Raw genomic sequence first — 56,816 nt, forward strand, 5'->3', positions numbered from 1 at the left:
GAGCGCCGCCGGCACCGTGAACGCCGCCGCGACCCCCTTGAGGAAGCGCGCCGCGATCAGCAGCTCGCCGTCGTCGACGAGCCCGCCCATCAGCGAAGCAAGCGTGAAGACCGTCATCGCCGCGATCAGCACGCGGCGCCGGCCGAGCAGGTCGGCGGCGCGGCCGCCGAGCAGCAGGACGCCGCCCAGCCCGAGCACGTAGGCCGACACGACCCACTGCAGCTGGGAGGTGGTGAGGCCGAGGTCGGCCTGGATCGACGGGAGCGCGACGCCGACCATCGAGACGTCGAGCCCGTCGAGGAAGAGCACCCCGCACAGCAGGAACAGCGCGCCCCAGAGACGCGCGTCCCACCGCGGAGCGGCTGGGGAGGAAGAAGTCATCCCGACATAGACTAATGCATATGCATCTAATGTCCATGCAAAGGATGCACGCGCTACTATCTGCTGCAGTGGCCCCCGATCTCACCTCCGAATGGCGTGACCTCCTGGAGCGCCACGCCCGCACCGCCTGCGCGCTGGACGAGGCACTCGGCCAGTTCGGGCTCGGCATGAGCGAGTTCGAGGTCCTGGACCGACTCGCCTGCCAGTGCGGCGAGCGGCCGCGCATGCAGGACCTCGCCCCCCTCCTGCACCTGAGCCAGAGCGCGCTGTCGCGCACGGTCGGCCGGCTCGAGAAGGACGGCCTCGTCGCCCGCTCCATGTGCCCGGAGGACCGCCGCGGCATCTCGGTCTGCCTGACCGACGAAGGCCGCTCGAGGTGGGAAGAGGCGCAGCCCGTGCATCGGCGCGTGCTCGCCGAGCACCTGGCCTGAGGGCAAGCGCCTCAACGGCAAGCACTGAGGGGAGGGGGACCTGGTGCACCAGCGTCCCTCACTGGCGCCCGTGTTCGGCTCGTCAATCGGCTCGGTCGCTCGAAGCGGGGTCTAAGGGAGACCGACAGTTACAGGTCGTGGTACTGGACACCCCTGTCCGCTCTCGGCTGCCGTGTTCGGCCTGAGGAACGTCCATGTGCACGCGGAAGGGGGTGGCGAACGTTTCGCCCCTGTACGAGGGCGAAACGTAGAACACCCCTACGAACGCGCCAACTCGAAGCGATCACAACCGATCTCGCATGGTCTCCGTGGACCGTAACTTGACGGTCTCCCTCGCGGGCGCCGCGAGTCACGGCGGCCGGGGCGCGTCCACAAACGCGAACGGCGCCCAAACGGGCGCCGTTCACAAAGGCCGCGGGTTGACAGAGAGCTAAGCCAGAGGCGACGCCCACAGCGCGAGCTGGAGGGCGGAGGCGAGGCGGTGGTGCGTCGCGTCGCGGATGTCGTCCTCGGTGAGGCGCACGACGATCACGCGGTTGGAGGCGGCGTCGAGGGTGAAGCCGCGGCCGGCCATCGCGCAGGCGACCTGCCAGGCGTCGCGGCCGGTGTCGCGCAGGTCGATCGCGAGGCGGACGCTGTCCGAGCCGGACTTGACCTCGGGGCCGAGGACACGGACGCCGTCGAGCTCGGCGATCCGGTCCCGGGCGATCATTGCCGCTGATCGCACACGTTCGAGTGTCGCCTCTGCAGCGAAGTCACGGGCGATCGTGGTGACGTCGGCGGGCGGGAAGAGGAGGGAGGGGGCGGCCATAGGCAAACCCTCCCCGATGGTCAGGGCAAGAACCATGAGGCCGGGGGGTGAACTCTTCCCACAGCGAAGGTGAGATCCCTCATCCCGTCGAGTGAGACACCGCGCTCCGTAAACTCCGCATACCTGACCTCCGCGCGCTCCACGTGCCCGAATTGCGGCCGCCCGTTGCCCACGGACGGGGGTCCGTGCGCGGCCTGCACCGTGGCCTCGCCGGAGGCCGCCGCACCGGTCGCGGTGGCGCCCGGCATGGTCGCCGGGCGCTATCTCCTCCAGCGCCAGCTCGGCCGTGGCGCGGCGAAGGACGTCTGGCTGGCCCACGACCTCACGCTCGACCGCGGCGTCGCGCTCGCCCGCGTCTCCGGTCCCGGCGCCTGGGAACGCCTGCGGCGCGAGGCCCGGCTCACCGCCCGCCTGGGCGGCCATCGCCACATCGTCACCGTCCATGACGTCTTCGAGGACGACGGCACGCCCTGCCTGGTCGCCCGCTACATGACCGGCGGGTCCCTGGCGGACCGGTTGGAACGCGCGCCCGCGGGCCGGCTGGAGCCGCAGGAGGTGATCGCCGCCGGGCGTGAGATCGCCAACGCGCTCGCCCACGCCCACGCGCACGGGGTCGTGCACCGCGACGTCAAGCCCGACAACGTCTGGATCGACGCCGAGGGCGAGGCGGCGCTGGGGGACTTCGGCGTCGCGGTCGCCGAGGGCGAGTCCGCGCCGCCCGCCGGCACGCCGCGCTACGCCGCCCCTGAGCAGACGCTCGGCGAGGCCGCGACCGCCCGCTCGGACCTCTTCGCGCTCGGCGTGACCCTCTACGAGCTGCTGTGCGGCGTCCGGCCGTTCGACTCCAAGGACCTGTTCCGGATGCGCGCGCCCGCACCCCCGTCGAGCCGTGTCACCGGCGTCCCGGAGGCGCTGGACCGGCTGATCCTCGCGCTCGTCGCCCCCGACCCGCAGGATCGGCCGGCCGACGCGGCCATGGTCTCGCGGGAGCTCGACCGGCTGATCGCGCGCCCCACCGAGGAGGTGCTCGCGCCGGCGGGGGTCGTCGGCCGCGGCCCCGAGCTCGAGCGGCTGCGCAAGGCGCTCACGCAGGCGTGGAGCGGGACGGTGCGGACGATCGTCGTCGCGGGCGAGAACGGCATCGGCAAGACGACCCTGCTCGACGCGCTGGCCAACGAGGCCTCCAACCGCGGCGGCGTCGCGGTGCGCGGGCGCGGCGAGGCCGAGGGCCGCCCGTATGGCGTCTGGCGCCCGGTCGTCCGGTCGCTCACCGGCCTGGTGTCCGCGGAACCGGACCCGGCGCTCGCCCCGCTGCTCGGTTCCGGGACCGGCGCGGGCGGGGAGGAACAGCGCCTGAAGCTCTTCGACGCCGTCGCCGACCTCCTCGCGGCCGCCGCCGCGGACTCTCCGCTGCTGCTGGTCCTCGACGACCTGCACTGGGCGGACGCGTCCTCGCTGCGGCTCCTCTCGCACGTCGTCGGCGCCGAGCCCGCCGCGCGCGTCCTGCTCGCCGGCGCCTACACGGCGGGCGAGGTCGCCTTCCCGGAGATCCTCGGCGAGCTCGAGGGCGACTCGCGGATCGAGCGGATCGAGCTCGCCGGGCTCGCGCCAGAGGCGGTCCGGGCGCTGCTGCCCGCCGAGGCCGCGCTCCCGACCGCCGAGGCCGTGCACCGCCGCACCCGCGGCAACCCGTTCTACGTCGCCGAGCTCGTGCGGCTGCTCGCCACCGAGGACGTCGCCGACGACACCGCGACGTCGAACACGCTCGTCCCCACGCGGGTGCGCGAGGTGGTGCGGCGGCGGGTCGAGCGACTCGGGGACGACGTCTGCCGCGTGCTCGAGGTGGGCGCGGTCGCCGGCCGCTTCACGATCGCCGACCTCGTCCGCGCGGCGGGCGTCACCCGCCCCGTCGCGGCCGCCGCGGTCGACCGCGGGATCACCGCCGGCCTCGTCTCCCCCCACGGTCCGGGGCAGTTCGGGTTCGCCCACGGCATCGTCCGCGACGCGGTTCGCGAGGCCCTGTCCGAGGCGCGCCGGGGGGAGATCCACGAGGCGGTCGCCGCCGCGTTGATCGTCCGCCGCGACGCGGGCGCCGACGTCCCCGCCGCGCAGATCTCCCACCACGCGCTGGCCGCCGCCCGGGCGGGCGGGGACCCGCAGCCCGCGTGGGAGACGGCGCTCGAAGCGGCCCGTGAGGCCGCGTCCTCGCTCGGCCACGCAGAGGCCGCCGCGCACTACGCGGAGGCGCTGGAGGCGCTCGCGCTCGGCGCCGAGGCGCCCGCCGCCGAGCGCCGCGCGACCCTCCTCGACCTCGCCGACGCGACGTTCTCCGGCGGCGACATCGAGAACGCCCGCCGCCGCTACTCGCAGGCCGCCGCGGCCGCGCGCCGCGACGGCGACGCCGACGCGCTCGCCCGCGCCGCGCTCGGTTTCGCCCAGGTGCGGCCGTACGGCGCCGTCGACCAGGAGAGCGTGACGCTGCTCGGCCAGTCGCTCGAGCGGCTCGGGGACGGCGCGCCGCGGGCGCGGGTGACTGGCCTGCTCGCGGTCTTCGAGCCCGACCAGGCCCGGCGCGAGGCGCTGATCGACGAGGCGCACGCGATGGCCCTGCGCCTGCACGACGAGAGCACGCTCGCCTGGCTGCACCCGGCGGCGGTGATCGTCAACTGGCGCCCGGAGCGGGCGGCCGAGCGCACGACGGCCGCGGAGGAGATCGTCCGTTCGGCGGTCCACCACGCCGACCACGGCGCGCTCGTCTGGGCGTACCTGCACCGGATCCGCGACGCGATGCAGGCGGGCGACGTCGCCCGCGCCGACGCCGACCTCGACCGCGCCCGGCCGGTCGCCCACGCGACCCGCCGCAGCGTCTACCGCTGGTTCCTGATGGTCGCCGAGGCGGCGCGGGCCGCGATGGCGGGCCGGCTGGACGAGGCGGAGTCGATGACCGACGAGGCGCTGGCGATCAACCGGCGCCACGGCGAGGACTGCTACCAGGAATACACGGTCGGGCGGCTCGTGCTCGCCCGCCTGCGCTGGCGCCCGCACGACGCCGACGCGGGCCAGCTGCGCGGGTTCGCCGCCCGCTACCCGCACCTCCCGGTGTGGGAGGCGATGCTGGCGTCGCTCGAGTGGGAGCTCGGAAACGTCGAAGCGGCGCGCCGCGGCCTGACGCTGTGCGCGCGCGACGACTTCGCGGCGGTCGTCAACTCGCCGGACTTCCTGCCCGCCGCCGTCTGCCTGGCCGACGCCGCCGCCGGGACGGGCGAGCCGGCCGCCGTGGAGCGGCTCTACGAGCTCCTGCTCCCCTACGCCGGGACGATGCCGGTGCTCGAGCAGATGTGGGCCGTGTGGGGGCCGACCGCGCGCTCGCTGGCGCTGCTCGCGGCGGCCGACGACCGCCCGGCCGACGCTGCCGGTCACTTTTCGGACGCCGTGCGGCTGGCCGAGTCATGGGGCGCGCGGCCGTGGGAGCTGCGGACGATCGGCGACTGGCTCGCCACCGGCGTCCCGGTGCCGGATCGCGCCGAGCTCGTCAACCGCGGGCTGCTGCTGGCGCGGGAGCTCGGGCTCCCCGGCGTGGCGGCGCGAATCGCCGACGAGGCTCAGATCATCACGCCGTAGCTCTCGATCACGGCCTGCTCGGCGTAATCGACGCTCAGGCGGGCGTAGCCCTCGTCGCCCCAGTCCGTCCCCCAGCTCGAGCGCAGGAGGAAGTGGTCGGGGGTGTAGCCGACCAGGGCGGCGGCGTGGCTGCCGTTGATCGTGCCGGCGGCGAACTCGGTCAGGTCGCCGGTGCAGACGTGGAAGTTCGCGTCCTGGGCGATCAGCACGAGCACCGGCCCGCTCTGATGCAGCCACTTGCGCCACTCGTGGACGCGGTCGGGCTCCTGCTGGAGGTTGTAGTAGGCCATGATCCGGCGCCGGCGCGCGGACTTGTTGAACTCCGCGGGCGGGATCGTCGCCAGGCCGCCCTCCCACGGGAGCTCCTCCTCGAGCGGGACGCCCCACTTGCGGACGACGTCCAGCCCCGCCTTCAGGCTCGTGCCGTCGTACTCCAGGAAGGTCGAGGGGTACTCCTCGCGCTGGTCGGTCTCCTTCGCCGACATCCACACGTAGCGCGCGCTGAGTCTCTGGTCGGGTCCGAGCCGGCCGGCCTCGACGAGGTGCCAGCGCAGGCACGAGTCGGCGACCGCCCACCCGACGCAGGAGGCCGTCTCGCCCTGGTCGGAGATCGGATGCCACGGTCGGCGCAGGTCGACCGTGTCGGGCAATCGGGCGTCGCCGAGGTGCGCCTCGGCGACGCCGTAATCGGACCCGGTCTCCTTCGAGCGCCGGGCGTCCGGGATCGCTGCTAGCTCGCCTGCCACGAACCGGCGTCGTCGTGGAGGCTGCGCGCGCTCGCGGCGACCGGCTCCGCGGCGGTGGTGTCCGGCTTGAGTTCGAGCACGAGCTCATAGTTCGCGACGGCCGCGGCCAGCGCCAGGGCGTAGTCCTGGTCGTTCTGATCCTTCGCCTGCTGGAACTTCTTGGCCAGCAGATCGTCCCGCGCCGCTTCGTCGAGATCGGCGTATCCAGGCCAGGGTTCGCGAGGGGAGATGTCGCTCATAACTCCGCGACTCTACGTGGTTCGCTGGCTCTCCACCGGACGGGTCTTTAGAGTGACGGTTCGTGCACGACTGGCCGGACCGTCACGCGTCCACCCCGAGCGAGCTGCAAGAGCGGCTGGCTGCCGAGCGCTCGGACACGCCGTTCGTCGAATTGCGCGACGGCGACGGCATCCAGCGCCTGGTCGCCCTGACCGAGGGTCTGACCGTCGGGCGGTCGCCCGCGTCCGGGCTCGCGCTGGTGTGGGATGCACAGGTCTCGCGCTCTCACGCGTCGATCGAGGCGATCGACGGCGTCTGGACGGTGCTCGACGACGGGCGCTCCACCAACGGGACGTTCGTCAACGAGGAGCGGGTGCAGGGGAGACGCACGCTCCGCCACCTGGACGTCATCCGGGTCGGGGCCACGCGCCTGCGCTTCCACGATCCGTCGGAGACGACGGACTCCAAGCTGACCGAGGTCGCCGCGCAGGCGGTCGTCCCGCAGCTCACGCCCGCGCAGCTGCGGGTCCTCGTGGCGTTGTGCCGCCCGGCGGACGGGCCGGCGTCCAACGAGGAGATAGCGGAGGAGCTGACCGTGTCGATCGACACGGTGAAGACCCATATGCGCGCGCTCTTCGACGCGTTCAGCCTGCAGGCGTCGGCGCCGTACCGCAAGCGGTTCGAGCTCGTCCGGCTGGCGGTCGACGCCGGCTTGGTCGCGCCGCCCGAGCGTCGTTAGCGGCGATCCTTGCGAGCGGGCTTCGCCCGCTGCTTCGGTCGCTTAAGGGGATCGCTTCGCGGATCTCCTAGCGATCTCTTTGCCAAACGCGCCCTAGCCTGGGCGCGATGAAGCCGCGCGTGCTGTTCGTCGAGGACGAGGACTCGATCTCCGGGCCGTTCTCGAGCACCCTGCGGCGCGAGGGGTTCGAGGTCACCGTCGCCGAGTCGCTCGCCGAGGCGCGGGCGGTGGGCGAGTTCGACCTGGTGCTGCTCGATCTGATGCTCCCCGACGGCGACGGGCGGGACTTCGCGCGCGAGCTGCGCGGCTCCGGCTCCGAGGTCCCGATCATCATCCTCACCGCCCGCGGGACCGAGCTCGAGCGGGTGGTGGGGCTCGAGCTGGGCGCCGACGACTACGTGGTCAAGCCGTTCTCCGGCGCCGAGGTGATCGCGCGCATGCGGGCGGTCCTGCGGCGTGCGAAGCCTTCCACGCCGACCGTGACGGACCTCGAAGTGGGGCCGCTGCGGGTGGAGCTCGGCTCGCGGCGGGTGTTCCTCTCCGGCGCCGAGCTCTCGTTGTCGCGCAAGGAGTTCGACCTGCTCGTCGAGCTGATGTCGCACGCCGGTGAGGTCGTCACCCGCGAGGACCTGATCTCGCGGGTGTGGGACGAGAACTGGTTCGGCTCCACAAAGACCCTTGACGTGCACGTGGGGTGGGTGCGGGGCAAGCTGGGCGATGCCCGCTGGGTCCACACCGTGCGCGGGGTCGGCTTCCGCTTCACCGGGCCGGCGGAATGGGCGTCCTGAGCCTTCGCGCGCGGCTGGTCCTGGCGCTCGCCTACGTGCTCGTGCTGGCGATCGGGTCGATGCTCGTGCCTCTGGTGCGCTCCGTCCGCGACCGCGTGAACGCGGAGGTCGAGACGCAGGCCCTGTCTCAGGCCGAGGTGGTCGCGGCGACGTACTCGGGCGGCGCGGCGGCGGATGAGCTGGTGGACTCGGCGGCGCGCGAGGTGCGCGGGCGGGTGGTGATCGTGGACCGGCTCGGTCACGTGGTCGCGGACTCCGCGCCGGGGTCGGTGGGCGCGGACTTCTCGTCGCGGCCGGAGATCGCGCGGGCGTTGCGGGGCGAGACGGTCCGCGAGCAGCGCTCGAGCTCGACGCTGGGCTCGCGCATCCTGGCCACCGCGGTGCCGGTCGTGCGCAACGGGCGCCGGGACGGGGCCGTGCGGATCACCCAGAGCGTCGACGCGGTCGGGCGGGCGCTGCGGTCGGCGACGTTGGGGCTGGTCCTGGTCGGCCTCGTCGTGCTGGTGCTCGGGCTGGCCGCGGGGGCGCTGCTGGCGGCGTCGGTCGTGCGGCCGTTGCGGCGGCTGGCGTCCGCGGCGCGTCGCGCGGGCGAGGGCGACCTGTCCGTACGCGTACCGGTGGAAGGTTCTTCGGAGCAGCGTGAGGTTGGCGCCGCATTCAACGAGATGACGGGGCGGGTGCAGCGGATGGTCGACGCGCAGCGCGACTTCGTCGCCGACGCCTCCCACCAGTTGCGCACGCCCCTGACCGGCTTGCGTCTGCGGCTCGAGGAAGCGGCCGCGACGGCCGACGGGCCCGCGTTGGAGCAGATCGAGGGCGGGCTCGCCGAGGTCGACCGGCTGTCGGGCGTCGTGACCGAGCTGTTGATCCTGTCGGAGGCCGGGACCGCTCGGCCTCCGGACGCCGCCACCGATCTGCTGGCGGGCGCCCGCCGCGCCGTCGCGCGCTTCGGCGGCGCCGACCTGGTCGTGAGCGGCACGTCGAGCGTCGTCCGCTGCAGCGTCGAGGACCTCGACCGGATCCTGGACGTCCTGATCGAGAACGCGATCGACTACGGGCCTCCGGGGCAGCGGATCACGCTGCATGGCTCGGCGGGCCGGCTCGAAGTGGTCGATCAAGGCCCGGGCCTTGCCCCGGGGGAGGAGGAGACGATCTTCGCCCGCTTCCACCGCGGCACCGTCGGCCGCGCGTCACGCCGCAAGGGCACCGGCCTGGGCCTGCCGATCGCCCGCGAGCTCGCCGCCCGCTGGCGCGGCACCGTGACCCTCGCCAACGGCCCGTCCGGCGGTGCCGTGGCGACGATCCTGCTGCCGATGGCAGACGGCACCACCCCGAACGAGACCTTGACGGCGGGTGCGGCATGACCGGCTGGCGCCGCAACCTCGCGATCGCCGCCGCGGCCGTGGCGGGCCTCTTCGTCGCGGCCGGCCTCACCACCGCCGCGAGCACGCTGTCCGGCCAGAGCGTCGGGCTCTCGTCCGAGCCGCTCACCGCGGGCCGCAACCTCGCGCCGGCGGCCACCGAGTCGCCGGCCGCGACACCGAAACGGACGGCCACCCCGACCCGCACCGCGACGCCGCGCCCCAAGAAGACGCGGACGCCGCGGCCGACCGCGGTCCCGACCCGCACCGCGGCGCCCACCCGCACAGCCGTCCCGACCGTCGACGACAACTCCGGGCACGGCGGCGGCGACGACTCGTCCGGCCGCGGGCGTGGCCGTGGGCGCGGCCGGGGCGGCGACGACGACTAACGCTCCGGGACGACGACGTGTGTCGCCGTCCCGGAGCGGACCGGTCAGCGCACCGTGACGCGCCTCGTCGCGACCAGCGCGTTGCCGGTCGTGATCCGGACGGTGACGCTCAGCCGGTGCCGGCGGGCGAGCAGGCGCCGGCCGCGCGCGTCGAGCCGGACGGTCACCGTCCGCGTCGCGCCGGGGGCGAGCGAGAACGCACGCGCGCGCCCGACCGTGCGCCGCCCGGCCGAGAGCGTCGCCGCGGGGCGGCACGTGCCGCTCACGCAGCGCAGGGTGAACGTGATCGCCCGGCCGCGTGCCCGAGGCGCCCGCACGAGCTGGACGCGGGTCGCGACCGCCGGGGTCTGAGTCGGCGTCGTGGTGGGCGTCGCCGGGGCGGGTGTTGCCGGAGCGGGCGTGGGCGTCGGTTGCGGTTGCGGCGTCGGGTCGCCGGTGCCGCCGGACCCGCGCCGCGCGATGTCGTCCGCGAGCACGGCCTTGGTCAGCACGAGCCGGTCGAGCGTGGATGACACGAGCGGGTTGGCCTGCGAGAGCCCGCCGCCGTCCGCCGGGTCCTGCCCGTTCGCGCGACCGCGCTCGATGTACGGCGCGATCGCGTCCTGGAGCGCGACGCGGCGACGGTTGAGCAGGACCGAGAGGGTCCCCAGCGGATCGGACGCCGGATCGGCTTCCGCCACGTAATGGAAGAAGCTCGCCACCTGCCCGGGAACGTCATCGGCGGGCGCCGTGGTACGGGCGTCGCTGAACGGGTGCGCCAGCGGGTTGGCGTCCTCGCCGGCCACCAGGCTCCGGAGCCGGTCGTCGGTCGCCAGCGCCTGCGGGAGGCCGAGCGTCACGTAGCCGTCGAGCAGGCGCTCGGCGCCCTCGAGGCGCCGCGCGGCGTCCGCCACGCCGGCACCCTGCGTGAGGTTGCCGTTGTCGCTCAGGAGATCGTCGTAGACGCCGGTCCGCAGCGTCTCGAGCTCGTGCTCGACGAGCGGGGTGACGTAGTCGAGCGCGCGCTGCGACGCGGCCGTCGCGCTGCGCTCGCGCGCCACCAAATTGACCGCGGCGGCCACGGCGGGGCAGTTGTCGGCGTTCGGGTGCGACCAGGCGGACTGCACGGTCCGCTCGGCGTCGAGGGCGTCGCCGATGCCGGCGCAGTTGATCGCGCCCTCGATCGTGGCCGAGATCCTGTCGAGGCCGTACTGGCGCCCGTCGCGGCCGTGGTAGATGGGGTAGAAGTCGACGACGAGCTGGCCGCGGCGCTGGGGGGCGACGCCGCCGGTGAAGAACGCGTCCCAGGTGAACGCGACGGAGCCGATCCCGAGCCTCAGCGCGTTCACGACCGGCGCGGGCAGGTTCTCGACCAGCGCGGGCGCCGGCTGGAGGTCCGGGAGCACGAACCGTCCTCCGTTCTCGCTCTGGATGTTGCTGAGGGAACCGAGGCCGAGGAGGTTCACACCGCGCAGCGGTTGCGAGGCGCCGCCCCACGGGTCGATCCACGGACCGTTGGCGACGATCCCGCCCGGCTTCAGCGGCTTGAGGTAGTCCTCCCGCTCGGCGCGGATCGCCTGCGTGAGCGTCGGAGCGCCCGCGCGGACGCCGTCGGCCCACGACGCGTAGTAGTTCAGCGCGGCGTTGTACACCGTGTTCCCGGTTCCGCTGCCGGTGTCCGGCTTGGTGAGGTTGGCCAGCGCGCCCGTCACCAGGTCGCCGGCGCCGAGCATCGCGTCGAGCTCGGTCAGGCGCGCCGCGGTCACGTAGTCGCGGTTCTCGAGCAGCAGCTGGGCGTAGGCGCGCGAGGACGCCGCCCAGAAGTCGGGGTCGGGGAGGTTCGTGCCGAGCGCGGGCAGCTTCGGCGCGGTGGAATCGGTCACGCGGGCGGGGAACAGCGCGAAGAAGTTGATCGCGGGATCGAACTGCGACAGCCCCGAGGCGGCGAGCGCGTCGAACGCGCCCGGCATCTGCAGGATCGTCTCGCTGAAGGAGATCTGCACCGAGTCGGTCATCAGCTCGTCGGCGGCGCCGGAGAACTGCTGCGTCGTCGGGCGCGCGGGGTTGAAGGCCTGATAGCGCAGCGACTGGTTCACGAGCGTCTTGAGGCGATTCTGGGCCTGGTCGGCGAACAGGCGCCGGAGCTCGTCGCCCAGCCGGTCGACCGAGGTCTGCAGCGAAGCGAGCGCGTCGCTGATCCCGGTCAGCTGCGCACGCGCCTGGGCGAGCTGCGTGCTGAGCTGGCCGGCGAGCAGCCCGACCTGGCGGTTCAGGCCCTCGAGGCGTGCATCGACCGCCGCGAACTGCGCGGAGGTCGCCGTCGCGAACGCCGACAGCTGCTGCGAGACGCCCTGCAGGCCCTGGAGGATCAGCGCGTTCGCGTCCGGGCCCGTGACGGTCTGGCCGACGATGTCCCCGACCACGGTGATCACGCCCGTGACGGCCGCGGCGGGGTTGACCACCGACTCGGCGAGCGACAGGCCGAGGCCGACGACGTCGCCGGCGATGTGGATGTACTCGCCGTAGTCCGTCGCCGCGTAGTAGGAGTTGACCGCGCCGGCGACCTGCGCGGCGGCCTGCGCCTCAGCGGCGATCGCCGCGCCGTAGTCCGTGTCCGCCTGGGCCAGCAGGCCGCTGGTCGCGGCCAGCGCGGCGCGCTGGGCGGCGATGTCTGTGCGGGCGGCCGCGCCATCGGCCTGGGCGTGGTCGCGCGTGGTCTGGCAATCGACGCCGGGGCAGGCGGCGACGACCGCGCGGTGCTGATCCATCGCGTCGGTCGTCTGCCGGCCGAGGTCGCGCAGGCCGGTCCGGATCAGCGCCTCGAGCTCGGCGACGTTGGCGGTCAGCCCGCCATCCGGGGTGAGATGCGCCGTGAGCGCGCGGACGGCGTCGGTGCGCAGCGCCGGGTTCGCGGCGAGCAGCGCGGCGGTGGAGTCGAACACGCTCTCGTGCGACGCCGCGGCCCAGAGCCCGTCGCGGGCGCGGCCGAAGCGGTCGTTGCCCGCGGCCAGCTGGGCGGTGGCGCGCAGGGTCGCGGCCGGGGAGAAGCTGCCGTAGAGCAGCGTGGAGAACGAGTCGGCCGCGGCGTTGAAGCGGCTGCTGGGTGTCGCGAGCGTCGAGGTGGAGGCCTCGGTCAAGGCGCGATCGGCGACGCGGGCCAGCGCGTGGCCGACGCGCGCCGACGGCCGGGAGCGCTGGAACGCCGCCAGGATGGCGAGCACGCGTTGGTTGCCGGGGAGCGCCTGCAGCGTCGCGGGGGAGGTCGCGCGATCGCCGCCGTTCAGGGCAGCGCGCAGCGCGCCGATCTCGCGCTGCGCGTCCGCGGGCTCGAGCGCGGGGTCGTCGCGGTAGAGCTGCTGCAGGATCTGCTCGAGCACGGTGTCGACGGTCCCGGAGGGGGCCCGGTCGAGGCGGCGGACGTCACCGGCGACGAACAGGAGCTGCGCCGTCTCGGCCGGGGTCGCGCGCGCCTCCGTCGCGGCGCTCGCCCCGGTGGGGAGCAGACACAGCAGGGCGAGCAGGGAGAGGACGGCCAGCCACGCGCTGCGAGGGGGAGAGAGAGTGGGCATGCGCCGCTTGTCCGCTCGAAGTGACAGCCGTTACAAGCATGTTCACTTTCCGACAATGAACAGGGCTTGTCGACTGGCGACGCAGAGCTTTGCCAAAGCTTTCCCTTCGCCTGCCGATCGCTTGGGCGGCCGGATCCGATGGTGTGTCGCATGAACCTGCGCACACCCGTCATCACCTCGCTCGCCGTCGTCTCCGCTCTCGGTGGCGTCGCCGCCGCCGCGATCGCGCTTCCCAGCGGATCGACGCCTGAGCCGACCGCCGCGACCGTCGCCCCTTCCGCGACCCCCGAGGTCCGCACGAAGACGATCCGCCGGACCGTCCACGTCGTCCGCCGCGACCGCTCGCAGGACGACGGCTCGTCGCGGTCGACCTCGACCGCCGCGCCCGCCCGCACCGCCGCGCCGGCGCGCACACCGGTCGCCGTGGCCGCGGCGTCGCTCGACGACTCCGGCCACCACCGTTCCGGCGACGACGACTCCGGCCACCGGAACCGCGGCCGTGGCGACGACTCCGGCCACCGCGGCGGCGACGACTCGGGCCACGGCCGTGGGCGCGGTGGCGGCGACGACTCCGGCCACGGCCGAGGGCGCGGCGGCGACGATGACTGACCCCGACGCCCCGACGGCGAAGCTCCCGCCGGTCCCGAGGCGGCGCATCCGCAAGCCCGGCCCGTTCGGCGTGATCGCGGGCTCGCTCGGCCTGTTCTTCGCGATCAGCGCCCTGCTCGCGCTCCAGATGCGCCGCGGCGCCGACCCGGCACTCGGCGCGCCGAAGCCGGCCATCGCCGCGGCACCGCCCGCCGCCCCGCGCCAGATCCTCGTCCGCCGCGTGATCGTCACCCGCGTCGTCGAGCACCGCCCCGCCCGCGCCGCCCGCCCCGCCCGTCCGGCTCGCGGGGCGACGGCCGCCCCAGCCGCCCCAGCCGCGCCCGCGGCTCCCGCCCCGGCTCCTTTGACCACTCGCTCCTCGTGACGGCCAGAGACCTCTCCTTCGACTGCATGGGCACGACCGTGCGCCTCCTCACCGATCAGGCGGAGGAGTGCCGCACGTTCCTCGAGCACTTCGACGCCACGCTGAGCCGCTTCCGTCCAGCCGGCGAGTTGTGTCGTCTCAACGCCGACCCGCGCGAGGAGGTCCCGGTGTCCTTGCTCTTGCACGCCGCGATCGCCGCGGGCCTGCGGGCGGCGGAGTTGACCGGCGGGCTGGTCGATCCCACGCTCGTCGACCAACTCGAGGCCAACGGCTACGACCGCACCCGCCGAGCGCCGGAGCTCGCGCTCGAACGCGCCCTCCAAGCGGCGCCCGCCCGCAGACCCGCCAAGCCCCACCCGGACGAGCCGTGGCGGCGGATCGTCCTCACCGAGGGCACCGTCCGCCGCCCGCCCGGCCTGCGCCTGGACACCGGCGGCTCCGGCAAGGGTCTGGCTGCGGACCTGCTGGCCCAGAAGCTCGACGGCCGCTACGCGATCGACTGCGGGGGCGACATCCGCGTCGGCGGCGCCTTCGACATCGAGGTCCGCCACCCGCTGACCGGCCGCAACTTCCACACGCTGCACGTCGAAGACCAAGCTGTCGCCACCTCCGGCATCGACACCCGCCTCTGGGAGCACGACGGCGCGCCGCGCCATCACCTCCTCGACCCGAGCACCGGCCGCCCCGCCTGGACCGGCCTGATCAGCGTCACCGCGCTCGCGCCCACCGCGCTCGAGGCCGAGACGCGAGCCAAGGCCGCCCTCCTGTCCGGCCCTCGCGACGCGCAGCGCTGGCTCAAAGAGCACGGCGGCCTGCTGGTCACCGACGACGGCGACACCCACTTCGTATGAATCCACAGGACCACACCTGGTGGCTGTTCAGTCGCTCCGCGGGCGTCGTCGCCCTCGTCCTGGTGGCGACGAGCACCCTGCTCGGCCTCGCGCTGGCCAACGGCCTGATCAAGTCCCCCCAGGCGCGCAAGTCAGCCGCCACGTTCCACGAGCAGACCGCCAACGCGGGCCTCGCCGCGATCGGCCTGCACGGCGTCACGCTCCTCGGCGACAGCTACCTCAGGCCGTCCCTCACCGACCTCCTGGTCCCCTTCACGATCGACTACCGCCCCGTCTACACGAGCATCGGCATCCTCGCCGGCTACGCGGCGGCGTTCCTCGGCCTCTCCTTCTACGCCCGCAAGCGGATCGGCGGCAAGCGATGGCGGAAGATCCACAGGGCCACGCCCGTCGTGTATGCCATGGGTCTCATCCACACACTCGGGGCCGGTACCGATGCCGGCTCGTCCTGGCTGCGCGCGTTCATGCTGGCAACAGCGATCCCGGCGGCGGCACTCCTGGGAAGGAGGTTGATCGCGAGCAGGAAGGCGGGTAATATCTCAGTCTCTCCGACTAAGATTTAGGAACTCATGCAAGCCGACCGCTTCACGATCAAGTCCCAGGAGGCGTTGCAGGCCGCCATCGCGGTCGCGGCCTCGATGAACCACACCGAGACGCAGCCCGAGCACCTGCTCGTGGCGCTCATCGACCAGCACGAGAGCGTCGTCGGGCCGGTCCTGCGCAAGCTCGGCGCCCAGCCGGGCGCGATCCGTCAGCAGACGATCGACCGCCTCACGACCTTCCCGACCATCACCGCGGGTGCGAAGGAGCCCTCCACCAGCCGCGAGCTGATGGACGTGCTGCGTCTCGCCGAGCGCGAGGCCGGCAAGCTCAACGACGAGTACATCTCGACCGAGCACATCCTGCTCGCGTTCACGAACGCGAACGCCGGCGAGGTCGCGCGCATCCTCGCCTCCAACGGGGTCAACCACAAGAACACGCTCGAGGCGATCGAGCAGGTCCGCGGCCCGCACCGCGTCACCGACCAGAGCCCCGAGGACAAATACCAGTCGCTGCAGAAGTTCGGCAACGACCTCACGCAGGCCGCAGAGGACGGCAAGCTCGACCCGGTCATCGGCCGCGACGACGAGATCCGCCGCGTCATCCAGGTCCTGTCGCGACGGACCAAGAACAACCCGGTGCTGATCGGCGAGCCCGGCGTGGGCAAGACCGCGATCGTCGAGGGCCTCGCGCAGCGCATCGTCTCCGGCGACATCCCGGAGAGCCTTCGCGACCGCAAGGTCATCAGCCTCGACATCGGCGCCCTGCTCGCCGGCTCCAAGTACCGCGGCGAGTTCGAGGAGCGCCTGAAGGCGGTTCTGAAGGAGATCTCCGAGGCCGAGGGCCAGGTCATCCTCTTCATGGACGAGCTGCACACGATCGTCGGCGCCGGCGCGGCCGAGGGAGCGGTCGACGCCTCCAACCTGCTCAAGCCGATGCTCGCCCGTGGCGAGCTGCGCGCCGTCGGCGCGACCACGCTCGACGAGTACAAGAAGCACGTCGAGAAGGACGCCGCCCTGGAGCGCCGCTTCCAGCCGATCTACGTCGGCGAGCCGACCCTCGAGGGCACGATCGCGATCCTCCGCGGCCTCAAGGAGCGCTACGAGGCCCACCACGGCGTCACGATCACCGACGCCGCGCTGATCGCGGCGGCGACCTTGAGCGACCGCTACATCGCCGACCGCTTCCTGCCCGACAAGGCGATCGATCTCGTCGACGAGGCCGCGTCCCGCGTCTCGATCGAGCTCTCGAGTGTCCCGACCGAGATCGACGAGGTCGAGCGCCGGATCAAGCAGCTCGAGATCGAGCAGGTGGCCGTCGGCAAGGACGAGACCGCCGCCGACCGGCGGGCCGAGATCGAGCGCGAGCTCGGCGACCTGCGCGAGCAGGCGGCCGGCATGCGCGCCCAGTGGGAGCGCGAGAAGGAGCAGGCGGAGGGCCACGGCAAGCTGCGCGAGCGGCTGGACGAGGCGCGCCGCGAGCTCGAGAAGGCCGAGCGCGAGCTCAACTACCAGCGCGCCGCCGAGCTGCGCCACGGTGAGATCCCGGACCTCGAGCAGCGCCTGCAGGACGCCGAGAACCGGCCCGAGGAGACCTACGAGCCGCCGGTGTACCTGTCAGAGCGCGTCGACGTCGACGAGATCGCCGAGGTCGTCGGCAAGTGGACGGGCATCCCGGTCTCCCGCCTCGTCGAGGGCGAGGTCGAGAAGCTCATCCACATGGAGGAGCGCCTGCACAACCGCGTGATCGGGCAGGACGTCGCCGTCGAGGCCGTCTCCGACGCGCTGCGCCGCTCCCGCGCCGGGCTCTCCGACCCCGATCGCCCGATCGGCACGTTCCTGTTCCTCGGCCCGACCGGCGTCGGCAAGACCGAGCTGGCCCGCGCGCTGGCCGAGTTCATGTTCGACAGCCAGGACGCGATGGTCCGCATCGACATGTCCGAGTACATGGAGAAGCACTCCGTCGCCCGGCTCGTGGGCGCGCCTCCCGGCTACGTCGGCTACGAGGAGGGCGGCCAGCTGACCGAGGCGGTCCGCCGCCGGCCGTACAGCGTCGTGCTGCTCGACGAGATCGAGAAGGCGCACAGCGACGTCTTCAACATCCTGCTGCAGGTGTTCGACGACGGTCGCCTGACCGACGGCCAGGGCCGCACGGTCGACTTCAAGAACACCGTGCTGATCATGACCTCGAACATCCCGGGCGGCCGGGCCGGCGTGGAGGCCAACTTCAAGCCGGAGTTCATCAACCGCCTCGACGACATCGTCGAGTTCGACCCGCTCACCCGCGAGCAGCTGCGCGAGATCGTCGACCTCCAGGTCACCCGCCTGATCGGGCGCGTCGCCGAGCGCGGCGTGGAGGTCCACCTGACCGACGCGGCCCGCGACCTGCTCGGCGACATGGGCTACGACCCCGCCTACGGCGCCCGCCCGCTCAAGCGCGTGATCTCCAAGAACCTCGTCGACCCGCTGGCGCTGGCCATCCTCAAGGGCGAGTTCGCCACCGGCGACCGGGTGGAGGTCGACGCCGACGACGGCAACCTGCGCTTCGAGCGGACCCGCGCTAGCGAGCCTGAGCCAGTGTCGGCTTGATCTTGCGCCGCACCTTGATCGTCAGCGGGACCCGCGGAGAGGCCTTCGGGTTGTACTTGGCCTCCTGATCGAACTGGAGCGTCCAGACGCCCACCTGCGGGCTCTTCTTGAAGGGGAATTGCTTCCTTCGGACCGAGAAGAGCCCGCAGTCCCCTGTGGGCAGGCCGAGATCGACGGTCCGCTTGGACTTGCCGGCGAAGACGTAGTGCATGTAGATGTTCTTGGTGAGGTCGGTGAAGCCGCGGCCGCGGAACTTCACGCGGTCGCTCGTCGCCGCCGCCGCGGGCTGCTGCTCGACCGAGAGCCGCGTGACCTTGGTCGCCGGCGCGATCGCGGACTTCGGGTTGGGGCCCCGCTCCGCCACCCGCAACGTGAACGCCCGCTGCCCCTCGTCGATGTAGGGCGCGAAGACCGAGCCGGCGAGCAGGCCGTTCAAGTCGACCTGCGGCTGGTTGCCCGTGACCGGCTGCACGATGTCGTCGACGTAGATGTCCACGAGGGCGAACGGCGTGAAGTTGTGTCCGCTCACCGCGACGGGCTCGCGCTGCGCCTCGTTGGCGACGACGTAGCACGGCTTGATCGAGTCGAGGAACGGCGGGTCTTGTGCGAGTGCGGGCGCGGCGGAAAGCGCCGTCAGAGCGGCCGCCACGAGGATGGTGCGAAGGAGCATCGTCAGTTGGAACACCGCATCGGCCGCGATGGTTCGGTAGAAGGGACGGGAGAACTTCCAGCGAGGAGGACGCCGTGCCGACCTACATCATGCTCTCGACGCTCACACCTGAGGGAATTCAAACCGTTCGTAACAACCCGCAGCGCATCCGCGAGGTCAACAAAGAGGTCGAGCAGCTCGGCGCCGAGGTCAAGGCGCAGTGGGCCACGCTCGGCTCGTTCGACTTCGTCAACGTGATCGAAGCTCCCGACGACAAGACGATGGCCCGCATCTCGCTCGAGCTCGGCTCGCGCGGGACGGGGCATTACGAGACCTTGATCGCGATCCCGATCGACGACTTCATCGCGGCTCTTTGACCCGGGTCCTCGTCATCGGCGGCGGCGGCCGCGAGCACGCCATCGTGCGTGCGCTCCTGCGTTCCCCGCAGGCACCTGAGGTGCTCTGCTCGCCGGGGAACGCGGGGATCGCGCTCGAGGCGGCGCCGTTCGCCGGCGCCGACGACCCGGCCGCGATCAAGGCGGCGGGCATCGATCTCGTCGTCGTCGGGCCTGAGGCGCCGCTGGTCGCGGGCTTCGTCGACCGCTGCGTCCAGGAGGGCGTGCCCGCCTTCGGGCCGGTCGCGGCCGCCGCGCGGCTCGAGGGCTCCAAGGCCTACGCGAAGGAGGTCATGGCCGCCGCGGGCGTGCCGACCGCGGGCCACGCGGTCGTGCACGACGTGGAGTCGGGCATGGCCGCGATCACCTCGTATCCGGTCGCGTTGAAGGCCGACGGCCTGGCCGCCGGCAAGGGCGTCGTGATCGCGACATCCGAGGAGGAGGCCCGCGCGACCCTCGTCGACATGATCGAGGAGCACCGCTTCGGCGACGCTCCGGTCGTGGTCGAGGAGTTCCTCGAGGGCGTCGAGCTGTCGGTGCTCGCGCTGTGCGACGGGGAATCCGCGTTGCCGCTGGCCCCGGCGCGCGACTTCAAGCGCATCGGCGAGGGCGACACCGGCCCGAACACGGGCGGGATGGGCGCGTTCTCGCCGGTCGAGGGCGCCGACGCGGCGCTCGTCGAGCGGGTGCGGGTGGAGATCTGCCAGCCGGTGGTCGATGAGCTCGCGCGGCGCGGGACGCCGTTCCACGGCGTTCTGTATGCGGGCCTGATGCTGACCGCCGATGGGCCGAAGGTGATCGAGTTCAACGTGCGCTTCGGCGATCCGGAGACGCAGGTGGTGCTCCCGCGCCTGCAATCGGATCTGCTCGATCTCTTCCAGCGGGCGGTTCGCCCCGGAGGATTGGCGGGTGCCGTTCTGGAGTGGGACCCGCGGGCGGCGGTGACCGTCGTGCTCGCGTCCCGCGGCTATCCGGCCTCTTCGAGCTCCGGCGACGTCATCAGCGGCTTGGAGGATGCGGGCGGCGAGGTCACCCACGCCGGCACGGCCGAGCGCGACGGCGCCATCGTCACCGCCGGCGGGCGTGTCCTGAACGTCACCGCGTTGGGTGAGGACCGCGAAGCCGCTCGCGCCGCCGCCTATGCTGCCGCCGACAAGATCACCTTTCCTGGCAAGACCTACCGCAGAGACATAGCCGCATGAGCGAACCCGCAACCGAAGTCGAAACCGAGCTCGAGGGCCTGGCGGTCGACAACCCCCACGTCGGCATCGTGATGGGCTCCAAGTCCGACATGCCCGCCATGGAGAAGGCCGCAAAGGAGCTCGAAGAGCGCGGCATCCTCCACGAGGTGCGGGTCATGTCCGCGCATCGCGACCCCGAGGTCGTGGCCGATTACGCCAAGAACGCGCGGATGCGCGGTCTGAAGGTGATCATCGCCGGCGCCGGCCTCTCCGCCGCGCTCCCGGGCGTGGTCGCCGCGCACACCGACCTCCCGGTCATCGGCGTGCCGCTGACGTCGAAGACCTCCGTCGCCGGAGGCCTCGACGCGCTGCTGTCGATCTCGCAGATGCCGCCCGGCGTGCCGGTCGCCTGCGTGGGCGTCGACAACGCCCGCAACGCCGCCGTGCTGGCGGCGCGCATCCTCAGTCTCTAAACACCGTCGACGATGCGGATGTCGCGCTCGGCCCCGTCGCCGAGCGCGGCCAGCGCCGCCTGGTAGGCGGCGCTGTCGTGGGCGGCGATCGCCTGCTCGGCGCTGTCCCACTCGATCAGCGTGACCCGCTCGTTGAGGCCCTGCTCGTACACCGCGGCGGGCATCCCGCGGGCGATGAACGTCCCCCCGGCGGCTTCGAGAGCCGGCTTGGCGAGCGCCGCGTACGCGGCCATCTTGTCCGGGTCGTTGATCGCCCGGTAGGTGCTGATCCAGTACGCCTTGGCCATTGCCGGGATTCTATGGTTTCAAGGCGTGATCGCCCGCTATACCCGGCCCGAGATCGGCGCCGTCTGGACCGATGAAGCGCGCTTCGGCGCGATGCGCGACGTCGAGGTCGCCGCCGCCGAGGCGCTCGACGGCCCCACCGAATCCGAGTTGGAGGCCATCCGCGGAGCGACCTTCACGGTCGACGCGATCAACGAGCGCGAGAAGATCCTCGACCACGACACGGCGGCCTTCGTCGACGTGCTCGCGGCCTCCGCGGGCCCGGCCGGCCGCTGGATCCACTACGGCCTCACCTCGTCCGACGTCGTGGACACGGGCATGGCCCTGCAACTGCAGCGGGCGGGCGCGTTGCTGGTCCCGGCGGTGCGGGAGCTCGCGTGGGAGCTGGCCGAGAAGGCGCGCCTGCATGCCGACACGCTGTGCGTCGGCCGCACCCACGGCGTCCACGCCGAGCCGACGTCGTTCGGCCTCAAGCTCGCGGGCTACGCGATGGAGTCGCATCGCAACGCCGAGCGGCTGGAGCGGGCGTTCGGGCAGATCACGGGCGCGATCTCCGGAGCGGTCGGCACGTACGCGACCCTCGGGCCGGACTACGAGGAGCGGGTGATGGCGAAGCTCGGGCTTCGCCACGAGGACATCTCGACGCAGGTCGTCCCCCGCGATCGCCACGCGGAGCTGCTGAGCGCGATCGCGCTGTGCGGCGCGGGCCTGGAGCGCTTCGCGACCGAGATCCGCCACCTGCAGCGCACCGAGGTGCGCGAGGTCGAGGAGCCGTTCCGGGCGGGCCAGAAGGGCTCCAGCGCGATGCCGCACAAGCGCAACCCGGTCGTCTGCGAGCGGATCTGCGGGCTCGCGCGGGTGCTGCGGGGGAACGCGCAGGTGGGGATCGAGAACGTCGCGCTCTGGCACGAGCGCGACATCACGCACTCCTCCGCCGAGCGGATCGTGCTGCCAGACTCGACGATCCTGCTCGACCAGGTGCTCGCCTTGACGCTGCGGGTCGTGCGCGGGATGACCGTGCACGCGGACCGGATGCAGGCCAATCTGGAGATCACGTCGGGCGCGCTCTTCTCCCAGCGCGTGCTGCTGGCGCTGGTGAGCGGCGGCATGCAGCGCGACGACGCGTACCGGATCGTCCAGCGCCTCGGCCAGCAGGCGTGGGACACTCAGACCCCACTGCGGACCTTGCTCGAGGCGGAGGGGGTCGAGATCGACCTCGACGCGGTCTTCGACTACGGCTACTACGTGCGCCACGTGCCCACGGTGCTGGCGCGACTGGAGGTGATCCCATCGCCGTCCTGATCTATGGAGCTCCGGAGCTCTCGGCGACGCTCTTCCACGAGATCCCCGAGAACATCGGGGACCCGTTCCTCTATCTCGAGAACGAGGGCCGGCGTGCGGCGACGGTCTCGGTGCTCGACGCGTCCAAGGTCGCCGCTCACGGGATCGAGATCATCGACCCGATCACGCTCGGGCAGGACGACCTGATCGCGGCCGGGCTGGACCACGTCGCGCTCGAGGCCGAGGTCTGCCTGCGCGCCGCGGGTGCGCTGCGGATCACGGAAGCGACGGTCCCGCCGGAGTTCCCGCTGTTCGTGGCCGACCACCTGCGGGCGAACGGGATCGAGCTGACGGTCGACGACGACGAGTTCCAGCACCGCCGGCGGGTCAAGAACGCGCACGAGCTCGCGGGGATCCGGCGCGCCCAGAAGGCGGCCGACGCCGCGATGGGGGTCGCGCGCTCGCTGATCCACGAGCTGCGGCCGGGGCTCACGAGCGAGGAGGTCCGCGCGGCGATGGCCGTGGTCGCCGAGGAGCACGGTTGCGAAATGCCCGGCGACGTGATCGTCTCGCACGGCGCCCAGTCCGCGGACGGGCACGAGTCCGGGTCCGGCGAGATCGGCGCGGGCGAGCCGGTGGTCGTGGACATCTGGCCGCGCGACAAGGTGTCGCGCTGCTGGGCGGACATGACGCGCACGTTCGTGGCGGGCGGCGGCGAGCCGCCGGAGGAGCTCGCGCTGTACTGGCGATTGACGCGCGACTCGCTCGACCGCGTCTACGCCGAGCTGCGGGCGGGCGCGAACGGCCGCACCCTGTTCGAGCGATCTGCCGAGCCCTACATCGAGGCGGGCCAGCCGACCCAGCTGTCCAAGGAGCCCGGCACGGTGCTGGAGGACGGCTACTTCCACGGGCTCGGGCACGGCGTCGGGCTCGAGGTCCACGAGCGGCCGTACATGGGCCGGATGGGCGACGACCTGGTCGTCGGCGACGTCGTCACGGTCGAGCCCGGCTGCTACCGGCGCGGCTTCGGCGGGTGCCGCCTGGAGGACCTCGTCCTGGTCACCGAGGACGGCTACGAGGTCCTGACCGATTTCCCGTACGACCTGTGAAATATCCTGAGGCCACGTGACGTCACTCCCCCTCCTGCACTCCGGCAAGGTCCGTGAGCTCTACGACCTCGGCGACGATCTCCTGATGGTCGCCTCGGACCGCATCTCCACTTACGACGCGGTCCACCCGACGCCGATCCCGGACAAGGGGCGAGTACTCACGGGCCTCTCGGTCCTGTGGTTCGGGCTGACGAAGGACATCGTCCCGAACCACATGATCTCCGCGACCGACGGCGTGCCGGACGAGTTCCGCGGCCGCGCGCTGCGGGTCCGCAAGCTGAAGATGCTGCCGGTCGAGTGCATCGTGCGCGGCTACATCACGGGGTCGGGGTGGAAGGACTATCTCGCCACCGGCTCGGTTTCAGGCATCGCGCTCCCGGAGGGCCTGCAGGAGTCCGAGCAGCTGCCGGAGCCGATCTACACGCCGTCGACCAAGGCCGAGGAAGGCCACGACGAGGCGATCGACTTCGCCGAGACCGTGCGGCTGCTCGGCTCGGAGGAGCTCGCGGCGCAGGTCCGCGACGTCTCGATCGCGGTCTATGAGGCGGTCGCTTCCCATGCGCGGGAGCGGGGCGTGATCCTCGCCGACACCAAGTTCGAGTTCGGCGTCGACGAAGGTGGCGTCCTGACGCTCGGCGACGAGGTCTGCACGCCGGACTCGTCGCGCTTCTGGCCGGTCGACTCCTACGAGGTCGGCCGCGGCCAGCCGTCGTTCGACAAGCAGTACGTGCGTGACTGGGCGACGGGCAGCGGGTGGGACAAGAACCCGCCGGCGCCGCCGATCCCGGACGACGTGGTCGCGCAGACCCGCGAGCGGTACATCACCGCCTACGAGCGCCTCGCGGGTGAGCCGTTCGGCGCCTGGCTGGACCGGGTCGCGCCATGACCCGCGTCCGTGTCCTGATCCGCCCCAAGGCCGGGATCCTCGACCCCCAGGGGCAGGCCGTCGAGCGGGCGCTGCCCGCGCTGGGCTTCTCCGGCGTGGCCAACGTGCACGTCGGCCGGCTCGTCGAGCTGGATGTCGAGGACGCCTCGCGGCTGCCTGAGATGTGCGAGAAGCTCCTTTCGAATCCCCTGATCGAGGATTACGAGATCCAGTGAGATTCGGGGTCGTCCGGTTTCCGGGCTCGTGTGACGAGGTCGATGCGTTGTTGGCGGCTCGCCGCGTGGGTGCGGCTGAGCTGCTTTGGCATGGCGACGCGGACCTTCGCGGCGTCGATGCGGTGATCGTCCCCGGCGGGTTCTCCTACGGGGACTACCTGCGGGTGGGGGCGATCGCGCGGTTCGCGCCCGTGATGGTCGAGGTCGAGAAGTTCGCCCGCGACGGCGGGCTGGTCCTGGGGATCTGCAACGGGTTCCAGGTGCTGTGCGAGGCGGGTCTGCTCCCGGGCGCGCTGCTGCCGAACACGTCGCTGAAGTTCACCTGCCGGCAGCTCGACATCGAGGTGGTCAACGCCTCGACGGCGTGGACGAGCGCCTGTGTCGCCGGTGAGACGCTGTCGATCCCCGCGAAGCACACCACCGGCCGCTACTGGGCGCCGGACGAGGTGCTCGACGAGCTGGAGGCCTCCGGTCAGGTCGTGTTGCGCTATCGCTCGAACTTCAACGGCTCCTCGCGGGACATCGCGGGCGTGTCGAACGCCGCGGGCAACGTGGTGGGGCTGATGCCGCATCCGGAGCACGCCGTAGACCTGCTGACCGGCTCGGCGGACGGCTTGAAGCTGTTCGAGTCGGCCGCGCGGGTGCCGGCGTGAGTCGTCACCGCGAGCTCGGGCTCACCGACTTCGAGTACGACCTGATCGTCGAGAAGCTGGGGCGCGAGCCGAACGAGGTCGAGCTGGCCGTCTTCTCGCTGATGTGGAGCGAGCACTGCGGCTACAAGCACTCGCGTCGGCTCTTGAAGTCGCTGCCCACCGAGGGTCCCCGGTTGGTGTTGGGCCCCGGCGAGAACGCGGGTGCGGTGGACGTGGGCGGTGGCCTGGCGTGCGCGTTCAAGGTCGAGTCGCACAACCATCCCTCGGCGGTCGAGCCGTTCGAGGGCGCGGCGACCGGCGTCGGCGGCATCCTGCGCGACATCTTCGCCATCGGCGCGCGGCCGATCGCCATCCTCGATTCGCTCCGGTTCGGTGAGGTGTCGTCCTCCGCCCGGTCGCGGTACCTGCTCGAGCGCGCCGTCGCCGGCATCGGCCACTACGGCAACTCGATCGGCATCGCCACCGTCGGCGGCGAGATCTACTTCGAGGGTCCGTACGAGCAGAACTGCCTCGTCAACGCGATGGCCCTGGGTCTGATCGAGACGGACAAGCTGATCCGGAGCGCTGCGGCTGGCGTCGGGAACGTCGTCGTGCTCTTCGGCGCCAAGACGGGCCGGGACGGGATCGGCGGCGCTTCGGTCCTGGCTTCGGCCGAGCTGGATGACAGCGAGGACAAGCGGCCTTCGGTGCAGATCGGCGACCCGTTCACCGAGAAGAAGCTGCTCGAGTGCTCGTTGGATCTCCTGGACCGGGGCCTGCTGGTCGCGTTGCAGGACCTGGGCGCCGCGGGCCTCACCTCGTCGTCGTCCGAGATGGCGGCGAAGGGCGAGGTCGGCCTCGACATCGACGTTCGCAAGGTCCCGCTCCGCGAGGCCGGCATGGAGCCGTTCGAGATCATGGTCTCGGAGTCCCAGGAGCGGATGCTCTGCGTCGTCGAGCCCGGTCGCGTGGACGACGTGCTGGCGGTCTGCGCGCGCTGGGAGGTCGACGGGACGGCGATCGGCGTGGTCACCGACACGCGTCGCCTGCGCGTGTTCGACGGCTCGGAGTTGGTCGGCGACATGCCGGTGGAGGCGCTGGTCGACGAGTGCCCGGCGTACGACCTCGCGCCCGCGGAGCCGGCGACGCCGCTGTATCCGGCGCCGCCCGTGATGCTCTCCTCGTCCGACCCGGCCGAGGTGCTGGTGGCGCTCCTCGGGTCCTCCAACGTCGCGTCGCGCAAGTGGGCGTTCGAGCAGTACGACTCGATCGTCGGGTCGCGCACGGTGCGGCGGCCGGAGTCGGCCGACGCGGCCGTCTTGATGCTCCCGTCAGGGGACGCCGATCCGGAGACGCTGCTCTATCCGTCCGACTTGGACGGTCCGCGGCCGGCGATCGCGGTCGCCATCGACGGCAACGGGCGACGCGTCGCCGCCGACCCCTACCGGGGCGCGGTGGAAGCCGTCTTGGAGTGCTCGGCAAACCTGGCCTGCGTGGGCGCGGAGCCGCTGGGTTTGACGAACTGCCTGAACTTCGGCAACCCGGAGAAGCCGCACATCGCGTGGCAGTTCACGCGGGCGATCGCGGGGCTCGGCGACGCGTGCCGCGGCTTCGGGATTCCCGTCGTGGGCGGCAACGTGTCCCTGTACAACGAGGGCGGCGAGGGCCCGATCTACCCGACGCCGGTCGTTGGCCTGGTCGGCGAGCTGCCCGACGCGCGGCGCGCTGGTCGGCTCGGTTTCGCGGCCGAGGGTGACTCGATCGCGTTGGTGAGCGCGTCGTGGTCGCCGTCGCTCGCCGCGTCGGAGCTGTCGAAGCTGCGCGGCGAGGTCGTTCGTGGGCCGCTTCCGGCGGTCGACCTCGGCTCGGTCAAGGCGCTGCACGCCGCGATCCGCCAGGCCGTGCGGGCGGGCTCGCTGTCGTCGGCGCACGATGTCGCCGAGGGCGGCGTCGCGGTGGCGCTGGCCGAGTCCTGCCTCGCGGGTGGCATCGGCGCTTCGGTGTCCGGCTTGGCGTCCGAGGAGGAGCTCTTCGGCGAGGGCCCGGGCGCGTTCCTGGTCTCCGGCCCCGCCGCGGCTTTGGACGCGTTCGGCGGCGCCGCGCGGGTCATCGGGGTCGTCGGCGGGTCGTCGGTGTCGATCGAGGGCGTGCTCGACGTGCCGCTCGACGAGCTCGGCCGCGCGTTCACCCACGGTCTCGCCTCACTCCTCCACTAGCCACTTCCGAACCTAAAGGGGCCTGACCCCTTTAGGTTCGGGAATACCGGTCGCCCGTCCGCGTCTTTGCGGACATGAGCCCCACGCAGACCGCCCGGACCTACGTCCCCAGCGTTCGCGGCGACGCGATGCTGCTCACCCACGGGCGCAAGGGGACGGCCGAGGATCTGCTGCTGGTGAGCGCGGCGGTCGTGTTGGACGGCGCGCTCGGCGGTCACATCCAGGTCGTCGGGCGGCGGTTCTTGGGGATCGAGCGTCGCCGCGTCGTCGCGGGAGCCTTGGTCGACGACGCGCCGCTCCTGATGGCCGACCTGCGGTCGCGCGTGCTCGAGGCCACGCCCGACGATCCGTGGGGCTGGTTCGACCGCGCGGCGCTCTTCGCGCTGGAGCGGGTGAGCGCCGAGCTCGCGGGTGCCGGTGTCACGACGCCGCTGCGGCTCTCCGGCGCCCGCCGACTGCTGCGCCACGACACCCTGATCGTGGCCGAATCCGCCGAGGACGCCGCCCGCGCGCGGTTGCTGGCCGCGCTGACGGGCGCGGGGACGTCTTCGTCGATCGCCCTCGGCGCGATCCTGCTGCACATCGGGTTGCTGGACGAGATCGTCGGCCGCCGCGACACCCGCCGCCTCGAGTCCGCGGTCCGCGGCCTCCCTTCATCCGCCCAAGCATTCCTCGCGGTCCTGCGCGACCAGCGCCGCCGCGAAGCCCAACTCGCGTATTAGCCGCGCGCCCGCCCGCCTCTTAGGAGTAGTCATGTCCCCGGTCCTTCTCTCCGACGCGGCCCGTGTGGGGGTCGAACGCCCTTCCACGACCCGCCCGGACCTCCGCACCGACGCGATGCTGCTCACCCACGGCCGCGCCGGCACCGAGCCCCTGATCGCCACCGCCCTCCTGATCGACGCGATCCGCTCCGGCCACCTCCAGGTCCTCGAAGGCCGCCGCGTCGTCGCCGGCCGCTCCTCCGCCGACGAGCCCGCGATCCTCGCCGACCTGCGCGCCCGAGTCCTCTCCGGGCGCCCGGGCTCCCCGCAGGCATGGATCGAACGCACCGCCGAGTTCGCGTCCGACCGCATCGCCACCGAACTCGTCACCGCCGGCATCGCCATGCCCCTGAGCCCGCGCTTCGGCCGCACCTTCACGCTGTCCGTGAACGCCCGCGCCGAAGCCGCCGCCCGCACCCGGATCGCGACCGACCAGGCCCTCGCGGTCCTCCTCTACACCTGCGGCCTCCCCACCGGCGACCCGCTCCCGCCCTCCGCCCACGGGCTGCCCGACGCCGAACGAGCGCTCCTCACCGCCTTCCGCGACTACGCCCGCACCACCACCCTCACCACCGCCGACTTCCCCGCCGCATAGGGAAACCCGTCGTCCTCGCGGACGACCGCCCGGAAGCTGTACCGCTGGGTGAAGAACGTGCGCGTGAACCGATAGCCGGCCTTGAACTTCCCGTTCCTGAGCTGGGCGGTCTTGAAGGCCATCCACTTGCCGTGAGCGAGCGCCTGCAACTCCACGAGCGTCCTCGCCTCCTCCGCCCCGGGCACCGACCCGGTGAACGTGATGCTCCTGCCGTTGCGGGTGCTCGTCTTGTCGGTCTTGAGCCGGATCGGCGCGGCGACGATCACCTTCACGGTCTGCACGGAGTCCCCGTAGCTGATCCGCACCTCCCGGTTCGACCCCTTGGCGAGCTTGACGCTGAACCGCCCCTTGCCGTCGGTCTTCGCGGTCGTCCCGTCGCTGGTCGTGACGACGACGTTGGCGAGTGGTGACCCGTCGGTCGCCTTGACCGTCCCCTTGACCAGCGGCGGCTTGCTGTAGCGCGAGTGGAGCGTTCGCCCGCCGTCGATGCGGATCGAGCCGGCGACCGGGGGGAGGGGCACCACGACCGGGGGGTCGACGGTCGTGATCGGGGAGATCGAAGCGACCGGTGTGCGTACCGCCAGTTCGAACGGTCCCACGACGGTGCTATTGCCGGCGACATCGGTCAGGACGCCGGTGAGCGAGTGGGTGCCGGTGCTCAAGCGAGCGGTATCCAGTTGCACGACGGCCGTTCCACTGCTGGCGCATGGCGTGCGAGCGACGAACGGACGCGTGCAAGACGAACCGCCGACGCGGCTCTCTGCGACGTCCGTCCCCTCGGCGCGGAGCGTCACGGTTTCTAGACCGCCACCCGCATCCGCGAACGGAATGGCCACGTCGACGACACCGGAAAGCGACGCTCCGCTGAGCGCACTTCCACCAACGGCTCCTGCGAGAGTCGGCGCCTGGGTGTCGCTGAGGGTCACCTCTGCGCGGCCGACCTCGAGCCGAGCGCTGTCACCGTCGAGGCAACGCGGGCTCGGGTTGTAACACCACAACTCCAGCGAGACTCGCGTTGCGTCGAGTCGGTCCGCGGCGAGCGGCTGCGCGAAGTCCGAGCTCCCGAATTCCTTTCCGATCGGAGGCTCGTCCTGCTCGAGAACGCGCTCGTCCGCCACTGTGCGATACGGCGTGGTTGATTGGCTCGTCGTCACCCAGCGCCAGATGCGGACAGCGGAGATCGAGGTTCCGGCGGGAGCGGAGAAGCTCCACTTGGCCCCCGCGAACCCGACGCCTGGTTCAGAGAGGTTGAACAGCAACCTGCCGCCGGAGGCGCACGAGTCACTCACGGCCGGGGTGGTCGGGGTGCCCAGAGTGGGATCCCATGTTCTCTCGGCAGCCCACGACGTCGTCGGAGCGGGCGCGTCGCCCGCTCTGCACGCCGAAACGACGTACTCACCCGCCCTCGCGGGTGCCGCGAACGCGCCCACGCACGCGGCCAATGCTGCAACGATGATCGGCCGCACGCCTCTTGCCGCAGATGCTGATCGACTACGCACGGACGGTCACCTTGACCCGGTTGGAGGTTCCGGCGGCGTACGGGAAGCCGGGTGTGTCGTGGATCACGGCGCGGAAGGTGTACCGCTGGGTGAAGAACGTGCGCAGGAATCGGTAGCCGGCCTTGAACTTCCCGTTGCGGAGAGGGGCGGTCTTGAAGGCCATCCACTTGCCGTGGGCGAGTGCCTGCAGCTCGACGAGTGTGCTGGCGTTCTCGGCCCCGGGCACTGAGCCGGTGAAGGTGATGCTGCGCCCGTTGCGGGTGCTCGTCTTGTCGGTCTTGAGCCGGATCGGCGCGGCCACGACGACCTTCACGGTCTGCACGGAATCCCCGTAGCTGATCCGCACCTCACGCGAGGCCCCCTTGGCCAGCTTGACGCTGAACCGCCCCTTGCTGTCGGTCTTCGCGGACGTCCCGTCGCTGGTCGTGACGATCAGGCCCGCGAGCGGGGATCCGTCACTCGCCTTCACGGTCCCTTTGACCACCGGAGGCGCGGAGTACCGCACACGTCGGCTCCCGGCACGCTCGAGCTTCAACACGCCGGCGATCGACGGCGATGGGGCGGTCAATGGCGGCGCGGCGCTCACCCCGCCGGGAGCAGGGATCGCGGTTGAATCGACGCTGGGCCCCGGCTCGGCCGGAGGAGTCAACCGCACGAGGGAGCGATTGCCTGACGCGTCGATCAACTCCACTTGGACATTCGAGGATGCGTCACCGGAAGCATCGAGTGACAAGGTCCCCGCGGTGGGGCATGGAACCGGATCGAGGAACGGCTTCTCGCACAGAACGGTGGAATCGACCGCTCGATCGTCGATCAAGAGCGTCGCCTTCTGCAGCCCGCCGCCGCGGTCAGCGAAGGGCACGAGGATCGCGCCCGTGTCGTCGGTGGTGATGGTCGTCGCGCTCGAGGAGGGCGAGACGTCATCGCGCAACGTGATTCGAGCCGCGCCCACCCTGATGAAAGAGCGGAACCCTGCACCGCATGGCCCCGAGGCGGTACAGGACATCCCGAACGTGACGTAGCGAGTCGTCAGCCCGCCGAACACGCGTTCCGCGAATCCAGGAAATGGGTTCGCGTCACCTCCAATCGTCCAAGGAGGGCTCGGATTCGTCTCGAGGATGCTGCCTGACCCATCGCGCACGACGTAGTCGAATGCACCGTCGCCGGGGGACGTCGCATCGGCACCACCCTGCCTGCGAAGCACGAGCGTGGTGATCGCGGTGTCCGCGGGTGCCTCGAAGCGCCAAAACGCGGCCAGCGGGCCTTGTGCCAGGCCCACGTTGAAATCGACCCCGAACCCCATTCCCTCTGCACACCGGTCGTTGACCGGCGGGAGCCGGCCGGAATCGCTGGGAGCCCATCCACTGAATGTCCCTGACCAGCCCGAGACGCGGCCGTGGGGACCGGCCGCGTCGCAGCTCTGCACGACGTACTCACCCGCCCTCGCGGGTGCCGCGAACGCGCCCACGCACGCGGCCAGACCTACAACGATGATCGCCCTCATGCCCTTCATAGCCCTGCCCTCCGAAAACTCTCCCCCCACGCACCCGTGGCGGGAGAGTTTCCATCAGTCAGGTACTACAGAGCAATCCGACGATCGTCTAGAAATTACGCCATGAGGTCGTCGGCCATCGCCTCGAAGACCTGGACGTACGCGTCGACGGCGGTGTCGTCGTGGGTCACCGACAGGGTCCACTCTTCCTCGCGCCCCGGCGTCATGAAGATGCCGCGGTTCATGTTGTAGAGCCAAGCGAGCTCGGAGAGGTCCTTGTCCTGGTTGGCCTTGAAGGTCTCGTAGTCGACGATCTTCGACGGGGAGAACGTGACGCAGCCCTTGGAGCCGACGCCGACGGCGTAGCCCGGGAGGTTGTGCTTGCGGATGACCGCCTCGCAACCACTCAGGATCCGCTCGTTCAACCGATCGAGATGCTCGTAGGCGGCCGGCGTGAGGACCTCCAGCAGGTTCGCCTTGGTGGCGGCCATGCCGAGGGGATTGCCGTTGTACGTACCCACCTGGTAGACGGAGCCGTCCTCGACGGCTGCCATGGCCTCCTCGGTGCCGCCGATCGCGCCGATCGGCGTGCCGCCTCCGAGCGCCTTCGCCAGGGTGACGAGGTCCGGCGTCACACCGAACCGCTCGGTCGCGCCACCGGCGGCGATGCAGAGACCGGTCTTGACCTCGTCGAAGATCAGCACGATCCCGTGGCGGCGGGTGATGTCGCGAACGGCCTCCAGATACCCCGGCTCCGCCAGCACGACGCCGAGGTTCATCATCGCCGGCTCCATGATCACGCAGGCGGGCTTGCGGCCCTCCGCGGTCAACCGCTCGATGCGGCGCTCCATCGCGCCCGCGTCGTTGAACGGGACCGGGACGGTCAAGTCCACGACCGCCTGCGGAATGCCCGCGCCATACGGCAGGGACGCGAGGTTCTCGTGGTCGCCGATCTTGTCGTACTCGACGCCGATCGAGACCATCACGCCGTCGTGATGTCCGTGGTACGAGCCGAAGATCTTCACGATCGTGTCGCGGCCGGTCGTGCCGCGGGCGATCCGGATCGCGTCCATCGTGGACTCGGACCCGCTGTTGGTGAACCGCCACTTCGGCAGCCCCCAGCGGCGGGCGAGCTCGTCACCCACGACCACAGCGTCCTCCGTGGGCGCCGCGAAGTGGGTACCGGACGAGTACCGCTCAGCCAGAGCAGCCCCGATCGCCGGGTGCGCGTGCCCCTGGACCATCGAGCCGAAGCCGTTGTGGAAGTCCCACATCTCGTTGCCGTCGACGTCCCAGACGCGCGGTCCTGACCCGCGCTCCAAGTAGATCGGCCAGGGGTCGCGCAGCTGGTACGACGAGGCGACGCCACCGGCGAGGTGGACCTGCGCACGCGCGTACATCTCCTTGGACCGCTGCGTGCGGTCGTTGAGCTGCTTCTCCTCGCGCTCGACAAGCTCGGCGATGCGCTGGCGGGGAATCTGAACAGGTGCGTCAGTGGCCATGGTTATCCCGTTCCCGAGTCGGACGAAGGGCCGCGCGGCGTGGCCGTGCCAGGCGGCGGAGAAAGTCAAAGGAGCCTAGTCCTCGGCGGCATCCCGTGCTTCATACGGAGCGTCACGTTCCGCGACGCGGGGTTCGACACTGTGTTGCTGCTCGATGCACCCGGTTCCGCGAAACCGGCCCGATCCCCTCCGCTCGCCTTGCTAGCCTGAACCCACCGGTCGTTCCCGCCACAACCGGTTCCTCTTGTCTGCCCCCGCTCCCCTGGAAGACCGCGATGGCCCGCGCGATGAGTGCGGTGTCTTCGGCATAGTCGCGCCGGGGCGCGAGGTCGCCCGGCACACCTACTTCGCGCTCTACGCGCTCCAGCATCGCGGCCAGGAGTCGGCCGGCATCGCCACCAGCCAGAACGGCCACATCATGGCGATGCGCGACCAGGGCCTGGTCAACCAGGTCTTCGACGAGGCGAAGCTGCGCGCGCTGCAGGGGGACATGGCGGTCGGCCACGTCCGCTACTCCACGACCGGCGCGAACTCGTGGGAGAACTCGCAGCCTGTGTACCGCGCGGATCGCCGTGAGGTCGCGCTCGGCCACAACGGCAACCTCGTCAACGTGGTCGAGCTGCACACCGAGCTGCGCGAGAAGGGCGTCAACTTCCGCAGCACCAGCGACAGCGAGATCATCGCCGCGCTCGTCTCCACGCACGAGGCCGACACCGTCGAGGACGCGCTCGTCGACGTGATCAGCCGCGTCGAGGGCGCCTACAGCACGGTCGTGATGACCGAGGACCGCGTCGTCGCCTTCCGCGACCCTCTCGGCCTGCGCCCGCTGAGCATCGGCATGCTCGGCGACCACTACTGCGTGGCGTCCGAGACCTGCGCGTTCGACATCATCGGCGCCCAGTTCCTGCGCGACGTCCAGCCGGGCGAGATCGTCTCGATCACCGCCAAGGGCATCCAGACGCGCCAGGCGGTTCCCAGCCCGCGCTCCGCGCTCTGCGTCTTCGAGCACATCTACTTCGCGCGCCCGGACTCCCGCCTCGGCGGCCAGGTCATCCAGGTCTCGCGCGGCAAGATGGGCGAGATCCTCGCCCGCGAGGCGCCGGTCGACGCCGACCTCGTGATCCCGGTGCCCGACTCCGGCAACCCCGCCGCCCGCGGGTTCGCACGAGCGAGCGGCCTCCCGCAGGACGACGGCCTGATCAAGAACCGCTACGTCGCCCGTACCTTCATCCAGCCCGGCCAGGAGCTGCGCAAGCACGGCCTGCGGCTGAAGTTCAACCCGCTCCCCGAAGTCGTCGCGGGCAAGCGCATCGTCGTCGTGGACGACTCGATCGTGCGCGGCAACACGACGCGCCAGATCGTGCAGATGCTGCGCGACGCCGGGGCCAGCGAAGTGCATATGCGCATCTCCGCGCCGCCGATCCGCCACCCCTGTCATTACGGGATCGACATGTCGACGCGCGAGGAGATGATCGCCCACAACCGCACGGAGGCCGAGGTGGCCGCCGAGCTGGGCGCCGACTCGCTCGCCTACCTGTCGCTCGAGGGCGTCTACGAGGCGATCAACGGCTCGCGCGAGACGCACTGCGACGCGTGCTTCAGTGGTACCTACCCACTGATCGGTACGTCCGCCAAGGACGCGTTCGAGAACGCGCTCCCGCTGGTTCGCGGCTGACGACTCGTCAAGAACCCTCAAGCCCCGCCGATGGCTGGGGTGATGAGAAAGATCGCTGTTCCCGTATCGCTGGCGGCGCTCCTGCTCGCCGCCTGCGGCTCGACTGACACCAAGACGCCCGTCGCGAAGACCACGCGAGGCGGCACCCTGACCGTGCCGTGGTCGGGCGACGTCGACTCGATCGACCCCGGCATCACCTACTACTCCGGCGGCTACATGGTCGCGGGCGTCACGCAGCGCACCCCGATCGCGTACGAGCCGGGGCGCGCCACGGCGCGGCCGGACCTCGCGACCGCGCTGCCGGAGGTCTCTGCCGACGGCAAGACGGTGACGCTCAAGCTGCGTTCCGGCGTGCGCTTCTCGCCGCCGGTGAAGCGCGAGGTCGTCGCCGCGGACGTCAAGTACGCGATCGAGCGGGGCTTCTTCCGCACGGTCAACAACCCGTACGCGCCGGCCTACTTCGGCGACATCGAGGGCGCCGAGCCGGGCGCCGCGCCGGGCACGAGGATCGCGGGGATCGAGACGCCCGACACGCACACGGTCGTCTTCAACCTGCGCCGCTCGACCGGCGGGACCCTGGCCGCCGCGCTCGTGCTGCCGCTCGCCGCGCCCGTGCCGCGCGAGTACGCGCTCACCTACGACCGCGAGAAGGTCACCGAGTACGGCACCCACCAGGTCGCCACCGGCCCGTACATGGTCGACACGTACGACCCGGGCACGAAGATCGTCCTCGTCCGCAACCCGAGCTGGGTCGCGAAGACCGACTACCGGCCCGCCTACCTGGACCGGATCGAGATGCCGCAGGGCAATGACGACGCGGCGATCGCGTCGATGAAGGTCCTGAAGGGCTCGCACATGGTCACGGGCGACTTCATGCTCCCGCCGGCGGTCCTCAAGGAAGCCGTCACGAAGCGTCCGTCGCAGCTGAAGCTCGTCGACTCCGGCGGCGGCCGCTGGGCGGCGCTGAACACCGCCGCGGCGCCGTTCGACGACCTCAACGTCCGCAAGGCCGTGCTCGCCGGGTTCAACCGCGAGGCGGTGCAGCTCGCGCTCGGCGGCAAGCGCGTCGGGACGATCGCCACCCACTTCCTGCCGCCGGGCGTCCCCGGGTTCGAGCAGGCGGGCGGCGTGAACGGCACGGGCGCGGACTATCTCGCGTCGCCGTCGGGCAATCCGGCGCTCGCGGCGTCCTACCTGAAGAAGGCCGGGTTCGCGTCCGGCCGCTACAGCGGCGAGCCGATCCTGATGGTCGGTCCCTCCGACGGCAACGGCCGCCAGATCGCGGAGATCGCCAAGGAGGCGTTCTCGAAGCTCGGGTTCGACGTGAAGCTGCGGCTGATGTCCCAGCAGGCCGTGATGACGAAGTACTGCGGTGCGCCTTCCGCGGCCGTCGCCGTCTGCCCGAACGTGGGCTGGTCGCGGGACTTCGCCGACGGTCAGACGTTCCTGGACCCGACGTTCAATGGCGAGCACATCACGCCGGTCGGCAACGCGAACGTGTCGCAGCTGAACGTCGACTCCGTCAACGCCGCGATCGACCGCGCCACGACGGTGACCGACCCCGCCGCCCGCGCCGACGCGTGGGGTCAGGTGGACCGCGAGATCACGGCGCAGGCCCCGGCCGTGCCGCTCGTGTGGGACAAGGTGCCGATGGCGTCGTCGGCCGACGTGAACGCCGTCGCGAACGAGAACCTGGGCGTCTGGGACTTCTCTTTCACGTCTCTGCATTAACTCTGCAACAAAACTGCGCAATGTCCGGGGTGACGTCGGGGGCTGGCGGTAAGGTCGCCAGCCCGTGTCGCTCGCCTGGCTAGAGGAACCACCGCCCCCTACACAGACCTCACTGGATCTGGGGGCGGCGGACGGGCGTGTGCCGCGAGTACCCATCGCTCGCTCAGCCGACGTCGACGGCGCGCTGAGCGAGCTGTTCGGCTTCGAGGCGTTCCGGCCCGGCCAGCGTGAGGCGGTCGAGGCCGCCCGAGGTGGCCGCGACGTGCTCGTGGTGATGCCCACCGGATCGGGCAAGTCGCTCTGTTACCAGCTCCCGGCGCTGATGCGGACGGACCTCACGCTGGTGGTCTCGCCGCTGGTGTCGCTGATGCAGGACCAGGTCGAGGCGCTGCACGCCGTCGCGCCCGGCCGGGTCGCGCTGGTCAACGCGCAGCAGGACTCGCGCACGAACCGGCTCGCGGTCGAGCACGCGATCTCCGGTCAGGTACGGCTGCTCTACGTCGCGCCGGAGCGGTTCGCCTCGCCCGGCTTCCTCGAACGCATCCGCCACGCGGAGATCGGGCTGTTCGTGGTCGACGAGGCGCACTGCGTATCCCAGTGGGGGCACGACTTCCGGCCGGAGTACTTCCGCCTCGCCGACGCGGCGCGGTGGCTCGGCGCGGAGGCGATCCTGGCCTCGACCGCGACGGCGACGCCCGAGGTGGCGGCGGACATCGTGTCGCGGCTCGGCCTGCGGGAACCGGTCCACGTGGCGACGGGGTTCGATCGCCCGAACCTCACGTTCTCGGTCGTGGACTGCCCGAACAAGGAGGCGGTCGGCCGGCGGATCGTCGCGGCGCTCTCAGAGCCGGACGCGCTGCCCGCGATCGTCTACGCCGGCACGCGCTCGGAGTGCGACCGGCTGTCCGACCGCCTGGGGCATGAGCTCGGGGTCGAGGTGGTCGCGTACCACGCCGGCCTGCCGCGGGACGTGCGCGCGGACGTCCAGCGGCGCTTCATGAACGGCGAGGCGCCGGTCGTCGTCGCCACCAACGCGTTCGGGATGGGCGTCGACAAGCCCGACGTGCGGACGGTCTGCCACGAGTCGGTGCCGTCGTCGATCGAGGCCTACTACCAGGAAGCCGGCCGCGCGGGGCGGGATGGCCTGCCGGCGCGCTGCCTGCTGTTCGCCACGGGCCGCGACAAGGGCCTGCACGTGTTCTTCATCGAGCGCGCGGCGGTGCCGGAGGACCTCCTGAAGGCGACGGCGCGGGCCATCGTGCGCGCGGCCGAGGGCTCGCCGCCGCGGTACAACCTGCACCTCAACGAGCTCGCTGCCGAGGGGGAGGAGGACGCGGTGCGCGCCGTCGTGGGCTACATGGCCCGCGCGGGCGTCATCCAGCCCGCGCCGTCCGCCCCGGACCGCGTCGTCGGGCGGGTCGTCGGCGTCTGGGACCGGTCCACGCTCGCGGCCTGCAAGGCGGCGACGCAGGAGGGCACGAAGGTTCGCTGGCGCCAGTACCGCTCGGTGTGGGCGTGGGTGGAGGGCGACAGCTGCCGGCGGCGTGGCATCCTGCGCCACTTCGGCGACCGGTCGGACCCGGAGCCCGCTGGTGCCTGCTGCGACGTGTGCGATCCCAGCACGATTCCGGAGGCGCCGGCCGCGCGCCAGCCGATGCTCGCGCCCGCCGATGACCTCGACTCGGCGATCGTCGACGTGGTGTCCCGCGCCGTGCCCGCGGTGGGGCGCAACCGGTGTGCCGAGATCCTGCGGGGGCGTCGGTCGAAGGCGATCGTCCAGCACTCCTACGACGGACTGCCCAGCTACGGCGCGTACCGCGACCTGCGGGCCGACGACGTGCTGGCGGCGATCGACGCGCTGGTCGAATCCGGGCGCCTGCGGGCGACGGAAGCGCGGTTCCCCAAACTGGAGGCCGTGCGCATCCTTCCCTTCACGCAAATGCGAGCCGCATGACCCGTCTCCGAGTTGGGGTGCTCGCCTCCGGCGCGGGCACCAATCTGCAGGCGATCCTCGATCGCGTCCACGGCCACGAGGCCGAGGTGGTCGCCGTCGGCTCGGACAAGCCCGGCGCGGAAGCGCTGGGCCGCGCGCTGGCGCTCGGCATCGACACGGCGGACTTCCCGCGCGACGCGTACCCGGACCGCGAGGCGCGTGACATCGCGATCGCCGAGTGGCTGGTCTCCCGCGATGTCGAGCTGGTCGTGCTGGCGGGCTACATGCAGCTGGTCAGCTCGGCGTTCCTGGCCGCGTTCCCGCTGCGCGTGATCAACGTGCACCCGGCGCTGCTGCCGGCGTTCCCGGGCATCCACGCGGTCGAGCAGGCGCTCGACTACGGCGTCAAGGTCTTCGGCGTCACCGTCCATTTCGTGGACGAGGGCATCGATTCCGGCCCGATCATCCTCCAGCAGGCGATCGAGCTGCCGGAGGCGACCGATCCGGCAGAGGTGCGTGAGGCGCTGCGGCCGATCGAGCACGAGTTGCTGACCGGAGCGGTGCGGCTGATCGCCAGCGGGACCGTCCGCCCGGATCCGTCCCACCCGCGGCGCGTGTTGGTCGGAGGAACGCCGTGACGTCGGCTCCAGGTATGGTCCGCGACTCGATGGAGGCGATGGTGCAGCCGGGTGAGGTCCGCGTGCAGCGCGCGCTGCTGTCGGTGTCGGACAAGACGGGGATCGTCGAGTTCGCGCGCGGGTTGGCGTCGCTGGGCGTCGAGCTGCTGTCGACCGGCGGCACCGCGACCGCGCTGCGCGAGAGCGGGCTCGAGGTCCGCTCGGTCGAGGACTTCACGGGCTTTCCGGAGATCATGGGCGGGCGCGTCAAGACGCTGCACCCGAAGATCTACGCGGGTGTGCTCGCGCTGCGCGACAACGCGGAGCACATGGCGGCGGCCGCCGAGCACGAGGTCGAGTTCGTCGACCTGGTGTGCGTGAACCTCTACCCGTTCGAGCAGACCGCGGCGCGCCGCGGCGCGACGGACCACGAGGTGATCGAGAACATCGACATCGGCGGGCCGACGATGATCCGCGCGTCGGCGAAGAACTTCGGCTTCACCGCGGTGGTCGTCAACCCGGCCAGCTACGACGCGGTGATCGCCGAGCTCAAGGACGCCGGCGGCAAGCTGTCACTCGGCACGCGCGAGTCCCTGGCCGCCGAGGCGTTCTCCTACACCGCCCGCTACGACAGCGCGATCTCGCGCTGGTTCGTCGAGAAGCAGGACGACTTCCCGCCGCTGCTGCTCAACGCCTACGAGAAGGTCACCGACCTCGCGTACGGCGAGAACCCGCACCAGCGCGCGGCGTACTACTCGCAGGCCGGCGCGCGCATGCACGTGCTCTCGATGGTGCGGCAGCTGGGCGGCAAGGAGCTCTCGTTCAACAACGTGCTCGACCTGAACTCCGCGCGGTTGCTGACGCAGGAGTTCGAGCTGCCGGCGTGCACGATCATCAAGCACAACAACCCGTGCGGCGTGGCCGTCGGCGGGTCGGTGCTGGAGGCCTACTCCGCGGCGTTCGCGTGCGACCCGGTGTCGGCGTTCGGGGGCGTGATCTGTGTCAACCGCGCCGTCGACGCGGGCTTCGCCGAGGCGCTGCTCAAGCAGTTCTGCGAGGTCATCATCGCCCCGTCGTTCACGGACGAGGCGCTCGAGCTGCTCTCGTCCAAGCCGAACATGCGCATCCTCGAGGACGGCGAGCGGCGTGGCGTCAACGTCGCCGAGCGCGACATCAAGCGCGTGATGGGCGGCCTGCTCGTCCAGGACCGCGACATGGGCCTCGAGGACCGCACGGAGATGCAGGTCGTCACCGAGCGCAAGCCGACCGAGGCCGAGTGGGGCGAGATGCTCTTCGCCTGGAAGGTCTGCAAGCACGTGCGCTCCAACGCGATCGTGCTGTCCAACGACCTCGCGTCGGTGGGGATCGGCGCGGGCCAGATGTCGCGGGTGGACTCCGTGCGCCTGGCGATCGAGAAGGCCCGGGACGCCGGCTCGTCGCTGCTCGGGGCCGCACTGGCCTCGGACGCGTTCTTCCCCTTCTCCGACGGCCCGCAACTGGCCGTCGACGCGGGGGTCACCGCGATCATCCAGCCGGGCGGGTCCAAGCGCGACCCCGAGGTCATCGAGGCCGCCGACGCCGCCGGGATCTCGATGGTCCTGACGCACCGCCGCCACTTCAAGCACTGACGCACCGGGTAGCGTGCCGGCCATGCAGGCACGAACGATCGCGAAGCAGGTCGCGTACGGGCGGATCGCCATCGGCGCCGCGCTGCTCCTCAAGCCGGACCTGGTCACCCGCGGGTGGGTGGGTCCGGTGACCGACTCGCCCGGCGGGCGGGTGCTCGCCGTCGCGTTCGGGGCGCGCGACCTCGCGGTCGGCCTCGGGGCCGCGGCCGCGCTGCACCGCGGGTCCGGCGAGCGCCCGTGGCTCCTCGCGGCGGCGTTCACGGACACGGTCGACGCGCTGGCGACGTACGCCGCGCTCCGCTCGCTCCCGTCCCCGGGCGGGCCGGGTACGGTCGCCCTGGCGGCCGGCAGCGCCGCGGTCGGCGCCTGGACCGCGGCTGCGCTCGACTAGGCCTGGCTCGGCGCGTCGGCGCCGTAGAGCACGCGGGTCCAGATCGTCGTGAGCGTGTGGGCGACGGTCTCGCGCGGCACGTCCGACGGCTGGCGGCCGAGCGAGCGGTTCAGGTAGCGCTCCATCATCCACACGAGCGCGCGGGCGGTCTCGGCGGCGTCGAGCGGCAGGACCCGGCCGGCCTCGATCTCAGCCTCGATGTGATGGGTCGTGACGTCGATGAAGGACTGCACGAGCGCGCCGTAGACCTCCTCGACCTCTGGGTCGTCGGCGGCCGCGTCGGCCAGCGCGCGCAGGACTGGGCCCTGCGTGGCGTAGACCTCGACGATGCCCTCCATCGCCTCGCGCGCGAGCGCGGGCCCGTCGCCGGAACCGGTGTACCAGCGCTGCGACATCGTCCGCAGCTCGCCGCGCAGATGCTCGACGACACGCAGGATCAGCGCGTGCCGGTCCTTGAAGTAGACGTAGAACGATGGCCGCGACAGGTCGGTCCGGCGCATGACCTCGTCGACCGTCAGCTCGCGGAAGGACCGTTCGCGCAGCAGGGACTCCGCCGCGGCCACGATCTCGGCCTCGGCGACCTCTGGGGTCCTCCTCCGACGGCGACCCCCCATCTCCACACCGCCTACGCTCACCCTCGCGCAAGCCTACTGCGCGCTAGAGTCGGACGCGTCGGGCCGCCGTAGCTCAGCGGTAGAGCAACGGACTTTTAATCCGATGTGCGCAGGTTCGATCCCTGCCGGCGGCACTCATTTCTCAAGACATCGCCCGTCCCTGCCGATTGACGCGGCCAAGGGAGGCTCCGTACACCCAACGAGAGCTGGAGAAGGCGATGCAGATCCCAGGCGCGCACATCGTGACGCTGCACAACCCCGTGTCGTACACCCCCGCCCAGATCGACAAGGCGGCGGCCATTGCCCACACCCTTCAGCGCGGGCAGTTCGTGCTGTGCGAGCCCCCGCGCCGATGAGCCTCGGGGATACGGTCGTCTGGCTGCCCGAGCCGTTCGTCCACGGCACGGGCACCGTCACCGACTTCAACGAGATCGGGTGGATCGAGGTCGTCTGGCAGAGCGGCGAGCTCGGCCTCTACTGCCCGAGCGCCCTCGAGCAGGCCGACCTCTGGGAACAGGCCCAGGTGGAGGCCGCGCTCCGTAGGTTCATCTGACCCGTCACACTGGACGGGTGCTCCAAGAGCTCTACGCCGTCGTCGCCTGCGTGCTCAGCTTCGCCATGTGCGTGCTCGTCGTCTACTTCCTGATCTCCGGCCGCAACGACCGCGACAAGGAAGAAGAGGCGCGCGAGTACTTCGACGCGCACGGCCACTGGCCCGACGAAGCCTGAGAAGAAGTACCCCCAGCGAGAATCGAACTCGCGCTACAGCCGTGAAAGGGCTGCGTGCTAACCGCTACACCATGGGGGCGTAGACCGGACAGTCTAGGTCAGACGCTGCGAGACAGGCCGCCGTCGACGAGGATGGCCGTTCCCGTGACGTAGGAGGCGGGCTGCGAGCACAGGAAGACCGCCGCCGCGGCGAGCTCTTCGACGGTGCCGAGCCGGCCCGCGGGGATCGCCTGCCTGGCGCGTTCCTGGGCGGCTTCGAGGGAGCCGGCGGTGTCGATCATCCGGTCGGTCGCGATCTGGCCCGGGTGGACGTGGTTGAACGTCACGCCGTCGGCGGCGACCTTGCGGGCGAGGACCTTGAAGGCGGCGACGAGGCCCGGGCGGTGGGCGTTGGAGAGCTGCAGCGCGTCGATCGGCTCGCTCGCGGCGATCGACCCGATCGCGACGACGCGGCCGAAGCCACGCTCGCGCATGCCGGGGAGGACGCGCTCGATGATCGTCATCGGCGAGATCAGCAGGGTGCGCTGGGCGGCCTCCCACTGCTCGGTGGTGAACTCGAGCGGGTCGCCCGCGGGTGGGCCGCCGGTGTTGGCGATGTAGATGTCGATCGGGCCGAGGTCACGCTCGACCGCGTCGAGCAGCGGGCCGATCGCGGCGAGATCGTCCGAGTCGAACGCGTACCCGCGGGCGCCGATCTCGGCGGCGACCTGCTCGGCGCGGGCGGCGTCGCGCGACGTCAGCGCGACCTTCGCGCCCTCGGCGACGAGCGCCTCGGCGATCCCACGGCCGATGCCCTTCGACGCCCCGGTGACGAGCGCGACCTTGCCGGCGAGTCCGAGGTCCATGTCAGGCCACCGCCACGCGCCGGCGCCCCGCGAGGCGCGCGCACCAGTAGGCGAAGAGCGCGACCGCGAACGGCGCGCCGAGCCAGTGGACCCCGATCAGCACGGTGATCAGGCTCGGAATGCCCGCCAGCGCCGCGCCCGCGAGCACGGCCGGCAACGGCAGCCGCAGCACCGCGCCGGTGAACAGCGCGCACGCCGCCCAGGCGCCGGGTCCCGCGAGCCAGCCCCACGACTCGAAGAACTCGCGATCGAACGCCGCGCCCAACGCGAGCGCGACGACACCGAGCGTGAGCGCCTGCAACAGCGCCGCCCGCCAGAGCACCGAGCCGTCCATCCCGACCATGATGCCAGGCGTCAGTGGGGATGCCCGTGATAGGCGGGCGTCGGCGTCGGCGTCGGGGTCGGTTCCTCGGTCGGGGTCGGCGTCGGCGTCGGCTCGGGCGTCGCGGTCGGGGTCGGTTCCTCGGTGGGCGTGGGTGTGGGCGTGTCTGTCGGGGTCGGGGGCTCGGTGGGCGTCGGCGTCGGGGTCTCGGTCGGCGTGGTCGTCGGGGTGGGCGTCGGCGTGCGGGTCGGCGTCGCCGTCGGGGTGCGCGTGGGCGTCCGGGTGGGAGTCGGCGTCGGCGTCCGGCTCGGGGTCGGGCTCGGGGCGGGGCTCTCGAGGACGACCGGGCCCGGGTCGCGGACCGGGTCGCCGGGCACGACCACCGGAGAGACGGGCGGGGCGGCCGGGGCGGCCGGGTCGCCGGTCACCACGGGCGGGGCCGCCGGCGGCTTCGGCGGCGTCTCATCGCGCGCCGCGCGCTTGATCAGCGAGCAGGTCGAGCGGTGCTGGGTGGGCGTGGGGTCGTAGTCGTAGATCGCGTAGTCGCCGACCGAGACGATCTTCGTGTAGCGCGCGCACCAGGCGTAGGCCTCGGCGAACCACTCGGCGAGCGGGATCCTGCCCGTCCACCACTGCGCGTGGGGGCGGCGCATGATCTTGCGGAACTCCCCGCGGTCGCGGTTGCTGAGCACCGTGAGGTCGTAGACGTGGCCGAGCTCGTGCAGCAGCACGCCGCGCGGGTGCTCCAGGTCCTTCCTGAGATAGATCGTGCGAGGACGGTCCGTGTACACGCAGCCTGCCGCCTTCGGGAGCCCTGGGCACCCGATGAGCTTGACCACGACCTTGCCGGTGACCGTGGGAACCAGAGACGCGTTCGCCCACGACTGCCATTGCCCGGTGAGCTTCTTCCCGCCTCCCGTGACCAGCCGCACCGCCCGATCACCTGCGGGGTCGGCCCCCCAGGCAGCGCGAAGCAGCGGGAGACCGAGCAAACCGGACAGCCCCGCCAGCACGACGACCGCGACGACCCGACGCAGCATCTCCGGATGATGTACCACACAACAAAATCCGGCGTGGGACTTTGTTGCGAACCGCTTTCGTGCTCAGAGGTCGTCGGCGAACGCGCTGGCGACCACCGCGTTGCGCGCGTCCAGGCAGGGGATGCCGTCGACGATCGGGTACACGAGGCCCTCGGCCGGACAGAACAGCTCGCCCTTGAGCGCCAGCAGCGCCTGCCGGCAACGCGGGCAGGCCCGCCACTCGGCGGGCGCCGCGGCGCCGTCGTCCTTGCGCAGCACGAGGACCGCCGTCTCGTTGACCGGGGAGATGGGGTCGCTCAGCAGCTCGTGCCGCACGATCGTCAGTCCGACCTGCTCGGCCGCCGCCGGCAACCCGCGCACGTAGCCGTGCTCCTCGACGCGCTCGCGGGTTCCCGGGCCGCCCAGCTCGTAGCCGGGCTCGAACAGCACGAGCCAGCGGCGGGTGACCCGCGCGAGCTCGGCGAGCCCTTCGAGCTCGCGGCCTCCGTTGGGCTCGAGCGCGTGCGCCGTCCAGACGAGATCGAAGGCGTCGTCGGCGACCGGCATCGCGAACAGGTCGCCGGTGAAGAGCTCCGGCGCCGACACGCCCGCCTCCCGCGCGTGCGCCCGGCCGTGCGCGACCCGCGACCACGCGAGGTCGAACGCCGCGACCCGCCCCGGGACCCGCGCGAGCCGGTCCAACACGGCGACGAGCGTCGTCGCCTCGCCGGTCCCGGCCTCCAGCATCGAGTCGAACTCCAACTCGTCGAGCACCCGCGCGATCGCCGCCGTGTACCGCTCGACCCGCGCGCGGTGCTCAGGATCGTCCAGCAGCCGCCGATACGTCCCGCTCTGGAGGTCGTACGAGATCAGCACGGCGTCCGCGCTGTTGCGCCCCTCTGGATCGCGCTCCCGGAACAGTCGCATGACGTTCCCGCCCTCGGCATATGCCGATCGAGCGGCCCTCAGCGCGTCGCGATCCTCACCCATGCCGACATTGTGACCAAATCCCGTGGTTATCCTGAGCCCGCGGCCCGGGCGGTTAGCTCAGTTGGTCAGAGCGCCTGCCTTACAAGCAGGAGGTCCCCGGTTCGAGCCCGGGACCGCCCATCCACGGCCGCGGGTCAGGTGCAGGTGTCGCAGGCCGCGACGCGCTGGAGCGTCCCGAGGAGGTGCTGGACGTGGTGGCCGACGTCGTGGCCGACGATGTAGCCGGCGGCGAACCCGCTTCGCAGCCCGAACGCGAGGGTTCGTGCGTCGTCCGGGCGGGGTGACTCAGCACCAACGTCGCGGGGAGCCGCGGCGCGCCATCGCGCGCACGACGCCCTCGTGCGGACGCGGCCGGCAGGGCGGCGCCGGGCCTGACGGTCGGGCAGGCGGGTTCGTGCCGCGGCGACGCGGCAGCTTGTGACGTGGGCGCATGGCGTCCGCATGGTTAGCGGTCCTGAATCCGGCGCACCATGTCATTTGACATGTTCGTCCGGTGCCGAACCGGCCGCCGGGGGAGTGCGTATGAGAGAACGCACACCAATGGGGAGGTCGGACGTGATGCTCCGTCTCAAGTGGTCGGTCCCGCTCGTGCTGGTCCTCGGCGTCACCGCCTGCGGCGGCACGCGCTCGGCGGCGCCCGCGCCGGAACCCGGTCTCCCGCTGACGTTCGTGGAGAACCGGGGCCAGGCCGACAGGCAGGTGCGGTTCCAGGTGCGAGGGCCCGGGCATGCGTTCTACCTCACGCAACGCGAGATCGCGCTGGCGCTCGAGCGTCCGTCCGGGCTGGGCGTCGCGCTGCATCTGCGCTTCGAGCACGCCAACCACGAGGTGCGGCCGACGGGGCGCCGCCTGGCCCCCGGACCGGTGAACTACCTGCGGCCCGGAGCGACGCGGACGAACGTCCCGGCCTATGAGGAGGTCGTATATCCGGAGTTGTGGCCCGGGACGGATCTCGCGCTGCGGGGCGAGCAGGGCACGCTCAAGTACGAGTTCCGGCTCCAGCCCGGCGCGGACCCGAGCGCGATCCGGCTCGACTACAAGGGCGTCGACGGACTCCGGGTCGACCCGCAGGGCACGCTGCGGATCGACACCGCGCTCGGCGTGCTCCAGGACGCCGCGCCGGTCGCCATCCAGAACGGCCGCGTGATCCCGTCCCGCTACACGACGGACGGCACGAGCTACGGCTTCGTGCTCGGCGCGTACGACCGCACCCAACCGCTGGTGATCGACCCCGGCCTCGCCTACTCGACGCTGCTCGGCGGTTCCGCGCACGAACAAGGCGCGGCGATCGCGACCGACGCGCAGGGCAACGCGTACGTGACCGGCTTCACGCAGTCGCCGGACTTCCCGACCACCGCGGGCGCCTACGACCGGACCGGCGCGGCGAGCAACAACCTCGACGTGTTCGTGACCAAGCTCAACCCGGCGGGCACGGCGGCGATCTACAGCACCTTCATCGGCGGGACGAACTTCGACTGGGGCCGGGCGATCGCCGTGGACTCCCAGGGCAACGCGTACATCGCCGGGCAGACGAAGTCGAGCAACTTCCCGACGACGAGCAACGCGTTCGACCGCACGTTCAACGTCGACACCTGCCCACGCTGCGGGATCGACCAGTACGACGCGTTCGTGGCCAAGCTCAACGCCGCCGGCAACGCGCTGACCTACAGCACGTTCCTCGGCGGGTTCGACATCGACGACGCCCTCGCGATCGCGCTCGACGGCAACCGCAACGCCTACGTCGCCGGCCAGACCGGCTCGACCAACTTCCCGACGACCGCGGGCGCGTTCGACACGACGCCCAACGGCAGCTTCGACGCGTTCGTCACCAAGCTCAACGCCACCGGTTCCGCGCTCACGTACTCGACCCGCCTCGGCGGGGAGGACAACGAGTTGCCCGAGGCGATCCAGGTCGACGCCCAAGGCAACGCGTTCGTCGGCGGGTCGACGCGCTCGAGCGCCTTCCCCACCACCCCTGGCGCCTTCGACACCACGCAGAACGGCGGCGCGTTCGACGAGCGCTTCGACCTCTTCGCGACGAAGCTCGACCCGGCCGGCAACGGGCTCGTCTACAGCACGTTCATCGGTGGCTCCAAGAGCGACTTCGGCGGCGACTTCGCGATCGATTCGGCCGGGAACGCCTACCTCGTCGGCAGCAGCCTCTCGACGGACTTCCCCGGCGTCGGCGGCGGGAGCTTCGCGCTCAAGCTGGACGCCACCGGCGGCGCGCTGGTCTACTCGCGGTCGCTGGGCGACGCCGGCGCGGCGGCCGTGGCGCCCACGGCCGACGGGAGCGTGTGGCTCGCCGGAGGCCGCAACGGGGACGCGTGGATCGGCCGGCTCGACGCGAGCGGGACCACGCTCTCCGACGAGGCCACGCTGGGCGGCACGGACGGCGAGGGGGCGAGCGACATCGCCCTCGACCCCGCCGGCAACGTCCTGATCACCGGCTCCACGTTCTCGCCGGACTTCCCGACCACGCCCGGCGCCTTCGACCGCACGTGGGCGGGCGACCCGCTGATCTTCTGGGGCGACGCCTTCGTGGCGAAGTTCGGCGCGGGAACGGCCACGCCGACCCCGACGGCCACCGCGACCGCCACGGCCACGGCGACGGCGACCGCCACCGCGACCGCGACCGCGGGCCCACTCCCCGCCCCGCAACCCGTCTCCCCCGCCGCCGACGCCCGCTTCAACCCCGGCGCGACCGTCACCTTCGACTGGAGCGACGTCCCCGGCGCCACCGGCTACACGCTGCAGATCGACGACTCGCAGTCCTTCAGCGCCCCGCTCACCCGCGAGATCACGACCGCGACCTCCACCGCGACCGTCTCGGGCCTCCCGACCACCCGCATGTGGTGGCGCGTCCGCGCCGACCAGGGCGGGACCTTCTCCTCCTCCCGGCGCTTCGAGCTCAAGAGCTGAGGAACGGCACGAGGGCGCCGGCCAGCTGGTCCGGCGCCTCCTCGGCCATGTGATGACCCGAGTCGATCCGCACCCCTGACAACGGCCCGAGCGTCCAGGCCCGCCACACCTCGACCGGGTCGCCGTACAACTCCTCGAGGTCGTCGCGCGCCGACCAGGCGATCAGCGTCGGACAGGCCACGAAGCGCGCGGCGGAACGATCGGCCGCCTCGTCGAAGCGATCGACCTCGAACCCGGCCCGGTACTCCTGCACCATCGCGCGGATGACCTCCGGATTCGTGACCGCCCGCCGCCAGTCCTCGTAGTTCTCGGGCCCCAATGCCTCAGGCGAGGCGCGATACCACGCCAGCGGGTCGCGGACGATCCAGTCCTCGGCCGGCTTGGCGGTCTGGGCGAAGAAGAACCAGTGCCACCACGACGACGCGAAGCGCTCGTCGCAGCGCTCGAGGTGCTCGAGGATCGGGATCCCGTCCATCAGCGCCAACGCCGTCACGTCGTGGTCGACGGCGAGCCGGTGCGCGCAGGGGGAGCCGCGGTCGTGGCCCACGACCGCGAACTCGGAGAACCCCAGCTCGCCCATCGTCGCCACCAGCTCCGCCGCGATCTCGCGCTTGGTCTGGCGTGGCGTACGCACGGACTCCCCGTAGCCCGGCAGGTCCGGGCAGACGACCGTGAACCCGGCGTCCACCAAGAGCGGCGCCACCCGCCACCAGGTCGTGTGCGTCCTCGGGTGGCCGTGCAGCAGCAGGACGACCGGCCCCGATCCGCCGTGGCGCACCCGCAGGCCGCGCACCCGCTCCAGCGAGAACCCGTCGAAGAACATCAACGGGATATGTCCAGCGGGAACTCCTCCCAATCATCGCCGACCCATAGAAACGGCCGTCCGTCGCGCACGGCGATGGCGGTGGACCCGCGCCCGAGGACGAGTCCGGCGATGAACGCCGCCGCGACCCGGTGCACGTCGACGACATGCCCGATCCGTTCGAGCGAACGCGTCTCGTCGGTGATCTCGCCGTCGCCTGCCCGCAGCACGATCCGCAACGACGGGTCGGACGCGCGGGCCGCGAGCGCGGCCTCGATGTTGCGCAGATCGTCCGACGTGACCGCGGCGAGCGAGCGGGCGCGATCGAGCCGCAGCCGACGCAGCATGTCGGGGTTCGCGCCGCGGCCGATGACGACCGGGAGCTTCATGCGCCGCGCGAAGCCGACGTTCTCGCCCTCGGCCTCGGTGTCCACCGCCACGACCGGCACGCCGCGCTCGCGCAACAGCAGGCAGAGCCGCAGCCCGACCTGCCCGAGCCCGATCACCACCACGTGATCCAGGCGCGGCACCGCACGGCGGCCGACCAGCCCGGTCAGCCGTGAGTCCACCACACGGTTGATGAGGCCGCCCGTGAAGCACGCCGCCGACAGCAGCGTCAGCAGCATCGACACCACGATCGCGACCTTGAACCACGACGGCCCGTCGTCGACCGCCGGGTTCGGCCCGACCGTGGCGAGCGACTTGGCCGAGCCGTACAACGCGTCGGCCGCGCCTTGGTCGAGCACGATCATCGACCCCACCCACTCGAACGCGAGCATCACGGCAAGGCCGAGCGCGCCGTAGAAGAGCAGCGCGGCGCTGCGGTCGTACGGGGTCAGCACCGCCGAGAGGAACGCACCCACGCGCCGGGCGCGCACCGCCGGGAGCGGCACCTCGCGCAGCGACGTGTCGAGGCCGACATCACCATGCACACCGGCCAGCGACTCGTCGATGCACGGACCGGCCAGGACCGGCGCCACGATGTCGGCCACGGAGGTCACGGCGCAGTCCGGCACCGTCTCGCGCAGCTGACGCGCCATCGCCGGGTCGAAGACGGTCACCACCAGGCGCACGTCGGAGTAGTGGCGGATCAGCAGCGCCATCCGCAGCGGGAACGCGTCCTCGCGCGCCGCCACACAGGCGACGTCGACGTCGCCCGCCAGCAGCGCGCCCTGCACGGACTCGTCGTCGGCGTCATAGAGGAAGCGCACCGACGCGCCTCCCGCCTCGAGCGCCTCCGACACCTCCTCGGCGAGGTCGCCGGCACCCAGCAGAAGCACGCGCATGAGAACGCGTTATACGGGTGTGGAGACATTTCCGCGCCCGCCACGTCGGTTGACCGTTGCGGCGAGGCCCTCTCGCGAACAGACTGCTAATTCGCCAGTAGAGGGTCTGAAGAGAGGGGTCTATATGGAGTTTGGAAAGCGCTTCGCGCAAGCGAGCGCGCTGACGGCGACGGTCGCGATGGCGGCGATCGTCGGTACCGCGCAGGCGAACCCGCTGCCGCCGAAGGCCGCCGCGACGAGCCCGGGCGCCATGGCCGCCCCGGCGCCGGAGCCCGCGCCCGCCGTCCCGACGTTCGTCAACGGCCTCAGCCAGAACGTCTTCTCCGCCAACACCGCCGACTGGATCAGCGGCGATGTCTGGGTCGAGTCCGACATGGACTCCGACGGCGACGGCAAGCTCGACCGCCTGCACGCCGACTACACGCTGCCCAAGGAGACGGCGACCGACGGCCTCAAGGTCCCGGTCATCTACGAGGACAGCCCGTACTACGCCAACACCGCGCCGAACTACTCGAACTGGAACGTCAACCACGAGCTCGGCGCGACACCGCCAGTCCGCTCGTTCGCGCCGTTCTGGAACGCCAAGAACACGAGCCCGACGATCAGCACGATCTACGAGGCCCAGTGGCTTCCGCGCGGCTTCGCCGTCGTGCACTCCGAGTCGCCCGGCACCGGCTACTCCGACGGCTGCCCGAGCTCGGGCGGCCGCAACGAGACGCTCGGCGCGACCGAGGTCATCGACTGGCTCAACGGCCGCCGCAAGGCCTATATGACGCGCACGGGCAACGTCGAGGCGCCGCCGGTCAACTGGCACAACGGCCACACCGCGATGATGGGCACGTCGTACAACGGCACGCTCCCTGAGGCGGCGGCCACGACGGGCGTCATCGGCCTCGACGCGATCGTGCCGATCTCGGCGATCTCGGACTGGTACGACTACTACCGCGCCAACGGCATGGTGCGCGCCCCGCACTCGCGCGCCGGCGGCACGGGTACGAACAGCTTCCTCGGCGAGGACCTCGATGTGCTCGTCGACGACGTCTACTCGCGCATCGACGAGACCAACCCGCCCGGCCGCGTGATCTGCCGCGGCAAGATGCAGCAGATCGGCGTCGACGAGGACCGCTTGTCCGGCAACCGCAACGCGGCCTGGGACGAGCGCGACTACATGAAGGACGTCAAGAACGTCCACGCCGCGGCGCTGCTCGCGCACGGCAACAACGACTTCAACGTCATGACCAAGAACGCGGCGCAGTTCTACGACGCGCTCAAGGCGCAGAACGTCCCGCACCAGTTCTACTTCCATCAGGGCGGCCACGGCGGCGCCCCGCCGGACGCGATGATCAACCGCTGGTTCACGAAGTACCTGTGGGGCCAGGACAACGGCGTGCAGAACCTGCCGAAGTCGTGGGTCGTGCGCGAGACGGCGACCTGCCCGGCGCGCCAGACGACGGTGACGGGCGACCAGTCCAACACCGCCACGCTGACGGTCGCGAGCAGCGCGCCGTTCATGGTCGGCCAGACGCTGACCATCCCGGTGACCGCCGCCAACGGCACGATCAGCAACCCGACCAGCGTCATCACCAACATCCCGGACGCCACGCACGTGACGATCACGGCCGCGGTCGCCACCGCCGCCGGCTCCAAGGTCGCCAACGGCGCCACGGTGTTCCTGGCCTGCAACACGGCCAACCCGACCCCGTACACCGAGTGGCCGGACCCGACGGCCGCCAACGTCACGCAGAAGCTCGGCACGGGCGGCAACACCCGCGGCAAGCTCGGCTTCGTCGGCGCCGCGGCCGGCACGACCGAGGGGCTGACCGACGACTTCAGCATCGCCGACACGACGCTGCGCGACGCGGCCACGTCCCAGAACCGCCTGATCTACCAGACGAACATCACGACCAAGGACGTGCGCATCTCAGGCACGCCCCACGTGTCGCTGAACCTGGCGTTCTCCAAGCCGAAGGCGAACCTTTCGGCGGCGCTCGTCAGCTACCCGGCGAGCGGCGGCGCGGGCACGATCATCACGCGCGGCTGGCGTGACCCGGAGAACCGCAACTCCGACTACGTGTCCGACCCGATCACGCCGGGCACCTTCTACCAGGTCGATTTCGACATGCAGCCCAAGGACGCGATCATCCCGGCGGGCAACCGCCTGGCGCTGATGGTGTTCTCCAGCGACCAGCAGTACACGATCCACCCGGCCGCGGGCACGCAGTTGACGCTCGACCTCGGCAAGAGCTCGTTCACGATCCCGGTCGTCGGCGGGTCCGACCTCCTCGCGTCCGCCACGGGCAACGCGATGGGTGACGCGGGCGGCACCGTCCCGGCGACGCTGTCCCTGACGATGGGCGCCCCGGCGAGCTTCGGCGCGTTCACGCCGGGCGTCGCGAAGGAGTACTCGGCGTCCACGACGGCGACGGTCATCAGCACGGCGGCCGACGCGACGCTGAGCGTCGCCGACGCCAGCTCCGATCACCCGGGCTACCTGGTCAACGGCGCCTTCGCGCTCGCGCAGCCGCTGCAGGGCCTCGGTGTCGTCAAGACGTGGAGCGCCCCGACCTCGAACGAGTCGGTGCCGATCACGTTCAAGCAGCAGATCAACGCCAATGACGCGCTGCGGACGGGCACGTACAGCAAGACGCTGACGTTCACCCTGTCCACCACAACCCCGTAATTCGCATAGCCCGGGCGTGGAGACATCTCCGCGCCCGGGTAGTGCTCTCATTTCACCTTCACGTCAAACTCCCTCGTGATTCACAACGAGGGGGTAACGAGGGTGATCGGAAAGAGTCTGGTGCTGGGTGGGACGATCGTCCTGTCCGCACTGGTCGGGACTGCACAGGCGGATCTGAAGGCGCCTGCGGCGGCTGCCGCGAAGACGACGGCGCTGGCCGCGCCGGCGGTGCCGACGTTCGTCAACGGCCTGGCACAGCCGGTGTTCGCCACCGCGACCGCGGACTGGGTCAACTACGAGCTCTGGGTCGAGTCGAGCTTCGACTCCGACCGCGACGGCAAGAACGACCGCATCCACGTCGACGTCTCGCGCCCGAAGGAGACCGACACCGACGGCCTCAAGGTCCCGGTGATCTTCGAGGACAGCCCGTACTACGCGGGCGGCAGCGCGTCGCCGAACTTCAGCGTCGAGCACGAGCTCGGCCAGGCCCCCGCGGCCCGCATCCGCGCGCCGTACTTCACCGCCGGCAACACCAGCCCGCGGATCAGCACCGCGTACGAGTCCTACTGGGTCCCGCGTGGGTACGCGGTCGTCCACGCCGAGTCGCCCGGCTCCGGCCATTCCGACGGTTGCACCACCTCCGGCGCGCGCAACGAGACGCTCGGCGCCGTCGCCGTGATCGACTGGCTCAACGGCCGCGCGAAGGGCTACACGACCCGCACCGGCACCGAGGAGACCTCCGCCGCCGCCTGGCACAACGGCAAGACGGGGATGATGGGCACCTCCTACAACGGCACGATCCCGGTCGCCGCAGCCACGACCGCCGTCCAGGGCCTCGAGGCGATCGTCCCGGTCGCGGCGATCTCCGACTGGTACGACTATTACCGCGCCAACGGCCTCGTCCGCGCGCCGCACTCCGCCCAAGGCGGCCAGAACGGCAACAACGGCTATCTCGGCGAGGACCTCGACGTGCTGGCCGAGTACACCTACTCGCGCGCCGACGAGGCGCCGGGCCCGCGCACCAAGTGCTGGCCGATCATCGACGAGATCACGGCCAACGAGGACCGGCTCTCCGGCAACCGCAGCGCGTTCTGGGACGAGCGCAACTACATGAAGGACGCGGACAAGATCAAGGCCGCGACGCTGCTCGTCCACGGCAACAACGACTTCAACGTCATGACCAAGAACGCGGCGCAGCTGTGGGACGTCCTGAAGCGCAACAACGTCCCGCGCCAGTTCTACTTCCACCAGGCCGGCCACTCCAACCCGCTGCCGAACGAGATGGCCAACCGCTGGTTCACCAAGTACCTGTGGGGCCAGGACAACGGCGTGCAGAACCAGCCGAAGTCGTGGGTCGTGCGTGAGGCCGACCAGTGCCCGCCGCGTACCACCACGCTCTCCGCGGCGGCGGCCGCGAGCACCACGGTGACGGTCGCCGACGCCGGCGCCCTGCAGGTCGGCAACACGGTCACGATCCCGTCCAACACGGCGCGCGTGATCAACGCGATCAGCGGCAACACGCTGACGCTCGCCGGGACGATCACGGCGCCGGCCGGGGCGACCGTCTCGTTGGTGTGCGGCACCACGAACCCGACGCCGTACGCCGACTGGCCCGATCCCGCCACGTCCGACGCCACGCTGCGCCTCCAGGCCGGCGGCGCCGGCCGCGGCGCGCTCACGTTCGACCTGGCGCAGCCGGGCACGGAGACGCTGACCGACGACGCCACGATCGCGGGTACGACGCTGATGAACGCGGCGACCTCGCCGAACCGGCTGATCTACCAGACCGACCCGCTCAAGAACGCGATCCGCATCTCGGGCTCGCCGAAGGTCTCGCTCAACGTCGCCTTCTCCAAGCGGGCGAACTTCAGCGCCGCGCTCGTGTCCTTCCCGGAGGGCTCAGGCGCCGGCACGATCGTGACCCGCGGGTGGATGGACCCGGAGAACCGCAACTCCGACTATGTCTCCGAGCCGACCATGCCCGGAACGTTCTACCGCCTGAACTTCACGATGCAGGCCAAGGACGCCGTGATCGCCGCCGGCCGTCGTCTCGCGCTGATGGTGTTCTCGAGCGATCGCGAGTACACGATCCGCCCGGCCGCGGGCGCGCAGGTCTCGCTCGACCTGGCCAACAGCACGTTCACGATCCCGGTCGTGGGCGGCTCCGGCGCGCTGGCGCCGGCGATCGGCGAGGGCATCACGCAGGTGCAGGCGCCCGTGAGCGGGAGCGTCCCGGCGACGCTGTCGCTGACGCTCGGCGCGCCCGCCAACTTCGGCGCGTTCATCCCGGGCACGACGAAGGAGTACACGGCCTCCACGATGGCGAACGTGGTCTCGAGCGCGGGCGACGCGGCGCTCACGGTCGGCGATCCCGGTCGCCTGGCCAACGGGGCGTTCACGCTGCCGGAGCCGCTCCAGGTCTCGTTCTCGAAGTCCGCCTGGAACGGGCCCGTGTCCAATGACAGCGTCACGATCGGCTTCAAGCAGCTCGTGAAGGCGACCGACGCGCTGCGCACGGGGACCTACTCCAAGACGCTGACGTTCACCCTGTCGACGACGACACCGTAGTTCGCGCCGGGGTCCGCCGGAACCGTCCGGTGGACCCCATCCGCGCGCCCTCGCGCACGAACAGGAAGAGCACGATCGCGGCGGCGATCAGCCCGGCGTCGACGAACACCGCGGCCGCCCAGCCGCCGGTCGCGTCGCGCAGGGCGCCGGACACCGCGGGGGAGAGCACCGCGCCGATCTCCCCGATCAGGTTGTTCATGCCGAAGGCCGTGCCGAGGTGCTCCGGGGCGGCGATCTCGGACACCATCGCGTGCGCGATCGGCTGCATCGCGTTGAAGAACGTCGACGCGCTGAACAGCAGCGCCGCCATCACCCAGACGTTGGCGCCGCCGGCCGCGACGACGAACCCGAAGATCACCGTCAGCACGAGCTGGGCGGAGGTGAACGCGATCAGCAGCGGCTTGCGGCCGTGACCGGAGCGCACCGCGACGTCGCTCAACCAGCCCCCCACCGGGAAGCCGAGGATGCCGGCACCCGCGTTGAAGGCCGCGATCATGGCGCTGCGGGCGAAGCTCGACCCGGCGGCGTCGGCGACGATCGAGACCGACCAGAAGCCGAAGAACCACAGGTTCCACAGGACCGCGATGAACGCGAGGTTGATCAGCACGAGGTCGCGCGACCGCAGGACCGCGCCGACGTCGCTGTTGCGGCGGCTGAAGACGAAGGCGACGAGGATCAGCGCGAGGCAGACCTCGAGGACCGCGATCCAGAGGTCGCTCAGCCCGGCGGCGTCGCCGACGAAGTAGACCGCCATCACCGCGGCCAGGCCGATCGCGCTGAAGCCCATCAAGTGCAACGCGGCGCGGCCGTACGGCAGGCCGCGCGCCTCGCGGCGGAAGTACGCGAAGCAGGCCAGGCCGACGACGAGCGTCGCGGCGCCGAGGATCAGGAACGGCATCCGCCAGGC

52 protein-coding genes, 3 tRNA genes and 1 pseudogene (2 of these 56 cut by a window edge) are annotated in these 56,816 nt (G+C 71.5%); 36 read left to right on the forward strand and 20 right to left on the reverse strand.

Translation table 11 applies throughout. The features are described 5' to 3' along the window. Positions 1-381, reverse strand: the start of a protein-coding gene (locus tag G569_RS0107285) for an MFS transporter (protein WP_028062933.1). Its footprint begins 1,023 nt before the window's first position; only the first 381 of its 1,404 coding nucleotides appear in the window; the start codon lies at positions 379-381; its stop codon lies off the left edge, out of view. A 68-nt stretch (positions 382-449) separates the two neighbouring features. Here G569_RS0107285 and G569_RS0107290 point away from each other — a divergent pair, with 68 nt between their 5' ends. Beyond that, positions 450-812, forward strand: a complete 363-nt coding sequence (locus G569_RS0107290; RefSeq protein WP_245602443.1) for a MarR family transcriptional regulator — start codon at positions 450-452, stop codon at positions 810-812. A 430-nt stretch (positions 813-1,242) separates the two neighbouring features. On the opposite strand, the gene G569_RS0107295 is transcribed toward G569_RS0107290, so the two are convergent. Beyond that, positions 1,243-1,623 (reverse strand): hypothetical protein, encoded by a 381-nt coding sequence (locus G569_RS0107295; RefSeq protein ID WP_157591875.1) that lies wholly within the window; start codon positions 1,621-1,623, stop codon positions 1,243-1,245. Positions 1,624-1,824: 201 nt separating this feature from the next. Here G569_RS0107295 and G569_RS0107300 point away from each other — a divergent pair, with 201 nt between their 5' ends. Continuing rightward, entirely contained in the window at positions 1,825-5,244 is a 3,420-nt protein-coding gene (locus G569_RS0107300; RefSeq protein ID WP_028062936.1) for a serine/threonine-protein kinase, read from the forward strand. On the opposite strand, the gene G569_RS46325 is transcribed toward G569_RS0107300, so the two are convergent. Beyond that, the gene (locus tag G569_RS46325) at positions 5,226-5,990 is read right to left on the reverse strand and encodes a C1 family peptidase (protein ID WP_053225998.1); all 765 of its coding nucleotides are present in this window, start codon (positions 5,988-5,990) and stop codon (positions 5,226-5,228) included. The two genes, G569_RS0107300 and G569_RS46325, sit on opposite strands and share 19 nt — an antisense overlap. After that, positions 5,975-6,229, reverse strand: a complete 255-nt coding sequence (locus G569_RS0107310; protein ID WP_028062937.1) for a hypothetical protein — start codon at positions 6,227-6,229, stop codon at positions 5,975-5,977. The genes G569_RS46325 and G569_RS0107310 overlap by 16 nt, the downstream gene beginning before the upstream one ends. A gap of 62 nt (positions 6,230-6,291) precedes the next feature. Here G569_RS0107310 and G569_RS0107315 point away from each other — a divergent pair, with 62 nt between their 5' ends. The 4 genes from G569_RS0107315 (at position 6,292) to G569_RS64480 (ending at position 9,486) form a co-directional block, all read left to right on the forward strand. Further along, on the forward strand, positions 6,292-6,948 hold the full coding sequence (locus G569_RS0107315) for an FHA domain-containing protein (RefSeq protein ID WP_053225999.1): 657 nt from the start codon (positions 6,292-6,294) through the stop codon (positions 6,946-6,948). A 107-nt stretch (positions 6,949-7,055) separates the two neighbouring features. Continuing rightward, positions 7,056-7,736: a response regulator transcription factor gene (locus G569_RS0107320; RefSeq protein ID WP_028062939.1), complete on the forward strand. Its 681-nt coding sequence runs from the start codon at positions 7,056-7,058 to the stop codon at positions 7,734-7,736. Further along, positions 7,724-9,100, forward strand: a complete 1,377-nt coding sequence (locus G569_RS46330; protein ID WP_037495234.1) for a sensor histidine kinase — start codon at positions 7,724-7,726, stop codon at positions 9,098-9,100. Before G569_RS0107320 ends, G569_RS46330 begins: the two co-directional genes overlap by 13 nt. Then, a complete protein-coding gene (locus G569_RS64480; RefSeq protein WP_028062940.1) occupies positions 9,097-9,486 on the forward strand; it encodes a hypothetical protein in 390 nt (129 codons plus the stop codon). The genes G569_RS46330 and G569_RS64480 overlap by 4 nt, the downstream gene beginning before the upstream one ends. 44 nt (positions 9,487-9,530) lie before the next feature. Here the strand turns inward: G569_RS64480 and G569_RS64485 are convergent, their stop codons facing one another. Continuing rightward, entirely contained in the window at positions 9,531-13,034 is a 3,504-nt protein-coding gene (locus G569_RS64485) for a hypothetical protein (RefSeq protein ID WP_028062941.1), read from the reverse strand. A gap of 150 nt (positions 13,035-13,184) precedes the next feature. Between G569_RS64485 and G569_RS0107340 the strand changes: the two genes are divergently transcribed. The 5 genes from G569_RS0107340 to clpB are packed head-to-tail and all read left to right on the forward strand — an operon-like array spanning position 13,185 to position 17,986. After that, the gene (locus tag G569_RS0107340; RefSeq protein ID WP_028062942.1) at positions 13,185-13,643 is read left to right on the forward strand and encodes a hypothetical protein; all 459 of its coding nucleotides are present in this window, start codon (positions 13,185-13,187) and stop codon (positions 13,641-13,643) included. Continuing rightward, entirely contained in the window at positions 13,636-14,007 is a 372-nt protein-coding gene (locus G569_RS0107345; protein WP_157591876.1) for a hypothetical protein, read from the forward strand. The genes G569_RS0107340 and G569_RS0107345 overlap by 8 nt, the downstream gene beginning before the upstream one ends. Continuing rightward, a complete protein-coding gene (locus G569_RS0107350; protein WP_157591877.1) occupies positions 14,004-14,858 on the forward strand; it encodes an FAD:protein FMN transferase in 855 nt (284 codons plus the stop codon). Before G569_RS0107345 ends, G569_RS0107350 begins: the two co-directional genes overlap by 4 nt. Next, complete coding sequence (locus G569_RS0107355; RefSeq protein WP_028062945.1) at positions 14,855-15,421, forward strand: ferric reductase-like transmembrane domain-containing protein; 567 nt, start codon at positions 14,855-14,857, stop codon at positions 15,419-15,421. Before G569_RS0107350 ends, G569_RS0107355 begins: the two co-directional genes overlap by 4 nt. Before the next feature lie 6 nt (positions 15,422-15,427). Beyond that, the gene (gene clpB, locus G569_RS46335) at positions 15,428-17,986 is read left to right on the forward strand and encodes an ATP-dependent chaperone ClpB (RefSeq protein WP_037495238.1); all 2,559 of its coding nucleotides are present in this window, start codon (positions 15,428-15,430) and stop codon (positions 17,984-17,986) included. On the opposite strand, the gene G569_RS0107365 is transcribed toward clpB, so the two are convergent. Beyond that, entirely contained in the window at positions 17,958-18,656 is a 699-nt protein-coding gene (locus G569_RS0107365; protein WP_157591878.1) for a hypothetical protein, read from the reverse strand. The genes clpB and G569_RS0107365 overlap by 29 nt on opposite strands. A 74-nt stretch (positions 18,657-18,730) precedes the next feature. On the opposite strand from G569_RS0107365, the gene G569_RS0107370 reads away from it, so the two are divergent. From G569_RS0107370 to purE, 3 genes and pseudogenes are all read left to right on the forward strand, one after another. Beyond that, positions 18,731-19,012 (forward strand): GYD domain-containing protein, encoded by a 282-nt coding sequence (locus tag G569_RS0107370; RefSeq protein WP_028062947.1) that lies wholly within the window; start codon positions 18,731-18,733, stop codon positions 19,010-19,012. Continuing rightward, entirely contained in the window at positions 19,009-20,232 is a 1,224-nt protein-coding gene (purD, locus tag G569_RS0107375) for a phosphoribosylamine--glycine ligase (RefSeq protein ID WP_028062948.1), read from the forward strand. The genes G569_RS0107370 and purD overlap by 4 nt, the downstream gene beginning before the upstream one ends. Next, positions 20,229-20,681, forward strand: a pseudogene (gene purE / locus G569_RS46340) (5-(carboxyamino)imidazole ribonucleotide mutase); the annotation flags it as partial. The gene purD and the pseudogene purE, both read left to right, overlap by 4 nt. Here the strand turns inward: purE and G569_RS0107385 are convergent. Next, positions 20,681-20,971, reverse strand: coding sequence for a DUF1330 domain-containing protein (locus G569_RS0107385; protein WP_028062949.1), 291 nt, complete (start codon positions 20,969-20,971; stop codon positions 20,681-20,683). The pseudogene purE and the gene G569_RS0107385 overlap by 1 nt on opposite strands. 25 nt (positions 20,972-20,996) lie before the next feature. Between G569_RS0107385 and purB the strand changes: the two genes are divergently transcribed. The 8 genes from purB (at position 20,997) to G569_RS0107425 (ending at position 28,664) form a co-directional block, all read left to right on the forward strand. Next, positions 20,997-22,271 carry an adenylosuccinate lyase gene (purB, locus tag G569_RS0107390; protein ID WP_028062950.1) on the forward strand — a complete coding sequence of 425 codons (1,275 nt, stop codon included), beginning with the start codon at positions 20,997-20,999 and terminating at the stop codon, positions 22,269-22,271. A gap of 110 nt (positions 22,272-22,381) precedes the next feature. Further along, positions 22,382-23,359, forward strand: a complete 978-nt coding sequence (locus G569_RS46345) for a M24 family metallopeptidase (RefSeq protein ID WP_053226001.1) — start codon at positions 22,382-22,384, stop codon at positions 23,357-23,359. Positions 23,360-23,375: 16 nt separating this feature from the next. Continuing rightward, entirely contained in the window at positions 23,376-24,245 is an 870-nt protein-coding gene (locus G569_RS0107400) for a phosphoribosylaminoimidazolesuccinocarboxamide synthase (protein ID WP_028062951.1), read from the forward strand. Next, on the forward strand, positions 24,242-24,460 hold the full coding sequence (purS, locus tag G569_RS0107405) for a phosphoribosylformylglycinamidine synthase subunit PurS (RefSeq protein WP_028062952.1): 219 nt from the start codon (positions 24,242-24,244) through the stop codon (positions 24,458-24,460). Before G569_RS0107400 ends, purS begins: the two co-directional genes overlap by 4 nt. Further along, positions 24,457-25,113 carry a phosphoribosylformylglycinamidine synthase subunit PurQ gene (gene purQ / locus G569_RS0107410; protein WP_028062953.1) on the forward strand — a complete coding sequence of 219 codons (657 nt, stop codon included), beginning with the start codon at positions 24,457-24,459 and terminating at the stop codon, positions 25,111-25,113. Before purS ends, purQ begins: the two co-directional genes overlap by 4 nt. After that, the gene (purL, locus tag G569_RS46350; RefSeq protein ID WP_037495241.1) at positions 25,110-27,308 is read left to right on the forward strand and encodes a phosphoribosylformylglycinamidine synthase subunit PurL; all 2,199 of its coding nucleotides are present in this window, start codon (positions 25,110-25,112) and stop codon (positions 27,306-27,308) included. Before purQ ends, purL begins: the two co-directional genes overlap by 4 nt. Before the next feature lie 74 nt (positions 27,309-27,382). Beyond that, positions 27,383-28,030, forward strand: coding sequence for a GPP34 family phosphoprotein (locus G569_RS0107420; RefSeq protein ID WP_028062954.1), 648 nt, complete (start codon positions 27,383-27,385; stop codon positions 28,028-28,030). Positions 28,031-28,061: 31 nt separating this feature from the next. Further along, on the forward strand, positions 28,062-28,664 hold the full coding sequence (locus tag G569_RS0107425) for a GPP34 family phosphoprotein (RefSeq protein WP_084284429.1): 603 nt from the start codon (positions 28,062-28,064) through the stop codon (positions 28,662-28,664). Here the strand turns inward: G569_RS0107425 and G569_RS0107430 are convergent. The 3 genes from G569_RS0107430 to G569_RS0107440 all read right to left on the reverse strand — a co-directional run bounded on the left by G569_RS0107430 (position 28,616) and on the right by G569_RS0107440 (position 33,157). Continuing rightward, the gene (locus tag G569_RS0107430) at positions 28,616-29,326 is read right to left on the reverse strand and encodes a peptidase associated/transthyretin-like domain-containing protein (protein WP_028062956.1); all 711 of its coding nucleotides are present in this window, start codon (positions 29,324-29,326) and stop codon (positions 28,616-28,618) included. The genes G569_RS0107425 and G569_RS0107430 overlap by 49 nt on opposite strands. Positions 29,327-30,155: 829 nt before the next feature. Continuing rightward, positions 30,156-31,667, reverse strand: coding sequence for a peptidase associated/transthyretin-like domain-containing protein (locus G569_RS63715; protein WP_169542091.1), 1,512 nt, complete (start codon positions 31,665-31,667; stop codon positions 30,156-30,158). Between the two features lie 104 nt (positions 31,668-31,771). Further along, a complete protein-coding gene (locus G569_RS0107440; protein WP_028062958.1) occupies positions 31,772-33,157 on the reverse strand; it encodes an aspartate aminotransferase family protein in 1,386 nt (461 codons plus the stop codon). A gap of 244 nt (positions 33,158-33,401) precedes the next feature. Here G569_RS0107440 and purF point away from each other — a divergent pair, with 244 nt between their 5' ends. The 6 genes from purF to G569_RS57455 all read left to right on the forward strand — a co-directional run bounded on the left by purF (position 33,402) and on the right by G569_RS57455 (position 41,132). Then, positions 33,402-34,832 (forward strand): amidophosphoribosyltransferase, encoded by a 1,431-nt coding sequence (gene purF, locus G569_RS0107445; RefSeq protein ID WP_028062959.1) that lies wholly within the window; start codon positions 33,402-33,404, stop codon positions 34,830-34,832. A gap of 42 nt (positions 34,833-34,874) precedes the next feature. Further along, positions 34,875-36,563, forward strand: a complete 1,689-nt coding sequence (locus G569_RS0107450) for an ABC transporter substrate-binding protein (protein WP_028062960.1) — start codon at positions 34,875-34,877, stop codon at positions 36,561-36,563. A gap of 139 nt (positions 36,564-36,702) precedes the next feature. Beyond that, on the forward strand, positions 36,703-38,517 hold the full coding sequence (locus tag G569_RS57450) for a RecQ family ATP-dependent DNA helicase (RefSeq protein WP_245602445.1): 1,815 nt from the start codon (positions 36,703-36,705) through the stop codon (positions 38,515-38,517). After that, positions 38,514-39,134: a phosphoribosylglycinamide formyltransferase gene (purN, locus tag G569_RS0107460; RefSeq protein ID WP_028062961.1), complete on the forward strand. Its 621-nt coding sequence runs from the start codon at positions 38,514-38,516 to the stop codon at positions 39,132-39,134. The genes G569_RS57450 and purN overlap by 4 nt, the downstream gene beginning before the upstream one ends. Positions 39,135-39,163: 29 nt before the next feature. After that, entirely contained in the window at positions 39,164-40,741 is a 1,578-nt protein-coding gene (purH, locus tag G569_RS0107465) for a bifunctional phosphoribosylaminoimidazolecarboxamide formyltransferase/IMP cyclohydrolase (protein WP_211232925.1), read from the forward strand. Between the two features lie 22 nt (positions 40,742-40,763). Further along, positions 40,764-41,132, forward strand: a complete 369-nt coding sequence (locus G569_RS57455) for a hypothetical protein (protein WP_053226002.1) — start codon at positions 40,764-40,766, stop codon at positions 41,130-41,132. Here G569_RS57455 and G569_RS0107480 read toward each other — a convergent pair. Continuing rightward, positions 41,129-41,746, reverse strand: a complete 618-nt coding sequence (locus G569_RS0107480; RefSeq protein WP_037495450.1) for a TetR/AcrR family transcriptional regulator — start codon at positions 41,744-41,746, stop codon at positions 41,129-41,131. The genes G569_RS57455 and G569_RS0107480 overlap by 4 nt on opposite strands. 62 nt (positions 41,747-41,808) lie before the next feature. Here G569_RS0107480 and G569_RS0107485 point away from each other — a divergent pair. From G569_RS0107485 to G569_RS62315, 4 genes are all read left to right on the forward strand, one after another. Then, positions 41,809-41,880, forward strand: a tRNA-Lys gene (locus tag G569_RS0107485). Positions 41,881-41,964: 84 nt separating this feature from the next. Continuing rightward, on the forward strand, positions 41,965-42,102 hold the full coding sequence (locus tag G569_RS0107490; protein WP_157591881.1) for a hypothetical protein: 138 nt from the start codon (positions 41,965-41,967) through the stop codon (positions 42,100-42,102). Continuing rightward, entirely contained in the window at positions 42,099-42,299 is a 201-nt protein-coding gene (locus tag G569_RS0107495; protein ID WP_028062965.1) for a hypothetical protein, read from the forward strand. The genes G569_RS0107490 and G569_RS0107495 overlap by 4 nt, the downstream gene beginning before the upstream one ends. Before the next feature lie 17 nt (positions 42,300-42,316). Next, the gene (locus G569_RS62315; RefSeq protein WP_157591882.1) at positions 42,317-42,475 is read left to right on the forward strand and encodes a hypothetical protein; all 159 of its coding nucleotides are present in this window, start codon (positions 42,317-42,319) and stop codon (positions 42,473-42,475) included. A gap of 7 nt (positions 42,476-42,482) precedes the next feature. Here the strand turns inward: G569_RS62315 and G569_RS0107505 are convergent. The 5 genes from G569_RS0107505 to G569_RS0107525 form a co-directional block, all read right to left on the reverse strand. Beyond that, positions 42,483-42,554, reverse strand: a tRNA-Glu gene (locus G569_RS0107505). A 19-nt stretch (positions 42,555-42,573) separates the two neighbouring features. After that, positions 42,574-43,320, reverse strand: coding sequence for an SDR family oxidoreductase (locus tag G569_RS0107510; protein WP_028062966.1), 747 nt, complete (start codon positions 43,318-43,320; stop codon positions 42,574-42,576). A gap of 1 nt (position 43,321) precedes the next feature. Continuing rightward, the gene (locus G569_RS0107515; RefSeq protein WP_028062967.1) at positions 43,322-43,654 is read right to left on the reverse strand and encodes a hypothetical protein; all 333 of its coding nucleotides are present in this window, start codon (positions 43,652-43,654) and stop codon (positions 43,322-43,324) included. A 20-nt stretch (positions 43,655-43,674) separates the two neighbouring features. Beyond that, positions 43,675-44,682 (reverse strand): hypothetical protein, encoded by a 1,008-nt coding sequence (locus tag G569_RS64490; protein ID WP_028062968.1) that lies wholly within the window; start codon positions 44,680-44,682, stop codon positions 43,675-43,677. Positions 44,683-44,745: 63 nt separating this feature from the next. Further along, the gene (locus tag G569_RS0107525) at positions 44,746-45,651 is read right to left on the reverse strand and encodes a methyltransferase domain-containing protein (protein ID WP_064750287.1); all 906 of its coding nucleotides are present in this window, start codon (positions 45,649-45,651) and stop codon (positions 44,746-44,748) included. Between the two features lie 46 nt (positions 45,652-45,697). Between G569_RS0107525 and G569_RS0107530 the strand changes: the two genes are divergently transcribed. Further along, a tRNA-Val gene (locus tag G569_RS0107530) sits at positions 45,698-45,771 on the forward strand. Positions 45,772-45,785: 14 nt separating this feature from the next. On the opposite strand, the gene G569_RS66295 is transcribed toward G569_RS0107530, so the two are convergent. After that, entirely contained in the window at positions 45,786-46,094 is a 309-nt protein-coding gene (locus G569_RS66295; RefSeq protein WP_157591883.1) for a neutral zinc metallopeptidase, read from the reverse strand. A 115-nt stretch (positions 46,095-46,209) separates the two neighbouring features. On the opposite strand from G569_RS66295, the gene G569_RS0107535 reads away from it, so the two are divergent. Further along, on the forward strand, positions 46,210-48,573 hold the full coding sequence (locus G569_RS0107535) for a DUF7948 domain-containing protein (protein ID WP_028062970.1): 2,364 nt from the start codon (positions 46,210-46,212) through the stop codon (positions 48,571-48,573). Here G569_RS0107535 and G569_RS0107540 read toward each other — a convergent pair. Together G569_RS0107540 and G569_RS46365 are read right to left on the reverse strand one after the other, a co-directional pair. Then, positions 48,563-49,396, reverse strand: coding sequence for an alpha/beta fold hydrolase (locus G569_RS0107540; RefSeq protein ID WP_028062971.1), 834 nt, complete (start codon positions 49,394-49,396; stop codon positions 48,563-48,565). The two genes, G569_RS0107535 and G569_RS0107540, sit on opposite strands and share 11 nt — an antisense overlap. Then, complete coding sequence (locus tag G569_RS46365) at positions 49,396-50,661, reverse strand: NAD-binding protein (protein WP_053226004.1); 1,266 nt, start codon at positions 50,659-50,661, stop codon at positions 49,396-49,398. The genes G569_RS0107540 and G569_RS46365 overlap by 1 nt, the downstream gene beginning before the upstream one ends. A gap of 124 nt (positions 50,662-50,785) precedes the next feature. Here G569_RS46365 and G569_RS57460 point away from each other — a divergent pair, with 124 nt between their 5' ends. Together G569_RS57460 and G569_RS46375 are read left to right on the forward strand one after the other, a co-directional pair. Continuing rightward, positions 50,786-53,341: a Xaa-Pro dipeptidyl-peptidase gene (locus tag G569_RS57460; protein ID WP_053226005.1), complete on the forward strand. Its 2,556-nt coding sequence runs from the start codon at positions 50,786-50,788 to the stop codon at positions 53,339-53,341. Between the two features lie 102 nt (positions 53,342-53,443). After that, the gene (locus G569_RS46375) at positions 53,444-55,909 is read left to right on the forward strand and encodes a Xaa-Pro dipeptidyl-peptidase (protein WP_169542092.1); all 2,466 of its coding nucleotides are present in this window, start codon (positions 53,444-53,446) and stop codon (positions 55,907-55,909) included. Here G569_RS46375 and G569_RS46380 read toward each other — a convergent pair. Further along, a protein-coding gene (locus tag G569_RS46380; protein ID WP_064750288.1) for an MFS transporter crosses the window boundary here: on the reverse strand, positions 55,884-56,816 show its 3' portion. It continues 525 nt past the right edge of the window; 933 of the gene's 1,458 nt are visible here — the last part of the coding sequence; its start codon lies beyond the right edge, outside the window — the gene reads right to left on this strand; it ends in the stop codon at positions 55,884-55,886. The genes G569_RS46375 and G569_RS46380 overlap by 26 nt on opposite strands.

It is taken from the genome of Solirubrobacter soli DSM 22325, from assembly GCF_000423665.1.
Classification (GTDB): domain Bacteria; phylum Actinomycetota; class Thermoleophilia; order Solirubrobacterales; family Solirubrobacteraceae; genus Solirubrobacter; species Solirubrobacter soli.

Excerpts from the sequence above, each read along its gene's own strand:
- G569_RS0107295 (WP_157591875.1), bottom strand. The coding sequence starts at position 1,623 with ATGGCCGCCCCCTCCCTCCTCTTCCCGCCCGCCGACGTCACCACGATC.
- G569_RS0107310 (WP_028062937.1), bottom strand. The coding sequence starts at position 6,229 with ATGAGCGACATCTCCCCTCGCGAACCCTGGCCTGGATACGCCGATCTC.
- G569_RS0107320 (WP_028062939.1), top strand. The coding sequence starts at position 7,056 with ATGAAGCCGCGCGTGCTGTTCGTCGAGGACGAGGACTCGATCTCCGGG.
- G569_RS46330 (WP_037495234.1), top strand. The coding sequence starts at position 7,724 with ATGGGCGTCCTGAGCCTTCGCGCGCGGCTGGTCCTGGCGCTCGCCTAC.
- G569_RS64480 (WP_028062940.1), top strand. The coding sequence starts at position 9,097 with ATGACCGGCTGGCGCCGCAACCTCGCGATCGCCGCCGCGGCCGTGGCG.
- G569_RS64485 (WP_028062941.1), bottom strand. The coding sequence starts at position 13,034 with ATGCCCACTCTCTCTCCCCCTCGCAGCGCGTGGCTGGCCGTCCTCTCC.
- G569_RS0107340 (WP_028062942.1), top strand. The coding sequence starts at position 13,185 with ATGAACCTGCGCACACCCGTCATCACCTCGCTCGCCGTCGTCTCCGCT.
- G569_RS0107345 (WP_157591876.1), top strand. The coding sequence starts at position 13,636 with ATGACTGACCCCGACGCCCCGACGGCGAAGCTCCCGCCGGTCCCGAGG.
- G569_RS0107355 (WP_028062945.1), top strand. The coding sequence starts at position 14,855 with ATGAATCCACAGGACCACACCTGGTGGCTGTTCAGTCGCTCCGCGGGC.
- clpB (WP_037495238.1), top strand. The coding sequence starts at position 15,428 with ATGCAAGCCGACCGCTTCACGATCAAGTCCCAGGAGGCGTTGCAGGCC.
- G569_RS0107365 (WP_157591878.1), bottom strand. The coding sequence starts at position 18,656 with ATGCTCCTTCGCACCATCCTCGTGGCGGCCGCTCTGACGGCGCTTTCC.
- G569_RS0107385 (WP_028062949.1), bottom strand. The coding sequence starts at position 20,971 with ATGGCCAAGGCGTACTGGATCAGCACCTACCGGGCGATCAACGACCCG.
- purS (WP_028062952.1), top strand. The coding sequence starts at position 24,242 with ATGACCCGCGTCCGTGTCCTGATCCGCCCCAAGGCCGGGATCCTCGAC.
- G569_RS0107420 (WP_028062954.1), top strand. The coding sequence starts at position 27,383 with ATGAGCCCCACGCAGACCGCCCGGACCTACGTCCCCAGCGTTCGCGGC.
- G569_RS0107425 (WP_084284429.1), top strand. The coding sequence starts at position 28,062 with ATGTCCCCGGTCCTTCTCTCCGACGCGGCCCGTGTGGGGGTCGAACGC.
- G569_RS63715 (WP_169542091.1), bottom strand. The coding sequence starts at position 31,667 with ATGAGGGCGATCATCGTTGTAGGTCTGGCCGCGTGCGTGGGCGCGTTC.
- G569_RS0107440 (WP_028062958.1), bottom strand. The coding sequence starts at position 33,157 with ATGGCCACTGACGCACCTGTTCAGATTCCCCGCCAGCGCATCGCCGAG.
- G569_RS0107450 (WP_028062960.1), top strand. The coding sequence starts at position 34,875 with ATGAGAAAGATCGCTGTTCCCGTATCGCTGGCGGCGCTCCTGCTCGCC.
- purN (WP_028062961.1), top strand. The coding sequence starts at position 38,514 with ATGACCCGTCTCCGAGTTGGGGTGCTCGCCTCCGGCGCGGGCACCAAT.
- purH (WP_211232925.1), top strand. The coding sequence starts at position 39,164 with ATGGAGGCGATGGTGCAGCCGGGTGAGGTCCGCGTGCAGCGCGCGCTG.
- G569_RS57455 (WP_053226002.1), top strand. The coding sequence starts at position 40,764 with ATGCAGGCACGAACGATCGCGAAGCAGGTCGCGTACGGGCGGATCGCC.
- G569_RS0107480 (WP_037495450.1), bottom strand. The coding sequence starts at position 41,746 with ATGGGGGGTCGCCGTCGGAGGAGGACCCCAGAGGTCGCCGAGGCCGAG.
- G569_RS0107490 (WP_157591881.1), top strand. The coding sequence starts at position 41,965 with ATGCAGATCCCAGGCGCGCACATCGTGACGCTGCACAACCCCGTGTCG.
- G569_RS0107495 (WP_028062965.1), top strand. The coding sequence starts at position 42,099 with ATGAGCCTCGGGGATACGGTCGTCTGGCTGCCCGAGCCGTTCGTCCAC.
- G569_RS0107510 (WP_028062966.1), bottom strand. The coding sequence starts at position 43,320 with ATGGACCTCGGACTCGCCGGCAAGGTCGCGCTCGTCACCGGGGCGTCG.
- G569_RS0107515 (WP_028062967.1), bottom strand. The coding sequence starts at position 43,654 with ATGGACGGCTCGGTGCTCTGGCGGGCGGCGCTGTTGCAGGCGCTCACG.
- G569_RS64490 (WP_028062968.1), bottom strand. The coding sequence starts at position 44,682 with ATGCTGCGTCGGGTCGTCGCGGTCGTCGTGCTGGCGGGGCTGTCCGGT.
- G569_RS0107525 (WP_064750287.1), bottom strand. The coding sequence starts at position 45,651 with ATGGGTGAGGATCGCGACGCGCTGAGGGCCGCTCGATCGGCATATGCC.
- G569_RS66295 (WP_157591883.1), bottom strand. The coding sequence starts at position 46,094 with ATGCGGACGCCATGCGCCCACGTCACAAGCTGCCGCGTCGCCGCGGCA.
- G569_RS0107535 (WP_028062970.1), top strand. The coding sequence starts at position 46,210 with ATGCTCCGTCTCAAGTGGTCGGTCCCGCTCGTGCTGGTCCTCGGCGTC.
- G569_RS0107540 (WP_028062971.1), bottom strand. The coding sequence starts at position 49,396 with ATGTTCTTCGACGGGTTCTCGCTGGAGCGGGTGCGCGGCCTGCGGGTG.
- G569_RS46365 (WP_053226004.1), bottom strand. The coding sequence starts at position 50,661 with ATGCGCGTGCTTCTGCTGGGTGCCGGCGACCTCGCCGAGGAGGTGTCG.
- G569_RS57460 (WP_053226005.1), top strand. The coding sequence starts at position 50,786 with ATGGAGTTTGGAAAGCGCTTCGCGCAAGCGAGCGCGCTGACGGCGACG.